Raw genomic sequence first — 57,360 nt, forward strand, 5'->3', positions numbered from 1 at the left:
TTGTCACGGTTCTACGATCGGGAGACACCGATGGACCTGTGGCCGGCCAGCTGGTCAACACCTACCCCACGCAGCCGACGCCAGGGTGGTCGTTGGACGTTGACGAGGTTCTGCCGGGCGGAAGATTTCTGTGGCCGGATTCGCTCGGTGCGAGCTATGGAACGGCGAGATTCATCGACGTGGGACAGACTCTGATCACTACGGTCGGTCCACAGCAGGGACAGCAATCCCAACTTGTTGCAGTCGACGCCGAAAGCGGATCCATTCGATGGCAATCGCCGGTCGCCGGCACGGTGTCGTGTGCGACCGCCGCGATCGATGCAGCCCTACCTTGTGTCGTCAGGAACCCTGGTGGAACAGCTCGAATCGTTTCCTTCTCGCTCGACTCGGGGGCGATTCGTTCGAGTGTCGACACCGACACAGCCACCTTGGTAGAGGTTTCCGACGGAGCGGTCTTCACTGTCGGCGGTAGCCAGTCCGGGCTGGTGATTTCGCGCGGTACGCCCAACGATCTCGACGCGGCGTGGACAACGACAATTCCACCGGAAACCGACTGCGTCGGATCCGGCGATTCGCATTCGTTCGAGATCGTGGACGGCATCGTCTATTACTCGAGCATTGGATCGACGGCGCTCAACGCGGTCGATGGCGCACTGCTTTCGAATCCGAATCTGGGTGGCTACGAGGCACTTCCAGGGCAGGGTTTTGCCGGCGTCCTCTGCGCGATGCCATTTCCCTCGGACGGATACTCCAGCATCGTGTCCGACCGCGACGGTGCCGAGAGATTTAGAGTTGACGAAGACGCACCGGCATCACCGTGGCTTGTCTCGGCATCGAACTCTCGTCCGTACATCGGCTCGCACGGTGCCTACGACATGAACGACGGCACCGAGCTGTGGTCGGTCGTCGGCGGAGACCACTTCTCGCTACGCCGGATCGTCGGCGACATCGTGTTGGGCAACGACTCGGACACGCTCTCGGCCTACCGAATCGACACCGGGGAACAGTTGTGGTCGACCAAGATCGGTGACTACTTCTCTTACTCGGTCTCGGACGGTGAGCGAATTCTCGTCCATCCCAACGACGGCAGGGTACTTGCCGTCGAACTCGACGACGGCTCCATCAGCTGGTCACTCGATTCCCACACCAACCACTGGTCTTGGTCGAAGGCCCACGACGGACTCGCGTCGATCTCCAATGACGAATTCGTCTACTACCGACCGACCGGCGGACCGTCGGGAGCGCCAGGCAAACTGTCCGCTGTCCCTGAAATCGACGGAGGCGACGAGTACGTCACGAAATGCGGACGGACGCCGACCCTGACGCCGGTTGAATACCGCACGCAGGCAGAGGGTCTCGTCGTCCGAATGGAAATGAAAGCATCATGTCCCGGCGGAGACATCGTCTCCACCGACGCACTTCGGGTGTCGATCACCGACACCGGCCAGAGCGTTGCATCGGCGGTGTTCGACTTCTCCGATGCCCCGATCTACCTTCCCCGAACCGATGGGACGAACACGACGAACTCGATCCAGCGCGAGTTCCTGTACGACCTCGGTAGCTTCTGGAGGCTGCCGAACACTCTCGGTGAGTCTTCGAGCCTGACCAATTCGAGAGCGTCAGGTGCTCAACTCGTCGAGTGTGAGGACGAGGGGACAAGTGATGCCAGCCTGACGTCCGGGCCGGCATCGCGAAGTGACACCAATACGCCGATCCGGCCCACACGTAGCGCGCAGCCGACAACGGGCGACGTCGAATCTGCGAGTCTCGACGCCCTCCGAGCTCAGGCCGACGCCGATCGTCCGTTTGTGACCGGTGACCTCGCAAACAGGTGGGTGGCTCAGATCTCCTCCAAGCGGGTTGGGCTCGATGCGGCGGATATCAATGGCGCTCAGGTGCATTGGACTGCTGCCCAGATCCTGCGACAGCATCTCGAACTTCGTCTCATGTATCCGGAGGTGCGTCTGCTCTGGAGTGACGAATGGCGGACCTTCGATCTCCGGGGTTGGTGGATAACCGTCGCAGGCTTGACGTTTGCGGATGCGGATGCAGCCAACGGGTGGTGCGATTCGAAACGGATTGCCAACGATCAATGCTTCGCCAAGATCGTCAGCAACGATCGCGATTCGTCGGGTACCACCAAATATCGGCGATAGTGCCTGAGCCGTTTGGCGCACTTCCACATCTGAGGAGCTTGGCGAATGACCGAAGACAACTCGCGTCAACACGGTGAACCATCGATAAACGGTTTGCCCCAGTCGCACGACATGTATCCACCGGCTCAGGGCTATTCACCCACGCAATCTGTGTTCCAGGATATTCGGATCGGTGACTACACCCGCGATGGGACAGCCGCCGTACTGCTGTTCGTGTCGTTCTTCTTACCGTGGAGCATGACCGTCGGAATAACCCGCGTCGGTTCGAGTGGTCTTGTCGCGCTCATTGTTCTGCCGATACTGCTGTCGCTGGTGTCACTGTCTCTGCCGTACGTGGCGCGCCTCGGAATGCTCGGGCCGAATTGGAATGTCGGACAGATACGTGTGCTGCGTCTGGTGGCCAACGCGCCCCTCCTTTCTGCCGTCGTGGGTTTGGTCGTCTACGACGTCATTCGAGGAATGTTTCGATTCAGCGAGAGTTCGAGTATTTTCACCGGCAACGGGGTCGGCGCCGGAGCGTGGTTCGGGCTTGCCGGTGCCTTGCTCGCAGCGCAACCGCGAGCGGCCGAAATTCGCATCGACCCTCGAACTGCGCCGCGATGGTTGGCGTTGGTGAAGCCGCTTGTGTTTGTGGCTTGGGGGTCGTCAGTGGCCTCGGCGCTACTCGCGCTGATCTACATCCTGGTCTCCGCCAGTCGCTACCGATATTACGACGGGCCGCAGACATTCGAGAGCCTGATCGTTCTCTTCGTGTCGTCGGCTGTTCCGATCGTCGTGGTGGGTGTTGCGACAGTCGGTCTCGTCAGACGGTTTGCGTCCTGGCGCCTCACCATCGCCGCGCTCGGCATCGCTCTCCTCGCAGCCGGATTACTCCACTCGATCAGCGAGGGCACAAGTGTCGAGCTGTTCCACACGGTCACGGCTAGTCCGTACTACGGCATCACGTTCTTGATTGCCGCAGCCGCAATTACATTCATTCCATTCGGTGTTGCATCCGTCGGCGACGGGACGCACCCCGGATACGTCTGGCTCGCAGCGGCACGAAACGGCATGCTGTTGATCGCGGTGTGGAGCTTCGGTGTTGGATTCTCTCAGATCGCCATGGCAGCAACGCAATTTGGCATCGTGCCGTGGGGAGATGCGTTAGTGCTCGCTGTTCTCGCGATACTCGTCGGGATTCTTGCCGTCGTCGGAGTCAAATCACTGTCGCTGCGGTATTCTTCGCTCGACCCTCGCCCGTCACGCGAGGTCTGTCTCGGAGTCTGTGTCGGCTTGCTGGTCCTGATGATCGCTCGTCTCGTGGTGCAGTCGGCCATGTACGGCGAAATATATTACAGTTCATGGATATTCGATCTCGCCATGGCGATGCTGGTAGTTGTGGTCGCTCTCGCCCTCACAGTCTCACCGGCTGTTCGGAATTTGTATGCGGGGGTGCAACTGTTCGCGTCAGCCACCACGGTTACAGCTGCGGTACCGAATCTTGGACAGCCCGTTCAGCCTTCGCGGCGTGCTCTCGAGGCTGCGGATCCGCGGACTCCGGCGGCGGTGCTGTTCGCGATCGCGTCGAGTTCGCCGGAGTTGCGGCCGGCGATTGCCGCGAATCCGTCGACGTACGACGACCTTGTGACGTGGCTCGAAGCGTTGGGTGATCCTGCTGTGGATGCGGCGTTAGATCGAAGGGCTGCTGGTCAATTCGGCCTAGTCGGACACGAACCCGAACCCGAACCTGCGACAGAGAAGTTCATATCGAGTGCACCGGAATCCCGCTCCAGCGGCGCCCCTGTGCATTCGGCCGAACCGCAGCTGGCCGTACCGCAACTGGCCGTGCCGCAACCGAACCCGGGGTATGTGCCGACCGGCGTTCCACTCCTGCCTGGTGGGTTTCGGCCGGCCGGCACCGGGATACGAGTTGCCGCGCGGTTCATCGATTTTGCCATTCTCGGAGTTGTGTCGGTCGTCGGCGGAATGATCTCCACCGCGACGCTCGGAAGCGCTTTCGACTTCGATGCCTACCGGACAAGTTCGGGTCTGATCGGCCTGCTGATCGGGATCGGTTCGATCGTGTACTTCGTGTGGGGAGAGTCGGCATTCGGGGTAACCCTGGGCAAACTCGCCCTCGGAATAGGCGTTCGCTCGATAGGAGGTGCGCGTCCGACCCTGGCGCAGTCCTTCAAACGGAACGCATTCGTGATTCCCATGTACCTCGGATCGGCTGTTTCGGCGTTGGCCATGCTCGGTAGTGGCGACGAGCTTGTCGGCATGCTGAGTTCGATGTCGTTGGGCAGTATCGCCAGTATCCTGGGTAATATTGTAACGGTGGGCATTTCGATCGCGATCATCGTTTCGATCAGTGGCGCACCGGACGTACGTGGCTTTCACGATCGGATGGCTGACGCCGTCGTCGTGGTCATCCGACAGTAGCCGAGCACGCTTTGACGGAGGCGACTTGCCTCAGAGCGTCAGCAGTTTCTTCTGCACCTTGCCCATGGCGTTGCGGGGCAAGCTGTCGACCAGACAAACCTGGCGAGGACGCTTGTGGATCGACAGCGATTCGGCGACGAAGTCCGAAACCACTGCGCAGTCGGCTACCTCCCCGACGATGAAGGCGACTATGCGCTGTCCGAGGTCGTCGTCCGGCACACCGACGACGGCGGCCTCGCGAACCCCCGGGTACGCCAGAAGCGCCTGTTCCACCTCGCCTGCACCGATGCGGTATCCACCGGACTTGATCATGTCGACAGACTCGCGTCCAACGATGCGGTGGAATCCGCTGTCGTCGATCACCGCGATGTCGCCGGTGCGGAACCAGCCGTCCTCGGTCATGGATTCCGCTGTCTTCGAGGGGTTCCCGAGGTACTCGTCGAAGAGCACGGCTCCCGAAACTTCCAGTTGCCCAAGCTGCTCACCGTCGTGCGCCGACAGTTCACCGTTCTCGCCGCGCAACCTCGTCCTGACTCCGGGAACAGCGTGCCCGACCCAACCCGGGCGGCGTTCGCCGTCGTGCGTCGTGCTGACGGTGATGAGAGTTTCACTCATTCCGTAGCGCTCGACGGGAGCCAGCCCGGTCAGCGATTTCATCCGCTCGAACAACGGAACCGGAAGTGGTGCACTGCCGGACACGAGCAAGCGCGCGGATCGCAATGCTGCTGCCGCCGAGGGATCTCCGCACACTCGTGACCAGACGGTCGGAACACCGAAATACAGCGAGCCACCCGCTGCGGCGTACGACTCCGGGGTCGGTCTGGCGGTGTGAACAAGCGGCGAGCCCACGCGCAACGCACCCAAAACTCCGAGGATCAATCCGTGGACGTGGAAGAGGGGTAGCCCGTGGACGAGTGTGTCTTCCGGAGTCCAATTCCACACGTGGGCAAGCGCGTCGAGGTCCGCTGCGATCGCTGCTCGCGAGAGGACGACGCCTTTCGGTGCTCCGGTGGTTCCCGAGGTGTACATGATCAGGGCGGTGGCTGCCGCTTTCGGTTCGGGATACGACGTCGATGATCGTGCGTGAATATCGATGGGAACCAACGGGACACTTGAGTCCGACAGTCCTTCTCCGAGTAGCAGTTCTGCCTTCGAATCGGCGATGATGTGCTGACGTTCGAGCGGGCCGGAGTCCGGCGGGATCGGGACCACGGCAACACCGGCGATCAGCGCGCCGGTCACAGCAACGACCGTCTCGAGGCCGGCGGTGGCCTGTACTGCCACTCGCTGCGCACCGTGGATTCGATCGGCGACCGCGGTGGCGGCGGCCAACAGGTCGGCGCGAGAGAGGGTTGCGCCTTCGCCGAAACTGACCGCCGCTCCGTGATCGTCGAAGATGTGGGGGTCGAGGGAGCGCAAAAGTGTGGATTCGCTGTTCATTGTGAGTTTCCTTTCTTTGAAAGAAGTTTCAGACGGACCAGGGAACAACGAACAGCAGCCAGGCGAGGATCGGCGTCACGACCATGATGGTCATGCCCCACCGCATCGTCAGCCCGAACACCACGTCGCGTTCTTCCGGAGCGGCGTTCGCCACCACCAGTGCGCCGTTGGTCGAGAACGGACTGCAATCGACCAGAGACGACGAGATCGCCAGCGCGATGACCAGACCGGTTGCATTGACCTGACCGGTCATGAGGAAGGGAATTGCCAAGGGGATGAGTGCTCCGAGGATTCCCGTTGTGGACGCAAACGCCGAGACGATCGCGCCGATCAGACAGATCAAGAAGGCCGCGAGGAGCGGAATGCCTACGTGCGCTACCGAATCCCCGAGCCACTGGACGGTGTTCTGGTTCTGCAGTAAGGCCACGTACGTGACGATTCCGCCGATGAGGAGCACGGTGCCCCAGCTGATCTTGTCGACGGCTCCGCGGGCGGAGGCCGGGAAGATCAGGGTGAGAAGTACCGCGACGGTCAGTGCGGTGAATCCGACGTCGAGGTCGAAGACCAAGGCGCCGAGGGCAAGTGACGCCAGTCCGAGCAAGGTGAGTCGCCGCTCGAGATTGAGTGCTCCCTCGTGCGGAGCGGTCCCACCCGAGGACCTACCGCCGCCCTTCGAGCTGTCGCCGGAACCCGAACCGGTGATGGTGTCGCCACCGCCCGACGCGTTTCCGACTGCGCTGACGAGCACGCGTTCCGAGGCGCCGCGAGCGATCAGTGCGCGACCGCCGAACGAGACGTACGCGATGGCAGCGACAACGGCCGCAGCCGCGAAGGTCGAGACGAACAGCAAGGCCGGGCTCGACGGGAGACCGTTCTGGCGCATGACGTCGTTGGTGATCACGCCGAAGATTCCGATGGGGGAGAAGCTGCCCGCCGTTGCGCCCTGGACGACCATGAAGCCCATCAGCATGGGGTGGATCCGGTAGCGGGTGGCGAAGCCCATCGCCACGGGCGCGATGATGGCGACGGCAGCGGGACTGACCGCACCCATGGCGGTCACGGCCGCGCAAACAGCGAACATCGCCCACGGCACGAGGGCCACTCGTCCTCTGACCGCCCGCACTGCCGCGTGAATGATCCAGTCGACCGTGCCGTTGTTTCTGGCCAGCGCGAACAGGTAAGTGACACCGACCAGGATGACGAAGAGGCTGGCCGGGAAGCCGTCGAGGATCTCGCTGGTATCGACGGTGAAGACCAGCGTTCCGACGACGAAGGCAGCCACCAGGGCGAGTGCACCCATGTTCACCGACCTCACGGTGGATATGACGAACACCAGGACAAGTACTGACAGGGCTATGACATTTGCCATCGAACTCTCAATCCGTTCGCGACCAGCTTGTGGTCTACATCACTTGGAATTGGCCTAGCCTCTCTGCCACTGCGCCATTTGTCAAGTACACTCCGAGGCATGAATTCGACGTCATCGCCCGGCTCGCGCTCGGGCCTGCCCGGACGATTGAAGCGTCCGCGTCTGTACGAGCAGTTGGCCGAGCACATCTCGAATTTCATCGAGGCTCAAGGTCTTTCGCCCGGCGATCGGCTTCCTCCCGAACGTAGCCTGGCTGCCGAACTCGGCGTGAGTCGCGCGTCGCTCGCTCAGGCGCTCGTTGCCCTCGAGATCCGGGGCCGAGTCGAAATCCAGCACGGCAACGGTGCAGTGATTCGTGAAGCTCCGACGCCTGACGCGGGCCGCTCTGCGGACTCGGGAGTGCGGTTGCAAGACCGAACCGTCGACGAACTGACTGCGGCCAGGGAAGCGATCATGGCCGGTCTGGCGCGGGCGGCGGCGTCGAATCCCAACGCTGCGCTGCGGGTCGCGATGCTGACCGACGACGGGACCGCGAGAAACTTCGCCGAGACGTGGCGCTGCGTCAGGCACCTGGCCGGAGGCGGCTTGTTGGCCGATCTCGACGACACCATCGCCCAGCAGGCGGACGTGCCCGAATTCTCGGCTCGTCTGTCTGCGCGGCTCGATCGGCTCGCTCACCGCATCATCGACGGTGACCCGTCGGGCGCCGCTGACGCTGTTGCGGGAATCCTCTCCGACACGGCCTGACGAATAACGACGGACAAGCGTCGGAAAAGCGCACGATAACCACTGTGAGCGTGTTCGCTCACGGGAAACTGTGCTGCGACGTAGCCCGGGAACCTGATCGGCAATACGCACGTTGAACACAGTGACGACCGTTCCGACCAAGCGGCACGGCTGCTGGCGGGCATCGATGGGGCCGATCGCGGTAACCTGCAGGTGTCCGGTTGGCAGCCGGAAGGCGACCTGGCAGACCCGCACTCTCGAAAGGACCGGCCACATCGGCCGACCTGTATGAACCGTAAGACTGTGTTCCGTAACGTGCTACTCGTAGCCGTCGTGCTGTTGGTGATCTATGCCTTCAGCTACTTCAGCAACGACACTCGCGACTTCAAGACCGTCGACACCTCGGTCGCGATCTCCCAACTCGACGCCAAGAACGTTGCGTCGGCGCAGATCGACGACCGTGAGCAGCAGGTTCGTCTGTGGCTCAAGAACGGCAACGACGCCACCGACGGTAAGACGCAGATCCTGGCGAAGTACCCCGCGAGTGCGTCGGAGCAGATCTTCGACAAGGTCGAAGGCGCCGGAGCGGACAAGTTCAACACGACGGTCACTCAGGAGAGTTGGCTGACGTCGATCCTTCTGTTCGTGCTGCCGATGATCATTCTGTTCGGCATCTTCTTCTTCGTCATGAACCGGATGCAGGGCGGCGGTGGTCGCGGCGGAGTCATGGGATTCGGTAAGTCGAAGGCCAAGCAGCTCACCAAGGACATGCCGAAAACCACGTTCGCCGACGTCGCCGGTGCGGACGAGGCTGTCGAAGAGCTGTACGAGATCAAGGACTTCCTGCAGAACCCGGCTCGCTACCAGGCGCTCGGCGCCAAGATTCCGCGCGGTGTGCTGCTGTACGGCCCTCCCGGAACTGGTAAGACACTGCTCGCTCGCGCTGTTGCAGGCGAAGCCGGCGTCCCGTTCTTCACCATCTCCGGTTCGGACTTCGTCGAGATGTTCGTCGGTGTCGGTGCTTCGCGTGTTCGCGACATGTTCGAGCAGGCCAAGCAGAACAGCCCCTGCATCATCTTCGTCGACGAGATCGACGCCGTCGGTCGTCAGCGCGGAGCAGGCCTGGGCGGCGGACACGACGAGCGCGAGCAGACACTCAACCAGTTGCTCGTCGAGATGGACGGCTTCGGTGATCGCACCGGCATCATCTTGATCGCCGCAACCAACCGTCCCGACATCCTGGATCCCGCACTGCTGCGTCCGGGACGCTTCGATCGCCAGATTCCGGTCGGGGCCCCCGACCTCGCCGGTCGCCGCGCGATCTTGCGCGTGCACTCGCAGGGCAAGCCGATCGATCCCAACGCCGACCTCGAAGGTCTCGCCAAGCGGACCGTCGGCATGTCGGGTGCCGATCTCGCGAACGTCATCAACGAGGCTGCGCTGCTCACCGCTCGCGAAAACGGGACCGTCATCACCGAAGCCTCGCTCGAGGAATCGGTGGACCGTGTTGTCGGTGGACCGCGGCGTAAGAGTCGCATCATCAGCGAGCACGAGAAGAAGATCACGGCATATCACGAGGGCGGTCACACGCTGGCTGCTTGGGCAATGCCTGACATTGAGCCGGTCTACAAGGTCACGATCCTCGCTCGCGGTCGCACCGGCGGTCACGCGATGACGGTGCCCGAGGACGACAAGGGCTTGATGACGCGTTCGGAGATGATCGCTCGTCTCGTCATGGCAATGGGTGGACGCGCCGCCGAGGAGCTGGTGTTCCACGAGCCCACCACCGGAGCGTCGTCCGATATCGACATGGCGACAAAGATCGCCCGCGCGATGGTCACCGAATACGGCATGAGCGCCAAGCTCGGCGCAGTTCGCTACGGACAGGAGGGCGGGGATCCGTTCCTCGGCCGTTCGATGGGCGTTCAGTCCGACTACTCCCACGAGATCGCCCGCGAAATCGACGAGGAGGTGCGCAACCTCATCGAGGCAGCGCACACCGAAGCGTGGGCCATCCTCAACGAGTACCGCGATGCGCTCGACCTCATCGCGACCGAACTGCTCGAGCGTGAGACGTTGACTCGCAAGGACCTCGAGAAGATCCTTGCCGGCGTCGAAAAGCGTCCGCGCATCACGGCTTTCAACGATTTCGGTGGGCGTACGCCTTCGGATCGTCCGCCGGTGAAGACTCCGCGCGAACTCGCAATCGAGCGCGGCGAGACGTGGCCGGAGCCCGCTGCCGCACCTGTTCTCGTCAAGGCAGGCGCACCCAACAGCGGTGCCCCCAACGGTGGTGTCCCCAACAACGGTGGTCTCCCCAACAACGGCAACCAGGGACCTTCCAACGGCTACGCACAGCCTTCGTACCCACAGCCGAGTGCTCCGCAGCAGACGCCGCAACCGGGAACACCGGACTACGGAGCGCCCGCCGGATGGTCGGCACCGGGTTGGCCTCCGCGTGAGAATCCGTCTCCGACGTACCCCGGACAGCAGTCGGGTGGATACACCGGTGGACAGAATCCGACCCCGCCGAACCAGTCGCAGGGCCAGTACGGTCAGCCCCAACACGGTCAGCCCCAGCCCGATCAGGGGCAGTACGGTCAGCCGCATCCGGGCCAGCAGGCGTACCCGGAGCAGCCGCATCCCGGCCGCCGTTACCCCGCGCAGCCCGATTACCCGGTGCAGTACCCGGACGGTGGACCCTTCGCCGATCCGAATCGGGGAAACCCGTCAGGCGAAAACCAGTGGCAGAGCCCCACGCCGGAACAACCGCAGACTCCGCCGCCGCATCATTCGGCTGAGGACGACGGCCCGAGCACCGCTCGCTGGGACGGACCGGACGGATCTCGCTGACCCTGCGCCACTAGGCTCTGCGGCGGGGGACCTGTGAACAATTCTCGAGGAGAGTTCGGTTGTCGGTGAATGATGTGGCCAGTGAACTGGTGTCGCTCGGAACGGGCCGCCCGTTCGATCAGGCGCGGGCAGAGGCTGCCGTACGGGAATTGTTGATCGCGGTCGGTGAAGATCCGGAGCGTCCAGGCCTGCTCGATACGCCGGCCCGGGTTGCGCGCTCGTACAAGGAGATCTTCGCGGGTCTGTACTCCGAGCCCGACGACGCGTTGAACACAACTTTCGACGAGGGCCACCAGGAATTGGTGCTCGTGCGAGACATTCCGATGTTCTCGACGTGCGAGCACCACCTGGTGTCCTTCCACGGCGTCGCCCACGTCGGCTACATCCCCGGAAAGTCGGGCAAGGTCACCGGTTTGTCGAAGCTCGCGCGCGTCGTCGATCTGTACGCCAAGCGTCCGCAGGTTCAAGAACGCCTGACCAGTCAGATCGCGGATGCTTTGATGCGCAAGCTCGACCCGCGTGGAGCCATCGTCGTCATCGAAGCCGAGCATCTCTGCATGGCGATGCGCGGTATCCGCAAGCCCGGAGCCAGCACGACCACGTCTGCGGTTCGTGGGCTCCTGCAATCCAGCGCGGCCTCACGGTCCGAAGCGCTGGACCTCATCCTGCGTAAGTGAGCGAGATGTCCGCGGCTCCCGTTGCAGGCAGCGATCCGGCCCGGATGGTCGTGATGGGGATTCTGAACGTCACCGCCGATTCGTTTTCCGACGGTGGTCAATTTCTCGATCGTGACGCGGCGATCGCTCGCGGGCTCGAACTGCAACGCATAGGCGTCGACATCGTCGACGTCGGCGGCGAGTCGACGCGCCCGGGAGCCACCCGCGTCGATCCGAAACTCGAGGCGGACCGAATTGCGCCGGTGATCGAAGAACTCGTGGCAGCAGGAATCCGCGTCAGTGTCGACACGATGCGCGCTTCCGTCGCCGCCGCCGCGATCGAAGCGGGTGCAGGGATCGTCAACGACGTATCGGGTGGTCGCGCAGACCCCGACATGGCATCCGTTGTGGCCGACGCCGGAGTGCCCTGGATTCTCATGCATTGGCGCTCGGCCGGTGACTACGTCCATCGTGGCAGCGCCGATCAGTACGACGACGTGGTCCGCGACGTCCGTGACGAACTGCTGTCGCAGGTCGATCTGGCGTTGAAGGCCGGTGTCGATTCGTCGTCGATCATCCTCGACCCCGGCCTCGGGTTCGCGAAGAACGCCGACCACAACTGGGCACTGTTGCGAGCACTACCCGAGTTCAACGCGACCGGATTCCCGGTGCTCGTCGGAGCCTCCCGCAAGCGTTTCCTCGGGTCTCTGCTCAGCGATCCCGACGGCAATCCCCGTCTGCCCGGTGGGCGCGAGACTGCGACGGCCGTGGTCTCCGCCCTTGCGGCGCGTGAGGGTGCCTGGGGAGTTCGGGTGCACGACGCACAAGCTTCGCTCGACGCCATTGCCGTGGTCGACGCCTGGAACCGTGGACGAGAAAGGGCCTGACATGGGGGACCGAATCGAATTGCGCGGGCTGAAGGTTCGCGGCAACCACGGAGTGTTCGACCACGAGAAGCGTGACGGTCAGGACTTCTTCATCGACATCACCGTGTGGATGGACCTGGCTCCAGCCGCGGCGTCGGACGACCTGACTCAGACTCTGCACTACGGCGAGTTGGCGGAGGCCGCCGCAGCCATCGTCGCCGGCCCGTCGCGCGATCTCATCGAGACCGTCGCTGCGGAGATCGCGGACGACGTCATGAAGGATTCGCGGGTCGAGAGCGTCGAGGTCGTGGTCCACAAACCTTCGGCACCGATTCCGCTGGTCTTTGCGGACGTCGCCGTCGTCGCACATCGGACCAGATCGGTATGACGCGCGCTGTTCTGTCGATCGGTTCCAACATCGGCGACAGCGTGGCTCACCTGCAGTCCGTTGTCGACGGGTTGGGCAGCGCCGTCGTTGCTGTCTCACCGGTCTACTCGACGGCGCCGTGGGGTGGCGTCGAGCAGCAGGATTTCTACAACGCGGTGGTGGTGGTCGACGATCCCGAGGCCGACGCCGCTGAGTGGCTTCGCCGATCGCAAGCGCTCGAGGAAGCCGCAGACCGGGTGCGTGAACAGCGGTGGGGACCCCGGAGCTTGGACGTGGACGTGGTCGACTGCGAAGGCGTTGTCAGTTCCGATCCGGCGCTCACACTTCCGCATCCGCGCGCGCATCTTCGGGCATTCGTGCTCGTTCCTTGGCTGGACGTCGACCCTGATGCGACGCTGATCGTCGACGGCCAGAAGTTGTCGGTGGCAGAAATTCTCGACGGCCTCGATCGCAGTGAGCGCGAAGGTGTCCGCACTACCGATGTGGTGCTTGCGCGGTGACCGAAAACGACAAGGGTTTGAAGCCGACCCGGATCAGTGAACTCGCGGTACTCGCCGCAGTGGCGGCCGTGGCCACCTGGATTCTGATTCGCGTGTTCTACGGTTCGATGCCGCCCATCCCTGTTTATGCGGGAGCGTCGCTGTACTTCGTGGCTGTTGCCGAGGCCGTCTTCGCTTTTGTCATTCGTTCGCGCGTCAAGAATCGTCAGGTCGGTGACGGGCTCAGGCAGCTTCATCCGATAACCGCTGCCCGCGCACTGGCATTGGCAAAAGCATCCGCTTTGGTCGGTTCAGCTACCGTCGGTGTCTGGGTCGGAGTGTTGGTGTATCTCATCCCACAGCGCTCGGTTCTGCAGGCCGCGGCCTCCGACACGCCGGGCGCGTGGGTGGGGTTGGGCGCCGCAATTGCGCTGGTAGCGGCAGCTCTGTGGCTCGAACATTGTTGCAAGACGCCGGAAGATACACCTGACGAGCCCGCGCACTGACAGCCTGGTCGGCAAATCACCCACCGAGGTACGTGGCGACCCCGGTCTCGGCAAGTACCCTGGCAACCATGACAAATTCTGGTCGATCGAAGTCTGCGCGCCGAAGCAAGCGCAGCGCGAGCCAGATGATCATTGCTGCTCTTCTGGCACTTGCTGTCATTGCTTCGCTGTTTCTGATCTTCAGCAACAGCGTTCAGCTTCTTCGGGTGGGTCTGGTCGTCGCTCTGTGGGCAGCCACCCTCGGCGCTATCGCAATGACCAAGTATCGGCGTGAGTCGGCACTGGACAAAGCCAAGGTTGCTGATCTCCAGACAGTCTACGAACTGCAGCTCGAACGTGAAATTTCTGCTCGACGCGAGTACGAACTGAGCGTCGAAGGTCGCGTGCGCCGCGAGGTGACCGCGGACGCGGAGGAACTGGCCGGGCTGCGCGCCGAATTGGTGGCGCTGCGCCGAAACCTCGAAGCACTGTTCGAAGGTGGACTGCTGCCCGAACAGACCGCGCTCAAGACCGATTCGACGCGAGTGCCGGAACTCGGCGGTAGTTCGTACGGCGCGTACCAGCCGGCACCGTCGGGGTTGTACGTTCCCGGCGCCGGCCAGAGCGGACCCAGCCAACCGACACCGAACGTCGGCGGCTTGGCGTCACCCAACGACGATCCGGTGACCGCTGAGACGACCGTCGTGTTCGCGGAGACGTCGTGGCGTGACAGCAGCTTCGTGGCGCCGCGCGTCATTCCGACGCAGAAGTCGCAAGAAACGCAGAAGCCCCAGAGCGGGAACCAAGCACCGAGTTCTCCGGTGAGTTCCTCACCGACACGAACGGTGAAAGACGTTCCGGTGAAGAAGGATCCGGAGCCGGTCGCGCCGGTCGAGCCGGTCGAGCCGGAAGTCAAGGCTCCCACCCAGGCCCCGAAGATCGAAGACGCCGTCATCGAAGACGCTGTCGTCGAAGAGGTGCCCGAGGTTGTCCCCGAAGTTGTCGCGGAAGCTGAACCCGACCCCGCTGCGGAGCCTGATGCCGAGCCGCGCCGTCGTCGCCGTGCTGCCCCGGAGGATGCCGCCAGCGGTGCTCATTCCAACGGATTGACCGTCGCCGAAATCATGGCAAACCTGAGTTCGAACAATCCGTCCGAAGGCTCCGGTCGCCGTCGTCGCCGAGAGGACTGAGTCGCAGATCACTCGCCCGGCCATGGCATGACGGTTCGGGCGAAGGATATCCTCGGACGCAGAACGTCTGGTACCCGCCGAGCGGGACTGGAACGAACGAGAGGAATCCGGTGACTTCCTTCGGGATCACTAATGGACCTGCACCTGCGCGATTGACGGTAGGAATTGTCTCCGCAGGCCGGGTCGGAACAGCTGTCGGTGCCGCATTGGAGCGAGCCGGTCATGTTGTCAGCGCTTGCTCCGCCGTCTCCAGCGCCTCGGTCGCCCGCGCTGTGAAGCGGCTTCCCGATACCGAAATTCTTCCGGCTGCCGACGTCGCAGCTCGCTCCGAACTGCTGATTCTCGCCGTTCCTGACGACCAGCTTGCGGATCTTGTTCGAGGTCTCGCGGCCACCCGAGCCGTCAAGCCGGGCACACTCGTCGCCCATACGTCCGGTGCCAACGGCATCGCGATCCTGGCCCCGCTGACCGAACTGGGCGCGCTGCCCTTGGCCATCCATCCGGCGATGACGTTCACCGGTCACGACGAGGACACTGCGCGTCTGTCGTCGGCATGCTTCGGAATCACTGCTGCCGACGACATCGGATACGCGATCGCGCAGTCACTGGTTCTCGAGATCGGCGGCGAGCCCGTCCGAGTACGCGAGGAGAACCGCGCGCTGTACCACGCGGCACTGGCGCACGGCAGTAATCACCTGGTCACGCTCGTGGTCGACGCCGTCGAGGCGCTGCGAGCGTCGTTGCAGGGTGACGAGCTGCTCGGTCAGCAGTTGGTCGACGGAGATCCGGGTGGGGTGGCCGAGCGTGTCCTGCAGCCGCTGCTGTCGGCGGCCTTGGACAACGCGCTACGACGCGGTCCCTCGGCGTTGACCGGCCCGGTGGCACGCGGTGACGCTGCTGCCGTCGACACACATTTGCGCGTACTGACAGACCTGGATCCGGAGCTCGCTGCCGGCTATCGAGCGATGTCCTTGCGATCGGCCCAGCGGGTGGGCGCCCCCACCGAATTGTTCGACATCTTGACTGAAACGGGAGGTGACCGTCGTGAGTGATCTGCAGGGCGGATACAAGCGCGGCGAACTGACGGTGCACCACGATCCGGACAAGCTTCGGCGCGTCTCGCGGGCACTGCGCGGTGTCGGGCGTCAGGTGGCGCTCGTTCCGACGATGGGTGCGCTGCACGCCGGCCACATCGAACTGGTTCGTCAGGCCAAGGTCACCGGCGCGGTCGTGATCGTTTCCATCTTCGTGAACCCGCTGCAGTTCGGTGCCGGCGAAGACTTGGACGCGTACCCACGCACTCTCGATGCGGATCTCGACCTGCTTCGCGCCGAGGGCGTCGAATTGGTGTTCGCGCCGAGCGTCAAGACGATGTACCCGCGTGGTCAGCGCACCACCATCGTGCCCGGGCCGTTGGGCAGCGAACTCGAAGGCGGCGCACGCCCGACGCACTTCGCAGGAATGTTGACGGTTGTGGCGAAGCTGCTGCAGATCGCGGCACCCAATCACGCGTACTTCGGTGAGAAGGACTACCAGCAGCTGACGCTCATTCGTCAGATGGTGTGGGATCTCAACTTCGACGTACAGATCATCGGCGTTCCGACGGTCCGCGAGTTCGACGGCCTCGCGTTGTCCTCTCGCAACCGCTACCTCGACGAGAGCCAGCGCACCGCAGTGGTCGCGCTGTCCGCAGCTCTGATCGCCGGTGCGCACGCGGCGGCCGGGGGCGCGGAAGCAATTCTGGAAACCGCACGCGCTGTTCTGGCAGCTGTTCCGGAAATCGAGGTCGACTACCTCGAGGTGCGGGGCGTAGATCTGGGCCCCGCGCCCGAGCGAGGCGACGGCCGGTTGTTGGTGGCCGCCAAGCTCGGAACCACCCGTTTGATCGACAACGTCGGTGTCGCGGTGGGAACCGGGTTCCTCGAGCGTGACACCGACCCATCCGCCGACGCCATCGACGACCTGCTGTCTCACTGAGCACTTTTCACGAGTAAGGACCTGGATATGTTTCGCACGATGATGAAGTCGAAGATCCACCGCGCCACCGTGACTCACGCCGACCTGCATTACGTCGGTTCCGTCACGGTCGATCAGGATCTGATGGACGCCGCAGACCTCCTCGAAGGCGAACAGGTGTGCATCGTCGACATCGACAACGGTGCGCGTCTCGAGACGTACGTCATCGCCGGCGAGCGCGGCACTGGTGTCATCGGAATCAACGGTGCGGCAGCGCATCTGGTCAAGCCGGGTGACCTGGTCATCCTCATCGCCTACGGCGTGATGAACGAGCAGGAAGTCAAGGAGTACTCCCCGCGCGTCGTGTTCGTCGATGCCGACAACAAGCAGATCGAACTCGGCTCCGACCCGGCTCACGCGCCGGAGGGTTCGGGTCTGATCACCCCGCGCATGCTGTCGACACTCGAGGCCTCGCGCGAATCCAGCCTGGTGTAACCCATGCTGCTCACGGTCGACGTGCGGAACACCAATATCGTTCTGGGATTGTTCTCCGGGACTGGCGAGTATTCGAAGCTGTTGCAGGACTGGCGAATGCGAACCGACCCTCGGATGACTGCCGACGAGTTGGCGTTGACCTTCCGTGGGCTGTTGGGTACTCATGTCGATCAGATCACCGGCGTTGCGGCGCTGTCGACAGTGCCGTCTGTCTTGCGTGAAATCCGCGTGATGCTGGAGCGGTACTGGGGTCACGTTCCCCATGTGGTGGTCGAACCGGGTATCCGCACCGGTGTGCCACTGCTGGTGGACAACCCCAAAGAGGTGGGAGCCGACCGGATCGTCAACAGTCTTGCCGCGCACCATCTTTACGAGGGTCCGTGCATTGTCGTGGACTTCGGTACGTCGACCTGTGTCGACGTCGTTTCCGCCAAGGGGGAGTTCCTGGGCGGCTGCATTGCGCCCGGACTCGAGATCTCCACCGATGCCTTGGCGTCGCAGTCCGCTGCGCTGCGCAAGGTCGAATTGGTGCGCCCGCGTTCGGTGGTCGGCAAGAACACTGTCGAATGCATGCAGTCCGGCGCGGTATTCGGCTTCGCCGGCCTCGTAGACGGACTGGTCAACCGCGTACGCGACGAACTACCGGAGTTCGGTGGTGACGACGTCTCCGTGATCGCAACGGGGGACAGCGCGCCGCTGATCATCCCCGAATCCGACACTATCGATCACCTCGAACGGGACCTCACTCTCGAGGGGCTGCGGTTGGTCTTCGAGCGCAATCAGGCGCGTCGTGGATCCGGTCGACGACCCGTCGCCTGATCGATGGTTTTGCTCCAGCAGTTTCGCGATTGCGAAAGTTATGCCACAATAGTGCTCGTGAATCGCTGCATGGGTGCTCAGGAGTGTTGTCGAGGCTGACCGCTGCCTTGACCAATTCACATTCCTTGGAGCTAGCTCGTGCTATCCACATATTCTGCAGATCTCTCTGTTTTGGCCCCGACTCTTACTGCTGACCTCGCTGTTTCCGCAGGTCGTAGCTCTAATCGTGGAGCGTCTGGACGTCGTCCGAGTGGTGCGTCGTTGCCCACCCGCCTTCGCCCGGCCGATTTGCTGCGACTGACCGACGAGGGAGCGAACGGCGTGCTCGACGGCCGTTTCGATCACCTCATCCCCGATGCCTTCCCGACGCTCGACCGTTGGTCCACCCGCTTGCACGCGGACGACGACGTCGATGTGTGGCTCATCAGCTGGGTACCCGAACGCAATACCGAATTGCACGACCACGCAGGCTCGTTCGGCGCATTGACCGTCCTCAGCGGTTCTCTCACCGAATTCCGTTGGGCCGGTGACGCCCTGGTGGAGCGCCAGCTCGACGCCGGCGATCAGGCTTCGTTCCCGCTCGGATGGGTTCACGATGTCGTGCGTTCGACGGATGCTCCCGGCGCTCCGGTCGAAATCAGCTCTGATGCACCGACTCTGAGTGTTCATGCCTACTCGCCGCCGCTGACCGCAATGTCCTACTACGAAGTGACGGATCACCGGACGCTTCGCCGCACCCGTACCGAGCTGACCGACCTGCCCGAGGGGGGCACCAAATGACCATCGACCAAATGCTCGACGACGCTCGCGCACAGATCGATCGCATGTACGTTTTTCAGCTCACCGAAGCCTTTCACCGCGGAGCAATCTTCGTCGACATTCGTCCGCAGGCGCAGCGCGCCATCGAGGGAACTCTCCCCGGCGCACTCGCGATCGAGCGGAACGTGCTCGAGTGGCGCCTCGACCCCACCAGCAGCGCGCAACTCGCGCTGGCTACCGACCACGACGTCGAGTGGGTCATCGTCTGCTCCGAGGGCTACACCTCGAGCCTGGCCGCAGCGTCGTTGCAGCAGCTCGGCCTGCACAAGGCCACCGATCTGGTGGGCGGATACCAGGCGATCAAGGCTGCAGGTTTGCTCGGTGCGCTCAGCGGAGTGCGTCATTGCTCCCGCGAGTTGGCCGCTGTTTCCGCTCACTGACCCGTTTGCTGTGCGCCTTTATTAACCGCGGGCGGTTAATAAAGGCGCACAGCAGGTCTGGCGATAGATCTTCGGACTCACTCCGTGATGGCGGGTGAAGGCCGTCGTGAGGGCGAATGGGCTCGAGTAACCGACTTCTCGGGCGATCGACGACACCGTTCGTGCCGGGTCTGCGAGCAGATCCGCGGCCACGGACATACGCCATTCAGTCAGATAACCAACCGGCCCGATGCCCATGAGGTTGGTGAACCGGCGAGCGAAAGCTGCTCGCGAACTGCCGGCTTCCTGAGCCAAACTCGCGACCGTCCAGGGATGTTCCGGCCGATTGTGTATGAGCCGCAAGGCATGCCCGATGACGCGATCTTCGTATGCCTTGATCCATCGCGGTGATCGATCCGGATTCTCGGCGAACCACGTACGGACCGCCGAGATCAGGACCAGGTCCAGGAGTCGGTCCAACAAGACTTCCTGCCCTGGCCCATCGGAAGCGATCTGTTGTTCCAGAAGCGTTGTCATCGGCGCAGTTTCGATGCTGCCTCGGACCACCGCGACGGGCGTCAGGCTGTCGAGGATCTGGCGGCTGACGTAGGAGTCCAAACGATATGTGCCCGTGAGCATGACGGTTTCGCCGCTCGTCGAGTTGCCCCACGTGCGAACCCCGAGCACTGACATGTCCTCGAGTGGTGAGCCGTCGACCGCGGCGCAGTTCTGCGCTTCGTCGATGAGTACGTGAACCGGGGTGCCGGGCTGATCGGCGACTGTATACGGATCGGGGCCGCGCAGAAGTGCCACGTCGCCGGCCTCGAGATTCTCGGTCTGGCCGGTGTCGGAGACGACGACTGCGGTGCCGCGAACCAGAACCAGCACGGTGACGGGTGCGTGGTCCTCGATACGCAACGACCACGGTGGATCGAGCAACGAGCGCAGCAGAAAAGCGCCCTCCGCCCGCGATCCGGCCAGCATCATCGACAATGCATCCATGATTCGACGGTAGACGCTGGCAAATGTTTTTGCGACGTTCGACTATGGAGCGTATTGACGCCGCGCGGTCGAATGAAGACATGACTACAAGAGGTGACATTCAATCGGCAGTAGTGATCGGTGGTACCGGCAAGACCGGTGCGCGCGTGGCTCACAGGCTCACCGCGGCGGGCGTGCGGACCCGAATCGCGTCGAGAACCTCCGGGACGCTTTTCGAGTGGAACGATCAGACGACGTGGCAGCCCGCTGTGTCCGGTGTCGACGCGGCATACGTGGCGTATGCGCCGGATCTTGCGGTGCCGGAATCGAGCACGCACATCGAGGAGTTGGCGAATCTCGCGTATCGCGAAGGCGTCAGGCGAATGGTGCTCCTGTCCGGTCGGGGTGAACCGGCAGCGCAGAAGGCCGAGCGGGTGCTGGCCGACAGTGGCCTGGAATGGGCTGTGGTGCGGGCCAGTTGGTTTGCCCAGAATTTCAGTGAAGGGTATCTGCTCGACCCGATTCGAGAAGGCCACCTGGCACTTCCGACAGGTGGGGTGGGGGAGCCGTTCATCGACATCGACGATCTCGCTGACGTGGCGGTGGCCGCGTTGACTCGAACCGAGCTCCTCGGCCGAGTCCTCGAGGTGACAGGTCCGGAGTTACTCACTTTCGCGGAGGCCGTTGAGGCGATTTCGACGGCGTCGGGTCGCGCGGTGGAGTTCGAAAGAATTGGATTGCAACAATTTTCCGACAGCATGACGGAAGTCGGCATCCCGAGCGACGTCGTGGAGTTGCTCACGTACCTGTTCGCCGAGGTTCTCGACGGACGGAATCAAAGCGTGACCGGAGTGGTCGAAGAGGTCCTGGACAGGCCCGCTCGAGATTTCACCACTTTTGCCGCCGAGGTCGCTCGAACGGGAGTTTGGTCATGAAGAAGTCCGAGGTCTTTCTGGAGCTGTTGGTCGGCGTGACTGCCCTCGGCGCGCTCGTCGCCGGTGGTGCGTTGTTTGCTTTCTCTTCCTTTGTGATACCCGCCCTGCGATCGGTGGACACTCATACCGCGATCACGTCGATGCAGGCGATCAACGTCGAAGCACCACGCAGTGCCTTGATGCTGCCGCTCATCGGATCCGCGCTGACTGCACTGTCCGCTGGAATCTGGGCATCGATCTCCAGGCCGAACGGTTGGGTGCTCGTGGTCGTCGGTTGCGTCGGCGTCCTTGTTTCCTTCGCGGTGACCGCGATTTACCACGTCCCGCGTAACGACGCTTTTGCCTCGGTGAGCGCTACCGACGCAGCCGCATGGGCGTCGTACGAGGCGGGGTGGACGATGTGGAATCACGTCAGGGTTGCGCTGTACCTCCTGTCGGGAATCGTGCTCGCGGTGGCCGCGGTGCTACCAGCAACAAACGCGGTGGACACGGCCCAGTAGTCTTGTACCCCGTGAGTGATGTAGAAGCCCAGCCAGTCGACGACACCCCCGAGCAGCTCCGTATCCGGCGCGAAAAGCGTGAACGGATCCTCGCGCAGGGGCAGGAGGCGTACCCGGTTTCGGTCGATCGCACCCACACGCTTGCGCAGATCCGCGCGGAGTACCCGGAACTCGAGCCGGACACGGCGACTGGTGTGCTGGTCGGCGTCGTCGGCCGCGTCATCTTCATGCGCAACACCGGCAAGCTGTGCTTCGCGACTCTGCAAGAGGGCGACGGCACCCAGCTGCAGGCCATGATCAGCCTCGCCGGTGTCGGCGAAGAGGCACTGGCTGCCTGGAAGTCCGACGTCGACCTCGGTGACTTCGTCTTCATCCACGGCGAGGTCATCAGCTCCCGTCGCGGCGAGCTCAGCGTGATGGCCGACGCCTGGCAGATCGCATCCAAGTCGCTGCGCCCCCTGCCGGTTGCGCACAAGGAAATGAGCGAAGAGTCCCGGGTGCGTCAGCGCTACGCGGATCTGATCGTTCGCCCCGAGGCTCGTGACAACGCCCGCAAGCGCGTCGCTGTCGTCCGCGCGCTGCGCAATGCTCTCGAGAGCCGCGGCTTCCTCGAGGTCGAGACGCCGATGCTGCAGACGCTGCACGGCGGCGCGGCAGCTCGCCCGTTCGTCACGCACTCGAACGCCCTCGACATCGACCTGTACCTGCGTATCGCGCCGGAACTGTTTCTCAAGCGTTGTGTCGTCGGCGGCATCGAGAAGGTCTTCGAGATCAACCGCAACTTCCGCAACGAGGGCGTCGACTCCACCCACTCTCCCGAGTTCGCGATGCTCGAGACGTACGAGGCCTACGGCACGTACGACGATTCCGCGAAGATGATTCGTGAGCTCGTCCAGGAAGTTGCGCAGGAAGCGTTCGGCACGCAGGTCCTCACCCTCGCCGACGGTACCGAGTACGACGTCAGCGGCGAGTGGCAGGTTCTCGAGATGTACCCGTCGTTGTCGGCGGCCATCGGCACCGAGGTCACCCCGGATACGACGGTCGACGAGCTTCTTGCTTTGGCGGAGAAGGTCGGCCTCGAGATTCCCAAGGACAAGGGTTATGGCCACGGCAAGCTCGTCGAGGAACTGTGGGAGCACCAGTGCGGCGATCAGCTGTACGTGCCGACGTTCGTCCGCGACTTCCCGGTCGAGACGTCGCCCCTGACCCGAGATCACCGCAGCAAGAAGGGTGTCACCGAGAAGTGGGACCTGTACATCCGCGGATTCGAGTTGGCGACCGGCTACTCCGAACTTGTCGACCCGGTCATCCAGCGTGAGCGTTTTGTCGACCAGGCGCGCCTCGCGTCGGCCGGCGACGACGAAGCGATGGTGCTGGACGAGGAGTTCCTCGCCGCGATGGAACAGGGCATGCCGCCGACCACCGGCACCGGCATGGGAATCGATCGACTGCTGATGGCTTTGACGGGTCTCGGTATTCGCGAGACGATCCTCTTCCCGATCGTCCGTCCGTCCGCTCGCTAGATTCACTTCGATCAGGGTTCGGCCGCACACGTTGCGGCCGAACCTTTTTCAGTTGGGGCGCTCCCGAGGGATTCGATTTGTTCCCGACGATATTCGCCCGCCGCCGCTCTGAGCGGTGACGGAGTTCTGCCGTAGCTTCGGGCTCTGCGCGTTCAGCGCATCGTAGTTCCCGATTCGAAGTGGGACTCGGAAGAGGTGTTTTCTCGCGCAGTCTTCTGTCATGATCCCCCCGCTGCATGCATTCCCCAATGCGTCGCAAGGAGCGTATCGGCACTGTCCTTGTCGCAAGACAAGTCGACTGGCATACCCGGCGGCGATCAGTCCCAATCATCCGGACGAGCCAAGACAGGACGTTTGTCCAGGTGCTATTGTCGCTGCTTATCGAAGGATCTGGGGAGGAATGGTCGTGGTGAAAAAGGTTGTCGTCACGATGGTTGACGATCTGGACAAGAAATCGCCCGCTGACGAAACTGTCGAGTTTTCCGTCGACGGAGTTGCGTACGAAATCGATCTCACCGCCGCCAACGCCGCGGAACTGCGCGATGCACTGAAAAAGTGGATTCCCCATGCGAGAAAGTCGAATTCCGCAAAATCGGCCAACGGATCGGTGGCCAAGTCTCGCCCAGTTGCCGACCGCGATCAGAGTGCCGCCATCCGCGAATGGGCCAAGGGTGCCGGCTTCGAGATTTCGGCCCGCGGTCGTATTTCGACCGAGGTGCGCCGAGCCTACGAAAAGGCCGTCTGAAATGGATCGCGAATGGATTCGGGCGCATTTTGCCGAAACGGATTGATAACGCGTTCTAGTTTGTTAGCGTCTGCACGGTTCGCATCTCTCGTAGAGGAGTCGGTCGTGCGCAGAATCAGGTTGTTCGGGGGAGCGGTTCTTGCCGCGGTGATGCTCATCGGGTTCAGTTCCGTGGCGTCGGCTCAGGCTCCGTTGCCCGTGCCCAATGCATTCCTCGCGGGAGTTCCTCAGGAGTTGGGAAATCCTGGCGGTTCAGCTCCCGGATCCAATGACTTTTCGTGTAAACCGACTGCCGAACATCCCAATCCGGTTGTGCTCGTTCACGGAACGGGTGGAAACAGGCAGACCAACTGGGCCACCTATGCGCCGTTGCTCACCAACGAGGGCTACTGCGTCTTCGCGCTGACGTACGGCAACTTCCCCGAGCAGCCATGGCCGTTGTCGGCCATCGGTGGAATGCAGGAAATTCCCTCCAGCGCAGCACAATTGTCGAAATTCGTCGATCAAGTACTGGGCGCCACGGGCGCAACGTCGGTAGATCTGATCGGACATTCGCAGGGCACCATCATCAACGGGTACTACGCGAAGTTCCTCGGCGGTGCCGACAAAGTGGACAACATCGTCTCGGTGGCGTCGCTGTGGAAGGGAACGCTCGGAAACGAGCAGGCAAGTATCGGCCGCAGCCTTCGCGAACTCGGAGTATCCGAGGCAGCGCAGGCCGGATTCCCGATCTGCAAGGCGTGTCTGAACATGGGGGCCGGTTCGGAGTTCATCGAAAATCTCCGTGCGGGAGGCGTTTACGCGCCGGGCGTTCACTACACGAACATCACGACGCGCTACGACGAACTGGTGCTGCCGTACACAAACGGACTGGAGCCCGGGCCCAACGCCACCAACATCGTCGTCCAGGACGGTTGTGAGCAAGACATCTCCGATCACCTCGCCATCGCGGCATCGCTGCGCGCTGCGACTTTTGCTCTCAATGCACTCGACCCCGCGCACCAGCGGCCGGTACCGTGCAACTCGGTATTGCCCGTCGTGGGTTGAGCAACATGTGGAGGCCTTCGGTGGGGATTCGAACATGCGTGGGCGCTCTCGCTCTGGCCGGAGCCGTAGCTGCGACCGCCACACCGCTTGCGTCGGCGAACGAACCTCTTCCCGTTCCGTTCGGTTTCTTCAGTGGAATCGCCCTCGAAGCGACCAACCCGGGCGGATCGGCCCCCGGCACCAACGACTTCTCGTGCAGGCCTTCCGCTGCTCATCCTGATCCCGTCGTTCTGGTGCACGGGACGGCGGCCAACCGTCAGACAAATTGGGGCGTACTCGCACCCGTGCTGGCCAACGAGGGGTACTGCGTTTTCGCGCTCACCTTCGGGAATCGAACGGACCAGCCGTGGCCGATTTCCGCAGCCGGCGGCCTCGCACCACTCGGAGACAGCGCAGGGCAGTTGGCGGAGTTCGTCGACCAAGTCCTTACCGCGACCGGTAGCTCGAAGGTGGACCTGATCGGACACTCCCAAGGGACGACGGTCAGTGCGTACTACGCCAAGTTCCTCGGCGGCGACGCGAAGGTTTCCAAGATCGTCTCCATCGCTCCGTTGTGGGACGGCTCGGAGGTCGGCCCTCCGGAAGGCGTCGGCGGACCGGATTTCGACAACGCCACCTTCGTGACCGAACTGCGCGACGCGGGCGTCTACTCCGATGACGTCGAGTACACCAACATCGTGACCCGATTCGATCAAGTAGTCGTTCCGTACAGCAGCGGAATACTGGCCGCGTCGAATGCGTCGAACATAGTTGTTCAGGACGGCTGCGAACAGGACCTGTCGGATCACATCGCGTTGGTGGCGTCGGCGCGAACGGCGACTCTGACGCTCAACGCGCTGGATCCGTCGAATCCGCGTGAGGTGCCGTGCACTCGGGTACTCCCGATATTCGGCTGATCAGGCGTCGAAAATCGCTGTTCGCTTCAGGCGTACAGGAACCGGGAAACGATTCCCTCAGCTGCGACGTTGTGAACGGTAAGCAGTCCGGCTTCCGCCGCCAATCGGGTGGAGGAGCAGCAGGTGGACTTCGCGCCCTCTAGAGTAATAAGTGGGGTCGTGCAACCTTTGTCGATTCGTGGACGTCAGTCCGCTGACCGGCGAGGCGATCAGTCTGTAGTGCCGGAGCGAAACGCGGCGACCAGGGACGAGACATCCGGTCTCGAACCTGCCCGCCGGAGAGTGTGAGGGAGAGCGATGTTCGAGAGGTTCACCGATCGCGCGCGGCGCGTTGTTGTCCTGGCTCAAGAAGAAGCCAGGATGCTCAACCACAACTACATCGGCACGGAGCACATCCTTCTCGGCCTCATTCACGAGGGCGAAGGTGTTGCAGCCAAGTCGTTGGAGTCGTTGGGTATCTCCCTCGAGGGAGTCCGCAGCCAGGTCGAGGAGATCATCGGCCAGGGCCAGCAGGCTCCGTCCGGTCACATCCCCTTCACACCGCGCGCCAAGAAAGTCCTCGAGCTGAGTCTGCGCGAAGCGCTGCAGCTCGGACACAACTACATCGGTACGGAGCACATCCTGCTCGGTCTCATCCGTGAGGGTGAGGGCGTGGCAGCCCAGGTTCTGGTCAAGCTCGGTGCCGATCTCAACCGCGTCCGCCAGCAGGTCATCCAGCTGCTGTCGGGCTACCAGGGCAAGGAGCCCACCGAAACCGGTGGCACCCGCGGAGAGGCCGGCACGCCGTCCACCTCGCTCGTGCTCGACCAGTTCGGTCGCAACCTGACGCAAGCTGCCCTCGAAGGCAAGCTGGACCCGGTCATCGGCCGCTCGAAGGAAATCGAGCGCGTCATGCAGGTTCTCTCGCGTCGTACCAAGAACAACCCGGTTCTCATCGGTGAACCCGGTGTCGGTAAGACCGCTGTGGTCGAGGGCTTGGCTCAGGCAATCGTCAACGGCGAGGTTCCCGAGACCCTCAAGGACAAGCAGCTGTACACGCTCGACCTCGGGTCGCTCGTGGCCGGCAGCCGTTACCGCGGTGACTTCGAAGAGCGCCTGAAGAAGGTTCTCAAGGAGATCAACACCCGCGGCGACATCATCCTGTTCATCGACGAGCTGCACACCCTCGTGGGTGCGGGCGCGGCCGAGGGCGCTATCGACGCGGCCTCCATCCTCAAGCCCAAGCTCGCCCGTGGTGAGCTGCAGACCATCGGTGCCACCACTCTCGACGAGTACCGCAAGTACATCGAGAAGGATGCCGCTCTCGAGCGTCGTTTCCAGCCCGTCCAGGTGGGCGAGCCGACCGTCGAGCACACCATCGAGATCCTCAAGGGTCTTCGTGACCGCTACGAGGCTCACCACCGTGTGTCCATCACGGACGGTGCTCTGGTGGCAGCGGCGACGCTGGCCGACCGCTACATCAACGACCGCTTCTTGCCGGACAAGGCGATCGACCTCATCGACGAGGCGGGCGCGCGAATGCGCATCCGTCGGATGACTGCACCGCCGGACCTGCGCGAATTCGACGATCGCATCGCCGACGCGCGTCGCGAGAAGGAGTCCGCGATCGATGCGCAGGACTTCGAGAAGGCCGCGAACCTGCGTGACAAGGAGAAGACCCTCGTTGCTCAGCGCGCTGAGCGTGAGAAGCAGTGGCGTGCGGGCGACCTGGACGTCATCGCCGAGGTCGACGACGAGCAGATCGCCGAGGTTCTGGGCAACTGGACCGGCATCCCCGTCTTCAAGCTCACCGAGGAGGAGACCACTCGTCTGCTCCGCATGGAAGAGGAACTGCACAAGCGGATCATCGGCCAGGAAGAGGCAGTCAAGTCCGTCTCGAAGGCGATCCGTCGTACGCGTGCAGGTCTGAAGGATCCCAAGCGTCCCTCGGGCTCGTTCATCTTCGCCGGCCCGTCCGGTGTCGGTAAGACCGAGCTCGCGAAGTCGCTCGCCAACTTCCTGTTCGGTGACGACGACGCTCTGATCCAGATCGACATGGGCGAGTTCCACGACCGCTTCACCGCTTCGCGTCTGTTCGGTGCCCCTCCCGGGTACGTCGGATACGAAGAGGGCGGCCAGCTCACCGAGAAGGTGCGCCGCAAGCCGTTCAGCGTTGTGCTGTTCGACGAGATCGAGAAGGCACACCAGGAGATCTACAACACCCTCCTGCAGGTGCTCGAGGACGGCCGTCTCACCGACGGTCAGGGACGTACCGTCGACTTCAAGAACACGGTGCTGATCTTCACGTCCAACCTCGGTACGTCGGACATCTCCAAGGCAGTCGGCCTGGGCTTCAGCTCGGGAACGGGCACGGAGTCGAACTACGAGCGCATGAAGCTCAAGGTTCACGACGAGCTGAAGAAGCACTTCCGTCCCGAGTTCTTGAACCGTATCGACGACATCGTCGTCTTCCATCAGCTCACGAACGAGCAGATCGTTCAGATGGTCGACCTGATGCTCGCTCGCGTCGAGGCGGCACTCAAGAACAAGGACATGGCCATGGAGGTCACCGACAAGGCCAAGTCGCTTCTGGCCAAGCGCGGATTCGATCCGGTACTGGGTGCACGACCGCTGCGTCGCACCATCCAGCGCGAGATCGAGGACCAGATGTCCGAGAAGATCCTCTTCGGAGAGATCGGACCGGGTCACATCGTGCTCGTCGACGTCGAGAACTGGGACGGCGAAGGCTCGGGCGAGGACGCGAAGTTCTCGTTCACGCCTACCAAGAAGCCGATCGACGTGCCGGACGCACCGCCGATCGAGCTGACCAAGGCCGGCGAAAGCGAAAGCGCAGCCGAGTAGTACAGCAGAGCAAGTAACGAAACGGGCGGCACCTCACCGGTGCCGCCCGTTTCGTGTATCACGGGAGAGGGCGTACACATGAACGACATCGAACTGGGTCACCTGCGTCGTTGCGTCGAATTGGCAACGGAAGCATTGGATGCCGGCGACGAACCTTTCGGTTCCGTCCTGGCCGCGGCCGACGGAACCTTTCTGGCGGAGGATCGAAACAGAATCGCGGGCGGCGACAACACACGTCACCCCGAATTCGAGCTGGCGCGGTGGGCAGCTCAGTACCTGACGCCGGAAGAGCGTTCGACGGCAACGGTATTCACCTCGGGTGAGCACTGCGCGATGTGTTCGGCAGCGCACGCGTGGGTGGGACTGGGACGGATCGTCTACATCTGCTCTTCGGCCCAACTCGGCGACTGGCTCGCGGAGTGGGGTGTGGCTCCGGCGCCGGTGAAGTCTCTGTCCGTCAACGAGGTTGCGCCGAACATCCCGGTCGAAGGTCCGGTTCCGGAGTTGGTTCCACAGGTACGAGAACTGCATCGGAAGTTGCATTCGCAGAGCACGTGAAGGACGCACACGAACGGGCGGCACCTCGCTGGAGGTGCCGCCCGTTTCATGTCGAGTCAGGAAACGGCGTCGACTGCTCGAACCTTCTCTCGCAGTTCACCCTTGACGACCTTGCCGCTTGCGTTGCGTGGGAGCGCTTCCACGACGACGATGTCCTTCGGGTGCTTGTAGCGCGCGAGACGATCGTTGAGGAAGACGCTCAGCTCTTCGATGGTCAGGTCAACGGCTGAACCCGGCGCCATTGCGACGATCGCGACCGGCACCTCACCCCACTTGGCGTCGGGGCGACCGACGACGGCCGCTTCGACGATCAATTCGTGTTCGTAGAGAACGTTTTCCACCTCGGCGCAGTAGATGTTCTCGCCGCCGGAGATGATCATGTCCTTCTTGCGGTCGACGACGTAGACGAAGCCTTCGTCGTCGACTCGAACGAGATCGCCGGAGTGGAACCATCCACCGTGGAAGGCGTCTGCGGTGGCGGTGGGGTTGTTCCAGTACTCGCTCATCATCGTGGGTCCGCGGTAGACGATTTCGCCGATTTCGCCGGGTGCCACGTCGTCCATGTTCTCGTCGACCACCCTGGCGGAGATGGTCGGAATGACCCGACCGACCGATCCGAGCTTACGAATTGCATCTTCGCCGTCGAGAACGCAAGTGATGGGCGACATCTCGGTCTGACCGAAGACCGCGACATTGAATGCGTCGGGGAAGGTTTCGGCCATTGCCCGCAGGATCGTATCGGACGACGGCGCGGCACCCCACGAGATGTTCTTCAGCGACAGTACTCGAGGTTGTGCCTTTTGAACTGCGCACACGGCCTGCCATTGCACAGGCACGAGGAACAGGCTGGTGACCTTCTCGGCTTCGAGAATGTCGAGTAGTTGGCCCGGGTCGAATGCGCCGACCGGGTGGATCACCGTGGTCGTGCCGAGTTGCAGGCTCGGTGCGATGGAGCCGAGGGCTGCGATGTGGAACATGGGCGACGCGCAGAAACCGATGGAATCGGCGTTGAACAGGTGGAAGGCTCGGATACAGGTCAATGCTTGCGACGACAGGTTCGAGTGGGAGAGTACCGAACCTTTGGGGCGACCGGTGGTTCCCGAGGTGTACATGATGAGGGCCGCAGTGTCGTCCGGGATGTCGACGAACGCGTGCTGCTCACCCTCTTCGCTGATCAGGTCCTCGTAATTCAGGCTGTTACCCTCGGCGGCGGCGCCCACGGTGATGGAAATGTCGATCCCCTCGGATGCGGCGCGAGCCGCGCTGGCCAGCGGAGCCAAGGGGCCTTCGGCGACAATGACTTTGGAGCCGGAGTCGTTGACGAGATAAGCGACCTCGGGTGGCGTCAGACGGAAGTTCACCGGAACAGCGATTGCGCCCAGCGCGTTGGTCGCGAGCACGACCTCGAGGTATTCCGGGCGGTTGAGCATCAGGATGAGCACGCGGTCGCCGAAGCTGACACCGCGTCGAGCAAGGGCGTCTGCCAGCTTCTCGACGCGCGTGTCGAGAGTGCTCCAGGTGATGGAATTGCCCAAAAATCGCAGCGCGGTGCGATCGGGAATCATCTGCGCATGCCTGGCGATCTGATTGTTCCAGTTGGTGCGGCGTGAACGCTGCGCCTCGGAGACTGCATCGGTGGAGGCCATCGATGGGTTCCTCTCATGCGTGGGTGATTGTGTGACTCAGGCTACAGTGAGCCGTCGATGTGCACAGGGGTTTTGTTAACGAAAATTCGCAGGATTACTTGTACTGCGGTGCGCGCTTCTGAAGCATCGCCGTCGCGCCTTCTTTGAAATCGTCACCGGTGAGAAGTTCTGCCTGCCCGATATTTTCGAGCTCCAACGCGGCGTCGAGGCGATCCAACGTAGCCGCATTGAGCGCTCTTTTGGTGAGTTCGAGGGCACGGCGGGGAGCCTTGGACGTTCGATCGGCGATCGACTGGATGTGTGTGGCGAAATCTTCGTCGGAGACGGTGCGGGACACGAGCCCGAAACGCTCTGCGTCGTCGGCGGAGACCCGCTCACCCAGCAACGCCATCTCGGCCGCGCGGGCCCGTCCGATCGCTGCCGGTACCAGCGCACTGGCGCCGCCGTCGGGCATCAGGCCGATGTTGACGAACGAGAGGAGGAAGTACGCGCTCGATGCTGCGTACGTCAGATCCGCAGCCAGCGCGATGGACACTCCGACGCCGGCGGCGGGGCCGTTGACCGCGGCGATCACCGGGACCGGGGCGCTGGTGACGGCGCGAATCAGCGAAGTCGCCGCATCCATGACGACCTTCGGGTCTGCGGGGTTGACCGCAGCGGCGGCGAGGTCGGCGCCGGTGCAGAACGCTCGACCGGAGCCGGTGATGACGATGGTACGAACTGCCGGGTCTGCGCCGCCGTCTCGGACTGCGGCGGCGAAAGCGCTCATCGTGGGCAGGTCGATCGCGTTCATCCGCTTGGGGCGGTCGAAAGTCAATCGCAGTACACCGTCGGTGATCTCGGAGCGGAAGCCCGTCTCGGCGGTGGCGGTCATGCCGCACTCACCGCGGTGACGAATCCGGAAAGCCGTGAGGTGATGATGTGTTCGGCCTCCGAGACCATGCGGTCGATCATGTCGGAAACCGTCGGGATGTCGTTGATCAGGCCTTGACTCTGGCCGGCGGACCAGATGCCCGCGTCGAGATCGCCGTCTTCGAAGACCTTGCGTCCGCGCGCTCCGGCCACCAGATGCTGAATGTCACTGAACTGTGCGTCGCCGCGTGCCTCGATGTCGACGACTTCGGCACTGATCGCATTCGCGGCCACGCGTGCGGTGTTGTGGAGGGTCCGGAAGATCAGCTTGGTGTCGCGTTCGGTGTTGGCGACAATCTGTTCTTTGACCGATTGCGCTACAGGGGATTCCACGGTGCACATGAATCGAGTTCCCATGTTGACGCCGTCCGCGCCCAGCGCGAGGGCGGCGACGAGTCCACGAGAATCTGCGATTCCGCCCGAGGCGATCACGGGAATCGTGAGTTGCTGCGTGGCAGCCGGAATCAGAATCAGCCCCGGTATGTCGTCCTCGCCGGGGTGCCCGGCGCATTCGAATCCGTCGATGCTGACGGCGTCGACGCCCAGTCTCTCGGCCTTGATCGCGTGACGAACTGCAGTGCACTTGTGGATCACCTTCACACCTGCGTCTTTGAAATGTGGAAGGTGATCGATCGGATTCGAACCGGCCGTCTCGACGATCTTGATTCCGGATTCGATGATCGCCTGGCGATATTCGGCGTACGGCGGTGGCGTGATCGACGGCAGAATAGTGAGATTGACACCGAAGGGCTTGTCCGTGAGATCGCGAGTGCGAGCAATTTCCTTGACGAGGTCTTCCGGTGTGGGCTGGGTGAGACCCGTCAGGAACCCGAGGGCACCGGAATTTGCCGTGGCCGCAACAAGTTCTGCGCGCCCTACCCACATCATGCCGCCCTGCACGATGGGGTGGTCTACGCCGAACATTTCGGTGAAGCGAGTGCGAATCATGTGCTCACAACTACTTTCTTACGGTCGGTCAATCGGCATCGAACCCTGTTGTGGGCAAGGAAAAACTCCGTGCGACAAGGAACGAGCCCGCCAGCGGACTACGTGCAAGACTGTGCGAATCGTCACTAACATAACACCGGTGTGAGAGCGGGTGTCAAGACTCTTTTTCCGGAATCCGTCCGGCGCGACAGCTGCGTTGTAGGGTTTCGGGTGAAGCTGTACCGGGCGCGAATTGCGACCTTCGTGACGGTTAACATGATCCGTTCGGACTCACGCCTGTAGAAGTGCGGTGCAGCGGACAAAGGCAGTGCAAGAGAAAGCAACGGAAGTGGAGGGTCAGGTGCCCGGACAGACACGCGTCTCCGTGCGTGGCAGCGACCCCGCACCACGGACGCGTCCGAAGAATCGGAAGGCGCAAATTGCGGCCGCTGCTGCGGAAGCATTCAGCGAACGTGGCTACCACGCGGTGGGTATCGACGAGATCGCAGCGAAGGTCGGAATCTCCGGGCCTGCCCTCTATCGTCATTTCCCTACGAAATACGCGCTGTTCGTCTACACCGTGAACAACCTGACTCAGGCGTTGTTGGATGCCAGCGATCCCGCGGTACACGGAAACGACGATCCACGCGAGCAGTTGAACTCCACGATGGTGGGTGTCATTCGCGCGACGATCGAGAATCGGCGTAGGGGAGGTCTCTACCGTTGGGAGGGGCGCTACCTGGTCGACGAGGATCGTGAGCAGTTGCGGGTGGGAATGCGCACGCTCAATCTTCGGATTGCCGAGCCGCTGGCCGCAGTTCGCCCGGAACTCGACCCGGCGGATGTGGAGCTCATCGCACCCGCTGTGCTCAGCGTGATCGCCAGTATCACCGGGCATCGATCGGCGTTGTCCGCCAAGCAGATCGAAGCGCTGATCCTGGCGGCATGCTGGTCCGTCGTCGGCGTCGAACTGCCGGTCGGTGTGGAAGGCGGCGCGGGGGCGGCGGCGTCCGAACGCAAAACCGGCCTCGTGCGGACGTCGAAACGTGAAGTGCTGCTTCAGGAAGCAGTCCTGCTGTTCTATCAGCGCGGGTATCACGACGTGAGCATCGAGGAGATCGGCGCCGCGGCGGGTATCAACGCGTCGAGTGTGTATCGGCACTTCGCGAGCAAGGCCGACCTACTGGCTGCGGCCTTCCACCGAGCGTCCGATCGTCTGACGATGACGTTGGGTTCGGCGTTGGCGGAATCCGAGACTCCTCTCGCAGCCGTCGAGACGTTGGCGAAGATGTACGTCGAGGTTTCGTTCGGAACCAGTGAACTGTTGGCCGTGTACTTTGCCGAGATCGGCAGCTTGCCGGATCGATCACGGACCGAGTTGCGCAACATTCAGCGTTTGAACGTCGAGGAATGGGCGCACCTGTGCGTCGAGGCACGGCCGGAGTTGACGATCGTCCAAGCGCGTTTCCTCGTCCACGCGGCGCTCGGGCTTGTCTTCGACATCGGCAGAATCGTGCACTTTTCCTCGGAGAACTCCGCACAGGCCCGCGTCGAGAAACTGCTGTCCGCGACGCTCCTCGGGTAGTCCCGTCCGAAACAGTAGGTGTGACGTCACGTATCGCGGGTAGGTTCGTGATCGCAAGGCGTTCACCGAATCATGTGAAGACGGAAGTAGGGACAGCAATGCCAACTCGTACCGCACGCACCGCCTGGAACGGCACCCTCGAGGCCGGATCGGGGCAGGTGGAACTCACCAGCTCGGGCGTCGCGACCTTCGACGTGTCGTTCCCCAAGCGCGCAGCTGAGGAGGCCGGCGGAACCACCAGCCCCGAGGAGCTCATCGCCGCAGCACATTCCTCCTGCTACGCGATGCAGTTGTCGGCCCTGATCGCCGAGGCCGGCGGAACCCCGCAGAGCCTGGACATCACCGCGGACGTGTCGCTCGGACCCGACACGGTCGGCTTCAAGCTCACCGGAATCAAGCTCACCGTTCGCGCCGAGGTCGACGGCCTCGACGCCGACGGCTTCGCCGAGGTCGCCCAGGCGGCCAAGGAAACCTGCCCGGTCAGCAAGGCACTGACCGGCGTCGACATCACGTTGGATGCGGCCCTGGACTGATCAACTCGTGCTCGGGCGCCCCCTCCGGCGCCCGAGTGCGGTTGTGTGTGATGACCAGGTAGCTCGCGAACAGTATCGGGAGCACCCACAGGTCCGATGGATCGCGATAGACCAGGATCGGCAAGAGATCTCCGCGGAATCCTCCTGCGGTCAGGCGGAGAAACCCGATCACCCACTCGTACGCGTCACCGATCGGCGGGACCACCTTCACCGCGGCGAAGCCGATACCCGTGACCGCGATGGACCAGGCGATCGCTGCTCGCCCCACCAGGTTTCGCCTGAGCACCTCGAAAGCCGAGAGCAGAAGCAGGGGAAACAGGAACACGCCGGCGACGTCGGACAGCTTGCCCGTCACCATGTTCCCGAAGGCGCCTTTGAGTGCGTGGTCGTTGATCAGAATGATCGCCACCGAAACCAGCGCCCACGGACTCAGCAGCAGATCGCCCGGACGGTTCACGACAGGTTGATCGTTGCCGAGCCGGACGAGAACAGATCGCACTTGAACTGAAGGCGCAGGCCGGTGGCGGCCTCGGGGACCTCGTAGGCCAGTTCGCCTCGCTTGGCAGCGCCCGGTGCTAGTTCTCCGTCGACACTCGACGTGCTGCTGTCGGTGAACGTGATGTTGTACGACTTGTTCGCCGAGTCCTGCAATTCGAAGCACATCATCGACGAGACAGTCGACGGCTTGTCACTGTTGTTGGTGACCTCGGTGTCGACCACCACGTAACGGTTTCCGGGATCAGCGGTGATGAACTGATTGGTCGAGACGTAAGGATCGACGACGCCGTGTACCTGTACGCGCCAGTCGCCCAGCTCGACGACGTCACCGATGCCGAAAGCAGCCGCAGGAGCGGTGGACGAACCGTTGTCGTCGACCTTCTTCGCTTCGTCTGTTTCGCCCGAGGCGATGGTTGCGAACAAGGCTGCGCCGACGGCGAGGAGGGCGAGGGGAGTGCGGAGTGATCGCATGATGTGCGCCTTTCGAGAGTTGGTATGGCACAAGTCAACGATGTGAGGACTGCTCACCGCTTCAGCCGAAAGATCGGTCCGCCTCATCCTTTCGGTCGGAACCTGGCGGTCCGTCCACCCGTTCGGCTGATTCGAGGCGTCGGTGGCGGTCGATACGCTTGCTCGGTGATCACCACCCAAGGAACTGTTGTGCGACGGCGCGTATGGACCACCACCGCCGTCGCGTTCAGCCTTTTCTGTTCCTTCATGACGGTGGGCATCGCCGGTTCGTCGGGAAACATGCCACCGGTGCTGGTCGGGATCGGGTTCGTCCTGGGCGTGGCGGGCGGGGTATCGCTCGTCTGGCGCCATCAGCATCCTTGGGTGGTTCTGGCGATCACTCTGGTCGGGCCGCTGTTCTTTCCCACTGATGCAACGGCGGCGCTCATCGCGTTGTTCGCCGTTGCCCGGATCGCACGTGGGCCTCGGCTTGCTGCCGCTGCGGCAGCTGTCTTCGTCGTGTGCGGAATTTCGTTGACCTACGACGCTTTTCGAAATCGTGAGTACTCCGTTCTCACGATGGGCACCATGAAACCCAAGGACGGTTCGGCAGTCGTTCAATACGACGTCGGCATTTGGATCCCGTGGCTCGTCGCGGCCGTCATGGTCGGCATCGTCGTGGCGCTCTCTCTCCTGATCCGGACCAGGACCGAACTCGTCGAGGCCGAGCACGTACGGGATCTGGCCACCGAGAAAACCGACGTGATGCGCGACGAGATGATTCGCACCGAGGAACGAACGCGGATCGCTCGCGACATGCACGATACGATCGCCGCCAGCTTGAGCCGGATTTCGTTGTTCGCCGGCGGGCTGCAGGTGAGCGCGGCAGACAATCCCGAGAAGGTCGTCAACACGGCTGCGATGATCAGAACGACCGCGCACGAGGCTTTGGACGAATTGAAGGGAATCGTCGGAGTGCTCAGAGGAAATGGTGATCGTCGCGAACACGGTGGGCATCAAGGGATCGACGCGATCGGCGATCTGGTCAACAGTGCCCGCGCCGCCGGCATTCACTGCCGCCTCGAATCCGAGTTGCTCCCGGGTGACGTCGGAATGTTGGCGGGGCACGTCTGCTATCGCGTCGTGCAGGAGTCACTGACCAATGTCCAGAAATACGCGAGCGACCAGATGCTCGTCATTTCGGTGACCGGGTCGCCGCACGACGGAATCCGCATCCTCGCACGCAACAAGCTCAGCGAGCTTGCACCCATGACGTCGATCGGTTCGCGATCAGGTCTACGCGGACTGGCCGAACAGGCGCGAGAGATCGGCGGCAAGGTCGAGGCCGGCGCGTTGGGGGACGATTTCCTCGTCAGTTGCTGGGTGCCCTGGTCGTCGTAGCCCGCCCACCCTCTTACTGTCGGGGGCTCTGGGTAATCTGAGCGCACTATGGACGCTGACTCGCGCATCACAGTTTTGATCGTCGACAACGACGCCTGGGTTCGGCGCGGAATGAAGGACATCCTGGAAGCAGCGCCGGACATCGTGGTGGTTGCCGAGGCAGAAGACGGCGATCAGGTCGCAGCCAAGGTCACGCGTTTTCGTCCGCACGTTGTGTTGATGGATCTGAAGATGGCGCGGGTCGGCGGCCTGGAGGCCACCCGAGAATTGATGACCATGAGCAATCCGCCGAAGGTCATTGCGATGACAGCCTTCGACGTCGACGACATGGTCGTGCAGGCCGTCGAGGCGGGCGCGCACAGTTTCCTGAGCAAGGACGCGGCTCCACAGGCGTTCCAGCAGGCAGTACGAGTGGTGGCGTCCGACCACTCGTTGTTCAGCTGCGATTCTCTGCGCGCCATCGTGGCCTCGACGCCGCGTCGGCAAGCCCCCGATCAGACTCCCCTCGCGTCGCTCACCGAACGCGAGCGTGAAGTGCTGGCAATCCTGGCGACAGGCGCGGCCAACAGCGTCATCGCGGAGCGGCTGTACCTCGGTGAGACCACCGTCAAGACGCACATCTCTTCACTGTTCGCCAAGCTCGGCGTGCCCAACCGGGTGGGTGCGTCGTTGATCGCGTTCCGGTGTGGCCTGGTCACGTGACTCGGGACTAATCCCGCCCCTGTTCGTTGTTGCACCTTCGGTGACTGATCAAATCGTGATTGACCAAGACGTGACCATCGAAGTGTGGTCGGACGTCGCTTGCCCGTGGTGCTACATCGGAAAGACCAGGTTCCTCTCGGCTCTGGATCGTTTCGAGAACAAGGACCGCGTCAATGTCATCTGGCGCTCGTACCAGCTTGCTCCGGAGACCCCGGTGGGCGCGGGCCGTACCGAACTCGACGCGTTGGTCGAGATGAAGGGGATGGCGCCTGATCAGGTACGTCAGATGTTCGCCCATGTCAGTGCGACGGCAGCCGAGGTCGGGTTGACCTTGGACTTCGACACCGTGATCGCCGCCAATACCTTTGATGCGCACAGGTTGCTGCATCTCGCGGGTGAGCGGCAGAACGAACTCCTCGAAGCGCTGTTCAAGGCTCACTTCAGCGACGGCAAGGTGATCGACGACCGTGAGGTGTTGGTCGAGTTGGCCGTGAGTGTCGGTCTCGATGCCGATGTGGTGCGCGAGCAACTGGGCTCCGATGCCGCCGCCGAGGCCGTGCGCGAGGATCTGTCCATGGCCCGCCAACTCCAGGTCAGTGGTGTTCCGTTCTTCGTTGCCAACCGTGCGGTCGCAGTGTCGGGCGCTCAGCCCGAAGAGGTGTTTCTGCAGTTGCTTACTCAGGCCTCCGAACCGGCCTGAGTAAGGCGAGCGGCACGTACTGCCGGCGCGTTCGAGAACGGCAACAGATGCGCGCCGTCCACGGGGCAGGACAACGTCACGTGCGCTGCATCGACGAATCGGTACGGCTGCGCTGCAACAACTCCGGCAAGGTTCTTTCGCAGACGTGACATCTCGGCCCGCGCAGTCACCGTGCGGGCCGGGTCACCGAACAGGTCTTGCGCCAACCGAGATGCAGTCAGTCCTCGTCTTTCCGATCCGAGGAGGAACAGAATCTCGGCGTGCCGCTGGGTCGGGGAGTACGCCCATTCGCCGAACCCGGATGTGACGGTCACCGACATGTTCTCGGAATCGCGCAGATCGATATGCACCGTGGGAGCGGTGATTTTCTCGCCGGTGGTGATCGGACGAACCAGCCACCCGCCGGGGAGCGGATCCAGTTCGCACAGGCCCAGAGCCGGAAACCACGTTCTGCCGGGAGCCAAAGCTGCGGGAAGCAGCACGCGCGAGCGATGGGGGAGTGCGTCGACCGCTGCGACCCATCCATGAGTATCGATCACCAATGCGGGTGATCCGCTGCGGGCGAGCATCGGCCCTGCAACAGAACGTAATTGATCGAGATTGTCCCGATGCTTGTCGCGCAGGTGTGATTGGGCGAGGCGTGCGACGGCGTCGACCAGAGCGAGCGTCGTGGGATGGACGGTCTTCGCCGGACCACTGATGTCCACCACGCCGATGACACGGTCGTCCCGCGGATCGCGGATGGGTGCCCCCGCACATGTCCACGGATGGTGGCTACGCGCATAGTGTTCCGCCGAGAAGATCTGCACCGCCTGTCGTGACACCAATGCCGTTCCGATGGCGTTGGTACCGACGCTGTCCTCGGCCCAGTTCGCCCCTTCGACAAAACCCAGACGCGCAGCCTGGTCGAGGACGCGATGGGAACCGCTGCGCCACAGCACAGTTCCGCGAAGGTCCGCTACGACCATGATGTTCTCACCGCTCGCGGTGACCGATTCGAGTCCGCGTGTCACGTCGTCGAGCACGTCGTACAGTCCGGACTCACGACGACGGAGATCGAGTTCGGCAACGTCCATCGACGGTTCGACCCGGTTGTGCTCGGGGTCGATACCGAGTTCGCGCAGGCGTTGCCACGATTGGCGCACCACGTCCCTGGGTCGGGCCGGTGCGCGGTCTCCGGCCATCGTCGCGTCGTACACCGCGGCGAGGGTCCTCGCGTAGTCGCGAGGATCCTCGCCGGGTGGCATCGCGGGTTCGGGCAACCGCCTTTTCTGCGAGGGCACCGTTTTCGGCGAAGGCACCGTTCTCGGTGACGACACTTCGGTCAGCGGTAGACGAGACCGCCGTCGATGAGACCGGCCTGCCCGGTCATGTAGTCGGAATCGGGCCCGGCGAGGTACGAGACGAAACCGGCTACATCGTCGGGGGTTTCAGCTCGACCCAGCGCAATTCCGCCGACGAACTTCTCGTAGGTGGCGCCCTCCGGCGCACCGGTCAGTTCGGCGAACCTCTTGTCGATCGTCACCCACATGTCGGTTCCCACGACGCCGGGGCAGTACGCGTTGACGGTGATTCCGTCGGACGCGTATTCCTTGGCTGCGGCCTGAGTGAGGGCCCTGACCGCGAATTTCGTGGCGCTGTAGACGCCGAGCATGGCGAATCCGTCGTGGCCGGCGATGGACGAGGCGTTGATGATCTTTCCGCGTTGTCCCAGCGCTTGGAACTTTGCTGCTGCAGCTTGAATTCCCCACAGCACACCGTCGACGTTGACGCTCCAGATCTTGGAGACCTCTTCCGGCGTCGCGTCGGAGATCGGGCCGACGAGAGCGATTCCCGCGTTGTTGACGATGACGTCGAATCCGCCCAATTCCTTGTGTGCGTGTTCGACAGCGGCGTTCACCTGTGCTCGATCGCTGACGTCGGCGACAAACGTGGTCGCCTGACGCCCGATCTGTCGAATCTCGTCGGCAACCGCATCCAGCTTGGTCTGATCGAGGTCGACCAGTGCGATGTCGGCGCCGTCGTGGGCGAGGCGGAGAGCGATTCCGCGTCCTATTCCTTGGCCGGCGCCGGTGACCAGAACTACCTTGCCCGTGATGCTCATGCAGTTTCTCCTCGTTGGTAGTGAAACGGTTAGCCGTGAACCGGTGAGTGATTTGTATGTGACGACGACCACAATGCGGAAGGGTTGCACGGTGTTGCAATTCCGAAGAATCGGACTGCGATTGCAACCCTCGGCAACCCTCCCGGTGCCCCGCGCGACAGCTTCATAGTTGCGCGACCACTTCGCGAATCATCTTGCGAGACAATCTGGGAGAGGGAACATGACCGCTACAGTCGACACACCCACAGAACCGGCGACGCCGAACCGGCCACCGTCACGCCGCTGGATCGGGTTCGGGATCACCAATCTTGTGATCGTTCTCGTGCTGGCCGTGGCGAGTTGGTACCTTCTGGCAGATCCGACCACCAGCCCGTGGAATTTCTATCCTTTGCCGTTCAACGCGGCGCTTTTCTGGGCGATCCTGTTTGTGGTGTTCATCGGCTTCAACTGCGAGTTCGCCGGCTTCGATCAACTCCCGCAGCCGGCGAAGGGGCTGGCGATCATGGCCGCGACCGCGGTCTTCGCCGTCGTGGTGACGTGGCTCCTGGCACACGGTTTGGGGAGCTTGTACCCGGATTTCGCGGCCGATCGTGAGGGCGGTCTCGGTTATTTCGCGGGTGCGCTGTTCGTGCTCTTCGGATTCGGGACCTGGGTGATGGTGGTCCTGAACTGGCAGCACTGGCCGTGGACTTCCCTCGGGATGAAGCAACCGCTGGTGGGGTTGTGTGAGATCGCGTTTGTCGCCGTCCCGACGCTGGCGCTGTACTTCGTGTTCGGCCTGCCGTCCGTGTCGCTTTCCGCCACGGATCCGTTGATGACCGTCGACACCGTGCTCGGTTGGTTCTACTGCGTCGTGGTGGTCGTGATCCTGACCGGTCAGACGCTCGACAACTGGCCGTGGCGACTGTTCGGCGGTGGTGGAAAGACGGCGCTCGCAGCCACGATCGGTAACTTCGCCGCGGGAACCGGCTTGTACTTCGTGGCACTTCCGGTCGTGAAGGCACTGGTGGGAAGCGATGCTGTTGCCGAGTTGGGTGGCGTGGTCCATCAGTTCCCGGCGCAGCTCGGTGTGTGCTGGGCGTTCTGGATGATCTTCTGGGCCAACGCCTTCGGCAACAAGCCGACGGGTTTTGCGGACGGGGTCAACCTCGCGATCCGCGCGCTGCTCACGTTTGTGCTCGCGGTGGTGACCTTCCTGTTCTATTACCGCTTTGCGGCAGAGAACATTCTTCACGAGCCGGCAGTCGTCGACGGATTACACGGGAACGCACTGGGTTTCGTGGACTGGGCTGTGCTGTGGACCCTGTTCTACGTCGTGGGATTTCAGTCGCTGGGACTCGGCAAGTTGAAACCTGCTGAGGGGTGACACGGTTGCCCGCACGACGGTGCGGGCAACCGGTATCGGTCAGACGTTTGCAGCGGAGATCGACTCGACGGGTGTTTTGCTGCGGGAAGACATCTTTCGGACGGGAATCGACAGCGCGATCGCTGCGGCGAGCAGGGCGAACCCGCATCCGATCAACAGACTGGTGCGGAAGCCGGCTTCCGACGGCAGGATATGGCCATCGGCCTGGATGGTCATCTGTGCGAGAACGACGCCGATGACGGCGGCGCACACAGACGTGCCGATCGAGCGCATCAAGGAGTTGAAGCTGTTGGCAGCAGCAGTGGCGGACGGCGGCACCGCGCCCATGATGAGGGCGGGCATGGAACCGTACGCGAGACTGATGCCGGCATTGGCGATGCAGGCGACGATCAGCAGCCCCCACGTCGAGCCCATCAGCAGCATCGAAGATCCGTAACCGAGAGCGAGGACGAGCGCGCCTGTGATGAGTGTGAACTTCGGCCCGCGCAGTGCGGTGAGGCGTGCGCCGAGTGGAGAGACCGCCATCATCACGAATCCGGGTGGCGCCATCCACAGGCCCATCGCCAACATCGACTGTCCCATGCCGTAACCGGTGGACTCCGGTAGTTGCAGCAGTTGCGGGATGATCAAGAACTGGGTGTACATCGCGAATCCAGTTGCGATGGAAGCGATATTGGTCAGCAACACCTGCGGCTTCGCCGTCACACGTAGGTCCACGAGCGGGTCGTCGGTGCGTCGTTCGAACCAGACCCAGCCGAGAAGAACGATGATCGTGGTCGCGAACAAGCTCACGGTGGTGCCGCTTGTCCATCCCCAGCTGCCGCCTTTCGATACGGCCAGCAGGAGTGAGATCAGGCCGGCTCCGAGCCCGATCGCGCCGATCAGGTCGAACCGTCCGCCGACCTTGTGTACCGGTGTCGCCGGGACGAAGAACCAGGTCAGGATCAGTATCAGCACACTGAGCGCCGCTGATCCCCAGAAGAGTGCCCGCCAGCTGGCGTTCTGAGCTACTGCCGCGGCGATCGGCAGGCCGAGTGCGCTGCCGATTCCCATGGATGAACTCATCAGAGCGATTGCAGAATTGAGTCTCTCCGGCGGAAGCAGATCGCGTAGTGCGCTGACGCCGAGTGGGATCAGGCTGACGCAGATGCCCTGCAATCCGCGTCCGATCACCATCGGAATCAGAGAACTGGCAGTTGCGCATATGACCGATCCGACTATGAGCGGGATCGTGCAGATCAGAATCAGCCGCCGCTTGCCGTACAGATCCCCGAGACGCCCGGCTATCGGTGTAGCGACGGCGCCCGCCAGGAGCGTCGCAGTGACGACCCACGACGCGTTCGAGGCGGTCGTGTTCAGCAGTGTGGGTAGTTCCGCGATCAGTGGGACGACAAGCGTTTGCATGAGTGCGGCGAGGATGCCGATGAACGCCAGTACGCCGACAAGTCCGCCAGGTCGTACGGCGGGGGCCGTCCGCTCGGCAATAGCGCCTGCTCGTGCCATGCGCGTCTCCTTTGCATATCGCGGGTGGTTCAGGATGCGAAGGGCTGCGCATCGTCGAAGGCGGTTTGAATCGTACATATCGTTGCATTATTCAACTAGTTTTGTGATCGAGGGATTGGTCACAGTGGGGCGGATTGCAACAGGCTGCAACGCTTGTGACCCGGGCCACTGATGCGATGTGCTGTGTGTCACATTCACAAACAAGGAGAAGTGATGACGCAAACCATCGATTCCGCAGTCGCCCCCGAGGTGAAGCTGACGGCGGTGACACCGCAGGAGCGCGTCGATGCCTGGCTGGCGGATTTCGAGTCGGCACTTGCCGCTCGTGACATCGAGCGTGTTGCAGGCAAATTCGCACTCGACAGTTTCTGGCGAGACTTGGTGTCGTTCACTTGGAACATCAAGACCGTCGAAGGTCGCGAGCAGATCGCCGACATGCTCTCCGCACGACTCGACGACACCGATCCTTCGGGGTTCCGGACCACCGAGACGCCCGACGAGGCCGACGGCGTCACGTCGGCCTGGATCGAATTCGAGACTGCAACCGGGCGTGCGCACGGGCACCTTCGTCTGAAGGGCGATGAAGGTTGGACCCTGCTGACGTCGTTGCAGGAACTCAAGGGCCACGAGGAGGGCAAGGGCACTCGCCGCCCGCGCGGCGCCAAGCACGGTGCAGATCCGAATCGCGTCACGTGGGCCGAGCAGAAGGAGATCGAGGACCGCGAACTCGGTTACACCACACAGCCTTACGTCGTGATCGTCGGCGGTGGGCAGGGCGGAATCGCGCTCGGTGCCCGGATGCGTCAGCTCGGAGTGCCGGCCATCGTGATCGACAGCCACGAGCGACCCGGCGACCAGTGGCGCGGACGCTACAAGTCCCTGTGCCTGCACGATCCGGTGTGGTACGACCACCTGCCTTACATGCCGTTCCCCGACAACTGGCCGGTGTTCGCGCCCAAGGACAAGATCGGCGACTGGCTCGAGATGTACACCAAGGTCATGGAGGTGCCGTACTGGAGTTCCACGACCTGCACCTCGGCGTCGTTCGACGAGAAGACCCAGGAATGGACCGTCGAGGTCGACCGCAACGGCGAGAAGCTGACCTTGCGTCCCAAGCAGTTGGTGATGGCGACGGGTATGTCCGGCAAGGCCAACGTCCCGACGTTCCCCGGGCAGGACAAGTTCCTCGGCGATCAGCACCACTCGAGCAAGCACCCCGGCCCGGATCAGTACGTCGGCAAGAAGGTTGTGGTCATCGGGGCCAACAATTCCTCGCACGACATCTGCGGCGCTCTGTGGGAAAACGGCATCGACGTCACGATGGTGCAGCGCAGCTCGACGCACATCGTGAAATCGGATTCGCTGATGGATCTGGGCCTGGGCGATCTGTATTCGGAGCGTGCGCTTGCCGCCGGCATGACGACGCACAAGGCCGACCTCACGTTCGGTTCGCTGCCGTACCGGATCATGCACGAGTTCCAGATCCCGGTGTACGACGCAATCCGTGAGCGCGACAAGGACTTCTACGATCGCCTCGAGAAGGCCGGTTTCGAGCACGACTGGGGCGACGACGGTTCGGGTCTGTTCATGAAGTACCTACGCCGCGGATCGGGTTACTACATCGACGTCGGTGCCGCCGAACTGGTCGCCAACGGAGACATCAAGCTCGCGCACGGCAACATTCGTGAACTGACCGAGAACAGCGTCATCCTCGAAGACGGTACGGAACTGCCGGCCGACGTGGTGGTCTACGCGACCGGCTACGGCTCGATGAACGGTTGGGTGGCCGATCTGATCGGACAGGACACCGCGGACAAGGTCGGCAAGGTGTGGGGCCTGGGCTCGAACACGACCAAGGATCCGGGACCCTGGGAGGGCGAGCAGCGCAACATGTGGAAGCCCACGCAGCAGGAGGCGCTCTGGTTCCACGGCGGCAATCTGCATCAGTCGCGGCACTACTCGCTGTACCTCGCGCTGCAGTTGAAGGCGCGCTACGAGGGTATTCCGACGCCGGTGTACGGGCTTCAGGAAGTGCATCACCTGAGCTGAAACGAGAACTGCTGTGCGCCTTTATTAACCGCGGGCGGTTAATAAAGGCGCACAGCAGGTTCAGCGAAGGGCGTACTTCTTCGCCACGTCGGCGTTCTTGGTCGCGCGCTCGGTGAGGAAGGCAAATGCCAATCCGAGTACGAGCCACAGCGTCGCCTGTGTAGCGAGCGAGGAAAGCCGGAACTCCCACAGCAGAGTTGCCGGGAAATCTTCACCCACCTCGTTGATGCCGGGAAGCGAGACGTAACCGATCGCGACGATCACCAGGAACGCAGCCACCGGAGCAGCGATGCGCACACTGAGGAACTCGTGTCCGGAAACTGCCTTGGCTGCCGCTGCCGCTGCGGTGACGGACAGCAGTCCGAGAATCACGGCGGCCAGCCACAGCAGTGTGCGCTGATTGATGGTGTCCGGATCTCCGACGGCAGGCGGATTGGCCGGGTACTTGAAGAACGGCACGGCCTCGATGGCCAGCCAACCGCCGACGGCGATGGTGATCGCCAACAACGGTCCGGACATCCCGGTGAGTCGTCGCGCGTAATTCGCGACGACCGAGAAGATCGCGCCGAGTGCCAGTCCGGCCAGCGCTGTGGCCAGGAACAACCCGGCGCGCTGCCCGTCGCGGCTCACCAGTGGTTCTTCTTCGTCCCCGTGTGAATGCCCAGCGGCTTCGCCGGCAGCCTCACCGGTGGCGCTGTTGGCTTCTTCGATCGCAATGGCAGCATTGACGTGCGGTTCACCCAGCACGAACGCAACTCCGCCGGCAAGGATGCCCGCGATCAAACCAGCCAACAAACCACGAATGAGAAGCTTCGTGAAATTGTCGACTAGTGGCACGGCAGGCCCATCAAGTGGCGACCGTCGTGCATCAGTTCATGCATGTACATACCGGTGCGAGAGATAGCGCCCTGGTCGAATCCGACCAGGTAGAGAGCGAGCATCGCGAACAGCACTACTGCAGCGGCAAGGAAAGCCAGACGAGTCGAGTCGATCGACGTATCGGGAGAATAGGCGAGAGCCATCGAAGCCTCCTGGGATTTTCGCGTCCCCTAGGTCCATGCGATGGCCGAAGTGTCTGGCTGTCGAAATGGTCGTGCCGAAAAGACACTTCACCTCGAATTACAGTGGCGCGACCGCTCCGGGCTTTCACCGGATTCCTGTCGGACCATCGCGTTTACATGCGAACTTTTGCACTACTGCCCGCACCGTGTCAACGCGTGAAGCCGAGTTGAGCAGGGATTGCGCCCGCCGCGGCGAGCGCAATCCACGAAATCAGCTCTTGGCGGCTACGTCCAGGACAACTTCGAATTCCAGCAACGACGCACCCGAAGCGACAGGCTTCGCGCGCTCACCGGAGTGTGCTTCGCGGGCAGGGCCGTCACGCCAATCGGCGAATGCCTGCTCGGACTCCCACTGCGTCACCACGAAGTAGCGGCTCTCACCTGCGGTGGGGCGGAGGAGTTGGAATCCGAGGAAGCCCGGTGAGTTCTCGACTGCATGAGCGCGTGCTGCGAAGCGCTTCTCCAGTTCGGGGCCGGCGCCCTCGGGGACCTCGATTGCATTGATCTTCACGACTGCCATGCAAGCGACATTACCCGCGTACCTTCACCGCGTACCGTGACACTCGTGTTGCATGACGAAGGTGGAACGGGACAACCGATTCTGTTGTTGCACGGCCTCATGGGCAGCTCACGAACGTGGCGTCGCCACGTGCCGTGGATCCGCGAGTTCGGCCACGTCTACACCTTCGACGCCGCCGGTCACGGCAGGCCTGCGCCTGCTGAACTGACCACCGAGGCATTCGTCGAGGACCTGGCGTCTGCTGTTGCTTCCGTCGACGGTCCGATGATCGTGATCGGGCATTCGATGGGGGCGCTGCACGCCTGGTGCTTCGCCGCCGCGCACCCCGACAAGGTCGGTGCCCTCGTCCTCGAAGACATGGCTCCCGATTTTCGCGGACGCACCGCGGCGGATTGGGCTCAGATGATCTCGGCGTGGCCGCAGCCGTTCGCTTCCGAGGACGCGATGAAGGAATTCTTCGGCCCCGTCGCCGGCCAGTACTTTCTCGACTCTTTCGACCGCCGCGACGACGGGTGGTACCTGCACGGCGAGGTGTCGACCTTTCGTGACATCTCGGAGGAGTGGGGTACGCGGCATTTCTGGGATCAGTGGAAGGCGATCGAGGTGCCGACCTTGCTCATCGAGGGGGAGTTCACCATCACCCCGGAAGGACAGATGCGTGAGATGGCCGAGAGGCCGGAAACCCGGTACGTACGTATTGCCGATGCAGGTCACCTGGTCCACGACGATCAACCGCAGCGTTACCGTGACGTGGTGACGGAGTTCCTTCAGACAGTGAGTTGACTGCGGATCGACGCGCCCACCTGCTCCAGTTCGACGGCTCTTCTGGCCAGAAGTCCGGCAGCGAACTTAGCCTTGTCGCCGCGATGGCGTGGGACGACGTGCAGGTGCGAGTGGAACACGGTTTGGCCCGCGGCGCGACCGTCGTTGACCAGAAAGTTGACTCCGTCAGCGGCGATGTCGCAGCGGCGAAGGGCTCCGGCGATGAGCGTCCCGACGCGGAACATCTCAGCGCCCTCGTTGCTTTCGAGAGCATCGAGGTTTTCTGCATGGCGTTTGGGAACCACCAGAGTGTGTCCCCGACTCACCGGTCGGGCATCGAGGAATGCGAGAGTCGTCTCGCTCTCGTGAACGAGAATTGCCGGCTCGGTCAGTGCGACGATCTTGCAGAAGACGCAGGTATCGGTGCTCATGCCTACAGAATGTAGTCCGAATCAGTTCCGAACCGGGACTACAGCAAGCGCAGCTGACGTGCCTTCGTGATCGCTTCGTTTCGATTGTGCGCGTCGAGCTTCTTGTAGAGGGTACGTAGTTGAGTCTTGACGGTGTTGACGGACACGTACAGTTTGTCCGCCATCGCGGCCGACCCCATTCCCAGTGCCAGAAGTGAGAGGACCTTCTGTTCGCGTTCGGTGAGCTCGACGATGCGAACGATCTCCGGAAAGGATTCAGCAGGACGCTTTTTCGCGAACTCGGCGAGTGCGGGCGAATTCGTTTTCGCCATCGATTCGAGCTTCTCGACATCAGCCGATGCGATGGTCGCGAACGAACGCAGAAGTCCGGTCTGATCCGCGATACTGCACGCTCTGGACCATTCCTGCGCCGCGAGGCGCGGTTCACCCAACTCGGAGTGTGCAACCGCTTGCACCAGAAGCGATTCCATCTGTGCTCGCGGATACGACTCGCCGGACCAGTCGAACTGGTGACACAGGGCGACCGCGGCTTCGTTCTGGCCGATCCGCTGTCGTAGGCGTGCCACCGACGTGAGGGTCCACGGGTTGGTCGCGGGATCGATGATCTCCTTGGCCAGTGCTGCGGCCTTGTTTCCCTCTCCGAGAGCGAGCAGGAGATCGATCTCGGCGGATTGCAGCAGCGGGAGCGCGAAAGAGGAAGCCGTGTACTGCATGGAATGCGCTTCGATCGCATCGTGGAGCAACAGTAGTGCCGACGTTCGGTCGCCGGAGGTCAAGGCGAATTGGCAGTGCGCATAGACGACGAATGCCCACAGTTCCTCGGTGTCGGAAGGTAGACCGAGTTCGGTCAGTGTCCCGCGTGCGTCGTCGAAGTCGAGTGTGTCGAGGGCCTCGAGCACCCGTGCCGTGAGGCCGGCGATCTTGACCACAGGTTCCAGCCAACCGCCAGGGTCCGGGTGCTTTTGCTCGAGCTCGAACCAGTATGCGGCCTGGCGAGGTTCACCCGCCAGCGCCCAATTCAGTGCGGCACTGCCCGCAGAGTTGCGAGCGATGAAGTCGACTCCGTGAGACAGCGCGCCGTGGTAGGCCATCCGGGCCTTGATCGTGGATTCGGTGAGCCTACCGCTCAATTGAAAATTGATCGCCCATTGAAGTCGCATGAGAGGGAGTTGCGCGCTGACGGCTTCCGGGTTGTTCTCCAGCGCACTGCGACTGAGGTGAGACAGGCGCCTGGTGGTTTCTGCTGCGAGCCCGTACTCGCCGGCCATCCTGAGCATGATCGATTGAACGCAGGCAATGCTCAAGGCGTCCTTCGCGCCGGCCTCGCTGCCGAGCTCCCACAGTTCGGTCGGCGATTCGGGTAGCAAGTCGACGACCGCCGAGCGCTCGCTCGGATGCATCGTGAACAGAGCGCGCCCCGCCTCCACGGCAGAGTGTTTGTCTGCAGCTTCCATCGGAATCCGTTGGAGGGCAGAGCGAACCGAGTCCAGGTTGTGGACGATCATCGTCACCCAGTGTTGCTCGACGATGTCTACTGCCAGTGTCCAGTTCTTTGCCTCGACAGCGTAGTCCAGTGCTGACGCGTGATGACCGTTGTCGAGTCGATTGTGCGCGAGGAACGAAAGACGTTGCACTGGATCGATTCCAGCGCGAGTGTGGCGCGCAAGTATCGATCGACGAATTGCGGGCGGCAACTCCCAGGTTTCTTCTGCTTCGGTCTCGACCCGCGACACCAATCCGGATGTCTCGAGTATCGCCAGGCGCGCGCGAATCTGATGAACGGTCTCGGCAGCGTCCGGGCGTTGGGACTCGAACAGCATTGCGGCGATGTCGACGGTGATCGATCGCGCAAAGGCCGTCGCGAGCAGGAACTCGAGTTGCTTCACGTGCTCAGCGGTGGTGAGAACGGAATTGTTCACGTAATCGTCTATCGCCCGCGCGATGTTCTTTTCGATCATCTGCCCGCGGTTGCCGGTGCCGGAGACGCGGACGGCGGGAACGGCGACGCGAACAAGCGCGGGCAGTCCTCCCGTCAAGGATGTGATTTGTTCGGAATCACCGTCAGTCGGTTGTACGCCGGCCTGTTCCAGCACATGGGCGGTATCGGCTGTCGTGAACAACAGCTCACTCGCACTTATCACCTCGTGGTCGGTGTCGAGCAGGTACGGCTCGGAGAACATGCCGAAGCCCGAGAGCGTGACCACGAGGTCCAGATTGTGGCAGAGGGTGAGGAGTTCGATCAGTTGATCGTCCAACTCTGGTTCCGCTGTCAGATCCGGCCTGATCAGCACGAGCAGCACGGGGCGGCTGAGGGCGTTCAGGGATTTGGCGACAGCGGTGAAAGGATCGGCGAGATCGTCGATGTCGGGCAGTGCGATTCCGGCGGCATGGATTCGATCGAGGACAATGGCCCAGAAATCTTCGAGAGTCGACGAGGGCTGTGGGGCCGAGACCCAGACGAGTATTCGTTCGGATGCCAGATGAGCGCGCAGCCACGATGCGATCAACGACGATTTCCCGTGACCGTTCGGTGCACGGACGATGGTCAGCGCGGCACGCCGGTCAAGTTTCGAGAACAGTGCCTGCCGGGGAATCGACGTCGCGAGAGTGCGCCTTTCGGGAATAGCTGCCCAGTCATGGCCGTCCATCCCGAACATCAGCGCGGACCCTTTCTGCTTTCGCGCCCCGCAGTAATTGAAGAGTTTGGGCGGATTGTCTCGATCCATCTATCTACAGGGAGGAGCGTAGCTGGTGCGAATCCAGAGCGTGCGATCCCGGGCAATTCACCCGGGACTTCACCCTGGGTGAGAGAAGTTCACCCGCACAATCACGCCGTCACCATTGGCTTTCGCGGCCATCGAGCGACTTCTATTGAACGTAGCTCGGGATTCGCCAAATGTGGCCGCGAGTGCCTGTCGGGAGCCCCGAGAGTCAGACATCGAAGGAGCGTCGTGAGAACTCGTCTGTCAGAGGTGTGGTCGAAGGCCGTTGTCGTCGGACTCCGACCGAGGGCGTGGCGGAGAGGAGTGCGAGGTATCGGCGTCGTTGTCGTGACCGGAGCTCTGTTGGTCGGCGCTGCTGCGCTCGGTGTGCTTCCGATGCAGTCGGATGTTCGATTGGCAGCCGAGGGAGAGTTCACGCCTGCCTTCACCGTCGGGTTGACGGCCATCGACGGTGCACCGCCTTTCGATCCAGCCGACGGCCCCGGCCTCGATTCCGGACCGTCCAACGCGATTGTCCGAGAGGGTGATCCGGTGACGTACGTCGTCGACATCGGTGTCCGGGGTACATCGCTCTCGGACGTGGTCGTACAACTTCAGGTGCCCCGAGGTTTCACTCTGCCGTCCCTGCCGGACTACTGCGGAGTCGGCTCGGACATCGACGAGGCCGGGTTACTGTGCTTGGTAGGGGATCTGGAAGCGGATCGATTCTTCACACGAACTGCGACGATGATTGCGGGCAAGCGGGAAGATACCGACGGTCTACCGACAGCAGTAGTGGTCACTGCCGATAGTGGTGCGGTTCGCGTGCGGTCGAACGACGTCACTGTGCGCGTGTCGACTGGACCGGGAGTGTGTGATCCACAAGGGAATTCCGTCGACGGACAAACGATTCAGGAGGATCCGGTAGTTGCGAACGGGCAGATCTCGGGTCTGGTGACGTCCGGCACCACGCAGACAGTGGCGATCATCGGTATCGATCAATGCGGGCACGCGACAGCGCGGACAGTGACACCGTTCGAGGGTCACTTCTCGTTTCTCGGACTGTTACCGGGGACGTATCGCGTCACGGTCGACGGCCGAGCGCCGGTGGACGTGGTGCTGGAACCAGGTGCAATGGCGGTCGATGGCCTGACGTTCTGATACAGCTTCGCAGTGATGGCAGCACCCGTAACGGCAACAGTCTATGGAGGATCCAGTGCGTGAAAGCCTGGGCGTTGTATTCGAAAACGATTCAATTTCAACAGCTCTCGTAGATTCGGACACACCCCTTCTGGGCTCGATCGACGAGTTCCGTCACCCCTGGGGTGCAGACGGGACCGTTCCCTCTCCGCAGGCGTCGGCACGCGCGCTCGCGTCCGCTGTCGAGGTCGCCACCGGCCGGGCCCTGCGCTCGAATCTGTGTCCCACAGTCGTCGGGGTTGTGTGCGAGCGTGCGGACGTGCGTGACCTCGTTCCGGATTCGTTGTCCTCCAGTTCTTTCGAGAACGTGGAGTTGGTCAACGGTCTCGACGCTCGGCTCGCCTACCTGCGGGCGGTCGACGCTCTGAATGGTGTTTCGCCGATTCTCGTGTTCTGGCCGGACGGCGGTGAGACCGTGATCGCGGCCGTCGACCCGAGTGCCGGTGTCGTGGACTCGGCGCACCGTTACGACACCGCCGAGTTGCTTGCAGACAGCTCGACATTTGCTGCGACATTGGACCTCCTCGTCGCCGAACGAGACCCGGTGCCCAAGATGCTCGTCGCGATGCTCGTGAAGGAAGAGTCTCGGCAGCCGTCCGCCGAAGCCGCTGAACTGGCAGGTCTCGGCTTCCTGTTTCTCGGCGAGCGGACCCAACTCGCGATTGGCGCTGCGCTGGTGGCGGCCGATCGGGGAGCTGACGTTCGGTCCGGTGGCGGCATGACTGTCCGGCCCGTCAACAGGATCCGGTGGGCGGCGGCAATAGTCCTGCCACTTCTGCTCATGCTGACGGGGTTGCTGATCGCGCTGTCTCCAGACGGGTCGCGCGCGGTGTCCACGGATCGTCCGAACGTCGGCGCGGAGCCGGCGACCTCGACCAGTGGACCTCCGCCCGGCGCCGCCCTACCGATTCCGGCTCTGACCCCTTGCGACCCGGCGGTACCTGCCGTTCCTGCTGCACTGCGGCGTTCTGATCCGGACGTCGCACCGCCTCAGGCCGACGAACCCGCAGCCGAAGAATGCAACCCGATGCGAGTCGGTTAAGCCGTACCCTCTCCGGCCAGCGCAAACAGGCCGTCATCCGTCTGCTCGACCAGTCCGTCGACGAGCAGGGAATGCAGTGCGCGGTCACGCTGACCCGGATCGTTCGGCCAGACGATGTCGAGTTGCGCGCGTTCGACCGGACGGTGACTCTCACGAAGAACGGCCATCAATTTTCCTCGTACCTGGCGATCGGTTCCCGCGAACTTCTGCACCTTCTTGGGCGGTCCGGTGTGTGCCGGTTTGCCCGAAGCGACCCAGGCGCAGTTCGGCAACGGGCAGTTTTCGCAGTTCGGCGTCCGCGCAGTGCAGATCAGTGCGCCGAGTTCCATGAGAGCTGCGCTGTAGGTGGCTGCGCGCGCTCGCGTCCGCGGCAGCAGCGCCGCGACATCGGCCAGGTCGCGTGTGTTGGACGGATTGCCTGGTTCGGCGTTGCCATGAACGGCCCGTGCGACAACGCGTCGTACGTTGGTGTCCACCACCGGCACTCGCTGTCCGTAAGCGAAGCACGCCACGGCGCGGGCGGTGTAGGAACCGATCCCCGGCAGCGAGAGCAGGATGTCGACATCTTCGGGCACCACGTCACCGTGCTCGGCAGCCAGGACGCCCGCGCATTCGTGAAGCCGCAGCGCGCGTCGTGGGTAACCGAGTTTGCCCCAAGCGCGAAGCACTTCTGCCTGACTCGACGCCGCCATCGCCGACGGAACCGGCCAGCGCTGCACCCACTCTTCCCAGATGGGCGCGACACGCACCACCGGCGTCTGCTGGAGCATGATCTCGCTCATCAGGATCTGCCAGGCACTGACGCCCTCGCGTCGCCACGGCAGATCACGGGCCGTATCGGAGTACCACTCGAGCAGCACCGAAGATTCCACTGCCACCGCTACCGACACACTCCTCGAACCTGCGCTCCCGGTCGACGAAGGACACGTCGACGTGTGGAGGTCACTTTATCGGCAGTGACCGACAGTCATTTCTCGTGCCCGAAAACCGGGAGGGAGTGGCATCGAGACCACTCACCCCCCGGTTGAATCACGATGCGTACTGAGCGTTCGCAGTCTCCACTCGTGTGCCTACGACTGGCGAGCGTCCGGAGTATCGGCGAACGATCACGTAGAGGCAGATCAATCCGATGGCACCGGCAGCGGCGAGGAAGGAACCGACTTTCCATGCGTTGTCCGGATTGCCGTTGATCAGCATCACCATGATCATCGGCGCGAAACCCCCGATGATTGCGGAGATCTGATAGCCGAGTGAAGCGCCCGAGAATCGAATCTCCGGTGGGAACAGTTCAGCGAAGAGCGTTCCCTGCGTACCGGTTTGGAGGGACATTGCCACCACTCCGACGATAACCGCGACGGCAAACGGCCAGATCGTGTCCGGGCTGGACCCACCGATCATCAGCCACATCGGGATACCCCAGAGCATCATGGCTGCGGTGCCGAGGCCGAAGACGAGTTTGCGACCGTAGAGGTCGGACAGGTATCCCGCCAGCGGAACCAGGGGAATCTGTATTGCGCATGCGATCAGGATGTAGGTGAGGACCGTCGACCGCGGTATCTCCAGGTAGGTGGTCGCGAACTGAACCGACCCGGTGATCATCGTGTAGAAGAAAATCACGCCGATGGCATTGGCGCCCGCTGCAGCGAGGACGGTGCCCGGGTTCTTCTTGAGAACTTCGAGGATGGGGGATTTCCGAACTACCGGCGATTCGGCCAGTTTTTCAGCGAGCGCTTTGAACTCGGGCGTCTCTTCGAGATAGCGGTGGATGAGGAATGCCACAGGAAGCATGATCAAGCTGATCCAGAACGGGATCCTCCATCCCCACGAAAGGAACGAATCAGCCGCGAGAGTTGCTGTCAGAACCAGGAACACGATATTGCCCAGCACCACACCGATCGGAACACCGAGTTGGGCGAAGCTACCGAAGAGCCCGCGGCGGTTTGCCGGTGCGTTCTCGGTGGCAAGCAATACGGCTCCGCCCCACTGTGCTCCCACGGCCAAGCCCTGACAGATTCGCAGCGTCACGAGGATGGCCGGGGCAAGCCACACGACATTGGTATTGGGTACGAAACCGACCAAGGAGGTTGCCACAGCCATCAGAACCACGGCGGCAACGAGCACGGGCTTTCGTCCGTACCGGTCACCGAAATGACCGGCGAGCACTCCACCGATGGGACGGGCGATGAATCCGACTGCGACGGTGGCAAACGAACTCATTGCAGCGACCACCTCGCTGTCGGTGGCGAAGAACGTCGAGTTGAACACGAGCGCAGCGGCAGTCGCGTAGATGAAGAAGTCGTACCACTCCAGGGAAGTGGAGATCGCGGCTGCAAAGGACGCGCGCCGAGATCTGCCAGGGCGCTCCACCGCAGATTCGGTGTTGTTGGTCATCGCGATTCGCTCTCTGTGGGGTCGTTCAGGTGAGTTCGGTCAGGACGTGAGTTGCGGCAAGTTCGGTGTGCAGGCGACGCAATATCCAAGTGCGAGTGCGATCTTCGATACGAGAAGTCATATCTCGCCATCGTTGTCGTACGGGAGGCGCTCGGACATTCGGGTGGCGAAGGCGTCCACCTCGAGGCACTCGGCGAGGTGCGCGGTGTCTCGCGTGGCAATGCGGAGGTGCTCATGTTGCCCGCACTCCTTCGTTCCAATTTGCCAAACGATCGTTCGGCTGCGAGCCATCATTGACCTAACGATCGTTAAATGTCAATAGTCGAGAAAAGTGCACTTTTGCAGCGGATTTCTCCGCATGTGCCGTGCGATCCGGAATCTGTTGCCAAACGATCGTTCGCCTGAGATGATGATTCGTCAGTGATGTAGATCTCAGGAATGGGGATATCAATTCGAGCAGTGGGTGTGCGGACACACGTCGAGGCGCGCTGGTCTCGCACATCGACAGCATTTCGTGGCTTCGGCCCTGCGGCGTTGCAGCCCTACGTGCTTTCAGCCCTTCTCGGCGGAGGTGTCGTCCAGCTCAGCTTGATTCGACCATCGCGGTCGCCAATGCGCAGTAGCGAGACGCGATATCTTCCGCATTCATCGGTCCGTCGACGCGCCACCACACACAGACCTGCTGCCCCATGTTGATAATGGCGCGCACGGCATCCCGGGGAAATGGAGTGTGGAAAGTACCTTCTTCAATTCCGCGCTCGATGACGTCGCGAAACATGCTTTCCTGCTCGTCACGCAGGGTTACGACCAGACGGTGCCCCGATTCGTCCAAGCTGCGCAATTCGGTCGCTCCTACGAGGGCGTCTTCGCGCCTGGTCGTATGGAACATGACCCAAGCGCGGACGAGTGCTTGTAGTTGGTCTTTCGGATCGCCGCCGGAGCGCAGCAGTGCACTACGGGTCATGCTGTTGGCGTCGTGCAGCGCCCGAATCATGATTTCCTGAAGTATTTCCTGCTTCGATTTGAAATGGTGGTAGATGGACGCGACAGTGAGATCGGCGCCGGCGGAGATGTCTCGCATGGACGTCCCGTGATAGCCGCGCTCGTTCATGTTTCGGACAGCGGAATCGAGTATGAGTTGCCGGACAACGACAGTCTTCGCCCCACTCATTGTTCGGTTCCTTCTCATTTCCTCGGTGCCTGCGTCCTGCCCAGCTTAGAGCCGAACAGTCGCGGCACACACCTGATGGAAAGAAACCGCCTTGAACTGCGTATATGGGCAGAACTGGCGATTATCGTTCGCTAATCGCCACCAAGAGAAAGAGGGACCTGTGGAACACATATCGATGAGTATCGAAGACGGTATCGCCGT

General features: G+C 62.6%; 54 protein-coding genes and 1 riboswitch (1 of these 55 only partly in view). Of the genes, 35 read left to right on the top strand and 19 right to left on the bottom strand.

Annotated features, from left to right (window positions below; all coding sequences use genetic code 11):
• Positions 1-2,156: PQQ-binding-like beta-propeller repeat protein (locus tag G8767_RS28785; protein WP_240952895.1), on the top strand; the 2,156-nt coding region annotated here is incomplete at its 5' end.
• 45 nt (positions 2,157-2,201) lie between these two features.
• The gene (locus G8767_RS28790; RefSeq protein WP_166813233.1) at positions 2,202-4,577 is read left to right on the top strand and encodes an RDD family protein; all 2,376 of its coding nucleotides are present in this window, start codon (positions 2,202-2,204) and stop codon (positions 4,575-4,577) included.
• A gap of 30 nt (positions 4,578-4,607) precedes the next feature.
• Here G8767_RS28790 and G8767_RS28795 read toward each other — a convergent pair whose 3' ends face one another.
• Together G8767_RS28795 and G8767_RS28800 are read right to left on the bottom strand one after the other, a co-directional pair.
• Positions 4,608-6,017 (bottom strand): acyl-CoA synthetase, encoded by a 1,410-nt coding sequence (locus G8767_RS28795; RefSeq protein ID WP_166813235.1) that lies wholly within the window; start codon positions 6,015-6,017, stop codon positions 4,608-4,610.
• A gap of 28 nt (positions 6,018-6,045) precedes the next feature.
• Complete coding sequence (locus G8767_RS28800) at positions 6,046-7,386, bottom strand: SLC13 family permease (RefSeq protein ID WP_095970826.1); 1,341 nt, start codon at positions 7,384-7,386, stop codon at positions 6,046-6,048.
• A 99-nt stretch (positions 7,387-7,485) separates the two neighbouring features.
• On the opposite strand from G8767_RS28800, the gene G8767_RS28805 reads away from it, so the two are divergent.
• The 14 genes from G8767_RS28805 to G8767_RS28870 all read left to right on the top strand — a co-directional run bounded on the left by G8767_RS28805 (position 7,486) and on the right by G8767_RS28870 (position 19,498).
• Positions 7,486-8,133, top strand: coding sequence for a GntR family transcriptional regulator (locus G8767_RS28805; protein ID WP_166813237.1), 648 nt, complete (start codon positions 7,486-7,488; stop codon positions 8,131-8,133).
• A gap of 267 nt (positions 8,134-8,400) precedes the next feature.
• Positions 8,401-10,965 (top strand): ATP-dependent zinc metalloprotease FtsH, encoded by a 2,565-nt coding sequence (gene ftsH, locus G8767_RS28810; RefSeq protein WP_166813239.1) that lies wholly within the window; start codon positions 8,401-8,403, stop codon positions 10,963-10,965.
• A 59-nt stretch (positions 10,966-11,024) separates the two neighbouring features.
• Positions 11,025-11,642, top strand: a complete 618-nt coding sequence (folE, locus tag G8767_RS28815) for a GTP cyclohydrolase I FolE (protein ID WP_019746783.1) — start codon at positions 11,025-11,027, stop codon at positions 11,640-11,642.
• Positions 11,643-11,647: 5 nt separating this feature from the next.
• Positions 11,648-12,508, top strand: coding sequence for a dihydropteroate synthase (gene folP / locus G8767_RS28820; RefSeq protein ID WP_166813287.1), 861 nt, complete (start codon positions 11,648-11,650; stop codon positions 12,506-12,508).
• Position 12,509: 1 nt separating this feature from the next.
• Positions 12,510-12,875, top strand: coding sequence for a dihydroneopterin aldolase (gene folB, locus G8767_RS28825; protein WP_166813241.1), 366 nt, complete (start codon positions 12,510-12,512; stop codon positions 12,873-12,875).
• Positions 12,872-13,375 (top strand): 2-amino-4-hydroxy-6-hydroxymethyldihydropteridine diphosphokinase, encoded by a 504-nt coding sequence (folK, locus tag G8767_RS28830; RefSeq protein ID WP_166813243.1) that lies wholly within the window; start codon positions 12,872-12,874, stop codon positions 13,373-13,375. The genes folB and folK overlap by 4 nt, the downstream gene beginning before the upstream one ends.
• A 17-nt stretch (positions 13,376-13,392) precedes the next feature.
• Positions 13,393-13,860 carry a DUF3180 domain-containing protein gene (locus G8767_RS28835; protein WP_153213529.1) on the top strand — a complete coding sequence of 156 codons (468 nt, stop codon included), beginning with the start codon at positions 13,393-13,395 and terminating at the stop codon, positions 13,858-13,860.
• Between the two features lie 68 nt (positions 13,861-13,928).
• Positions 13,929-15,029, top strand: coding sequence for a DUF6779 domain-containing protein (locus tag G8767_RS28840; protein ID WP_206029885.1), 1,101 nt, complete (start codon positions 13,929-13,931; stop codon positions 15,027-15,029).
• Positions 15,030-15,139: 110 nt separating this feature from the next.
• On the top strand, positions 15,140-16,081 hold the full coding sequence (locus G8767_RS28845; RefSeq protein ID WP_166813246.1) for a DUF2520 domain-containing protein: 942 nt from the start codon (positions 15,140-15,142) through the stop codon (positions 16,079-16,081).
• Complete coding sequence (gene panC / locus G8767_RS28850) at positions 16,074-17,006, top strand: pantoate--beta-alanine ligase (RefSeq protein ID WP_346843047.1); 933 nt, start codon at positions 16,074-16,076, stop codon at positions 17,004-17,006. Before G8767_RS28845 ends, panC begins: the two co-directional genes overlap by 8 nt.
• 27 nt (positions 17,007-17,033) lie before the next feature.
• Positions 17,034-17,480: an aspartate 1-decarboxylase gene (gene panD / locus G8767_RS28855; protein WP_003945761.1), complete on the top strand. Its 447-nt coding sequence runs from the start codon at positions 17,034-17,036 to the stop codon at positions 17,478-17,480.
• A 3-nt stretch (positions 17,481-17,483) separates the two neighbouring features.
• On the top strand, positions 17,484-18,299 hold the full coding sequence (locus G8767_RS28860; RefSeq protein WP_095970833.1) for a type III pantothenate kinase: 816 nt from the start codon (positions 17,484-17,486) through the stop codon (positions 18,297-18,299).
• A 261-nt stretch (positions 18,300-18,560) separates the two neighbouring features.
• On the top strand, positions 18,561-19,079 hold the full coding sequence (locus G8767_RS28865; protein ID WP_095970834.1) for a cysteine dioxygenase family protein: 519 nt from the start codon (positions 18,561-18,563) through the stop codon (positions 19,077-19,079).
• Positions 19,076-19,498 (top strand): rhodanese-like domain-containing protein, encoded by a 423-nt coding sequence (locus G8767_RS28870; protein ID WP_166813250.1) that lies wholly within the window; start codon positions 19,076-19,078, stop codon positions 19,496-19,498. The genes G8767_RS28865 and G8767_RS28870 overlap by 4 nt, the downstream gene beginning before the upstream one ends.
• Before the next feature lie 21 nt (positions 19,499-19,519).
• On the opposite strand, the gene G8767_RS28875 is transcribed toward G8767_RS28870, so the two are convergent.
• Positions 19,520-20,479 carry an AraC family transcriptional regulator gene (locus G8767_RS28875; RefSeq protein WP_095970835.1) on the bottom strand — a complete coding sequence of 320 codons (960 nt, stop codon included), beginning with the start codon at positions 20,477-20,479 and terminating at the stop codon, positions 19,520-19,522.
• Between the two features lie 80 nt (positions 20,480-20,559).
• Here G8767_RS28875 and G8767_RS28880 point away from each other — a divergent pair, with 80 nt between their 5' ends.
• From G8767_RS28880 to G8767_RS28915, 8 genes are all read left to right on the top strand, one after another.
• Positions 20,560-21,393: an NAD(P)H-binding protein gene (locus G8767_RS28880; protein WP_166813252.1), complete on the top strand. Its 834-nt coding sequence runs from the start codon at positions 20,560-20,562 to the stop codon at positions 21,391-21,393.
• A complete protein-coding gene (locus G8767_RS28885; RefSeq protein ID WP_166813254.1) occupies positions 21,390-21,893 on the top strand; it encodes an anthrone oxygenase family protein in 504 nt (167 codons plus the stop codon). The genes G8767_RS28880 and G8767_RS28885 overlap by 4 nt, the downstream gene beginning before the upstream one ends.
• A gap of 11 nt (positions 21,894-21,904) precedes the next feature.
• Positions 21,905-23,416: a lysine--tRNA ligase gene (lysS, locus tag G8767_RS28890; protein ID WP_095970837.1), complete on the top strand. Its 1,512-nt coding sequence runs from the start codon at positions 21,905-21,907 to the stop codon at positions 23,414-23,416.
• A 406-nt stretch (positions 23,417-23,822) separates the two neighbouring features.
• Entirely contained in the window at positions 23,823-24,161 is a 339-nt protein-coding gene (locus G8767_RS28895; RefSeq protein ID WP_166813291.1) for an Lsr2 family protein, read from the top strand.
• A gap of 150 nt (positions 24,162-24,311) precedes the next feature.
• Positions 24,312-25,208 (top strand): alpha/beta fold hydrolase, encoded by an 897-nt coding sequence (locus G8767_RS28900; RefSeq protein ID WP_166813293.1) that lies wholly within the window; start codon positions 24,312-24,314, stop codon positions 25,206-25,208.
• 38 nt (positions 25,209-25,246) lie between these two features.
• On the top strand, positions 25,247-26,104 hold the full coding sequence (locus tag G8767_RS28905; protein WP_095970839.1) for an alpha/beta fold hydrolase: 858 nt from the start codon (positions 25,247-25,249) through the stop codon (positions 26,102-26,104).
• Positions 26,105-26,401: 297 nt separating this feature from the next.
• The gene (locus G8767_RS28910) at positions 26,402-28,945 is read left to right on the top strand and encodes an ATP-dependent Clp protease ATP-binding subunit (protein ID WP_166813256.1); all 2,544 of its coding nucleotides are present in this window, start codon (positions 26,402-26,404) and stop codon (positions 28,943-28,945) included.
• Between the two features lie 78 nt (positions 28,946-29,023).
• On the top strand, positions 29,024-29,503 hold the full coding sequence (locus tag G8767_RS28915) for a nucleoside deaminase (RefSeq protein ID WP_124568958.1): 480 nt from the start codon (positions 29,024-29,026) through the stop codon (positions 29,501-29,503).
• Between the two features lie 56 nt (positions 29,504-29,559).
• Here the strand turns inward: G8767_RS28915 and fadD5 are convergent, their stop codons facing one another.
• The 3 genes from fadD5 to G8767_RS28930 form a co-directional block, all read right to left on the bottom strand.
• Positions 29,560-31,149: a fatty-acid--CoA ligase FadD5 gene (gene fadD5 / locus G8767_RS28920; protein WP_166813258.1), complete on the bottom strand. Its 1,590-nt coding sequence runs from the start codon at positions 31,147-31,149 to the stop codon at positions 29,560-29,562.
• A 94-nt stretch (positions 31,150-31,243) separates the two neighbouring features.
• Positions 31,244-32,023, bottom strand: coding sequence for an enoyl-CoA hydratase (locus G8767_RS28925; RefSeq protein WP_166813260.1), 780 nt, complete (start codon positions 32,021-32,023; stop codon positions 31,244-31,246).
• Positions 32,020-33,009: a nitronate monooxygenase family protein gene (locus G8767_RS28930; RefSeq protein ID WP_166813262.1), complete on the bottom strand. Its 990-nt coding sequence runs from the start codon at positions 33,007-33,009 to the stop codon at positions 32,020-32,022. The genes G8767_RS28925 and G8767_RS28930 overlap by 4 nt, the downstream gene beginning before the upstream one ends.
• Positions 33,010-33,349: 340 nt before the next feature.
• Between G8767_RS28930 and G8767_RS28935 the strand changes: the two genes are divergently transcribed.
• Positions 33,350-34,573 carry a TetR/AcrR family transcriptional regulator gene (locus tag G8767_RS28935; protein ID WP_166813264.1) on the top strand — a complete coding sequence of 408 codons (1,224 nt, stop codon included), beginning with the start codon at positions 33,350-33,352 and terminating at the stop codon, positions 34,571-34,573.
• 98 nt (positions 34,574-34,671) lie between these two features.
• Positions 34,672-35,106, top strand: a complete 435-nt coding sequence (locus G8767_RS28940; RefSeq protein ID WP_095970844.1) for an OsmC family protein — start codon at positions 34,672-34,674, stop codon at positions 35,104-35,106.
• Here G8767_RS28940 and G8767_RS28945 read toward each other — a convergent pair.
• Both G8767_RS28945 and G8767_RS28950 read right to left on the bottom strand, forming a co-directional pair.
• Positions 35,081-35,563: a hypothetical protein gene (locus G8767_RS28945; protein ID WP_166813266.1), complete on the bottom strand. Its 483-nt coding sequence runs from the start codon at positions 35,561-35,563 to the stop codon at positions 35,081-35,083. The genes G8767_RS28940 and G8767_RS28945 overlap by 26 nt on opposite strands.
• Positions 35,560-36,075 carry a DUF4352 domain-containing protein gene (locus G8767_RS28950; protein WP_166813269.1) on the bottom strand — a complete coding sequence of 172 codons (516 nt, stop codon included), beginning with the start codon at positions 36,073-36,075 and terminating at the stop codon, positions 35,560-35,562. Before G8767_RS28950 ends, G8767_RS28945 begins: the two co-directional genes overlap by 4 nt.
• Before the next feature lie 24 nt (positions 36,076-36,099).
• On the opposite strand from G8767_RS28950, the gene G8767_RS28955 reads away from it, so the two are divergent.
• Genes G8767_RS28955 through G8767_RS28965 form a run of 3 tightly spaced genes read left to right on the top strand, consistent with a single transcriptional unit; the run spans position 36,100 to position 38,857 of the window.
• Positions 36,100-37,455, top strand: coding sequence for a histidine kinase (locus tag G8767_RS28955; RefSeq protein WP_166813271.1), 1,356 nt, complete (start codon positions 36,100-36,102; stop codon positions 37,453-37,455).
• A gap of 48 nt (positions 37,456-37,503) precedes the next feature.
• Positions 37,504-38,157, top strand: coding sequence for a response regulator transcription factor (locus tag G8767_RS28960; RefSeq protein ID WP_095970848.1), 654 nt, complete (start codon positions 37,504-37,506; stop codon positions 38,155-38,157).
• 55 nt (positions 38,158-38,212) lie between these two features.
• Positions 38,213-38,857, top strand: a complete 645-nt coding sequence (locus tag G8767_RS28965) for a DsbA family oxidoreductase (RefSeq protein ID WP_234036727.1) — start codon at positions 38,213-38,215, stop codon at positions 38,855-38,857.
• Here the strand turns inward: G8767_RS28965 and G8767_RS28970 are convergent.
• A complete protein-coding gene (locus G8767_RS28970) occupies positions 38,836-40,104 on the bottom strand; it encodes a GAF domain-containing protein (RefSeq protein ID WP_124569058.1) in 1,269 nt (422 codons plus the stop codon). The two genes, G8767_RS28965 and G8767_RS28970, sit on opposite strands and share 22 nt — an antisense overlap.
• 77 nt (positions 40,105-40,181) lie before the next feature.
• On the bottom strand, positions 40,182-40,961 hold the full coding sequence (locus G8767_RS28975) for an acetoin reductase (protein WP_095970851.1): 780 nt from the start codon (positions 40,959-40,961) through the stop codon (positions 40,182-40,184).
• 220 nt (positions 40,962-41,181) lie between these two features.
• Between G8767_RS28975 and G8767_RS28980 the strand changes: the two genes are divergently transcribed.
• The gene (locus G8767_RS28980; protein WP_166813273.1) at positions 41,182-42,327 is read left to right on the top strand and encodes a hypothetical protein; all 1,146 of its coding nucleotides are present in this window, start codon (positions 41,182-41,184) and stop codon (positions 42,325-42,327) included.
• Positions 42,328-42,366: 39 nt separating this feature from the next.
• Here G8767_RS28980 and G8767_RS28985 read toward each other — a convergent pair whose 3' ends face one another.
• Positions 42,367-43,830: an MFS transporter gene (locus G8767_RS28985; protein ID WP_124568950.1), complete on the bottom strand. Its 1,464-nt coding sequence runs from the start codon at positions 43,828-43,830 to the stop codon at positions 42,367-42,369.
• Between the two features lie 213 nt (positions 43,831-44,043).
• On the opposite strand from G8767_RS28985, the gene G8767_RS28990 reads away from it, so the two are divergent.
• Positions 44,044-45,879: an NAD(P)/FAD-dependent oxidoreductase gene (locus tag G8767_RS28990; protein ID WP_124568949.1), complete on the top strand. Its 1,836-nt coding sequence runs from the start codon at positions 44,044-44,046 to the stop codon at positions 45,877-45,879.
• Positions 45,880-45,939: 60 nt separating this feature from the next.
• Here G8767_RS28990 and G8767_RS28995 read toward each other — a convergent pair whose 3' ends face one another.
• From G8767_RS28995 to mhuD, 3 genes are all read right to left on the bottom strand, one after another.
• On the bottom strand, positions 45,940-46,716 hold the full coding sequence (locus G8767_RS28995; protein ID WP_095970854.1) for a CbtA family protein: 777 nt from the start codon (positions 46,714-46,716) through the stop codon (positions 45,940-45,942).
• On the bottom strand, positions 46,707-46,901 hold the full coding sequence (locus tag G8767_RS29000; RefSeq protein WP_003945915.1) for a CbtB domain-containing protein: 195 nt from the start codon (positions 46,899-46,901) through the stop codon (positions 46,707-46,709). The genes G8767_RS28995 and G8767_RS29000 overlap by 10 nt, the downstream gene beginning before the upstream one ends.
• A 4-nt stretch (positions 46,902-46,905) precedes the next feature.
• Positions 46,906-47,037, bottom strand: a riboswitch (cobalamin riboswitch).
• A gap of 114 nt (positions 47,038-47,151) precedes the next feature.
• Complete coding sequence (mhuD, locus tag G8767_RS29005; RefSeq protein WP_007726927.1) at positions 47,152-47,460, bottom strand: mycobilin-forming heme oxygenase MhuD; 309 nt, start codon at positions 47,458-47,460, stop codon at positions 47,152-47,154.
• A gap of 45 nt (positions 47,461-47,505) precedes the next feature.
• On the opposite strand from mhuD, the gene G8767_RS29010 reads away from it, so the two are divergent.
• A complete protein-coding gene (locus G8767_RS29010) occupies positions 47,506-48,243 on the top strand; it encodes an alpha/beta hydrolase (protein ID WP_166813275.1) in 738 nt (245 codons plus the stop codon).
• On the opposite strand, the gene G8767_RS29015 is transcribed toward G8767_RS29010, so the two are convergent.
• The gene (locus G8767_RS29015; RefSeq protein ID WP_095970855.1) at positions 48,228-48,653 is read right to left on the bottom strand and encodes an HIT domain-containing protein; all 426 of its coding nucleotides are present in this window, start codon (positions 48,651-48,653) and stop codon (positions 48,228-48,230) included. The two genes, G8767_RS29010 and G8767_RS29015, sit on opposite strands and share 16 nt — an antisense overlap.
• 38 nt (positions 48,654-48,691) lie before the next feature.
• The gene (locus G8767_RS29020) at positions 48,692-51,379 is read right to left on the bottom strand and encodes a LuxR C-terminal-related transcriptional regulator (RefSeq protein ID WP_166813277.1); all 2,688 of its coding nucleotides are present in this window, start codon (positions 51,377-51,379) and stop codon (positions 48,692-48,694) included.
• Between the two features lie 225 nt (positions 51,380-51,604).
• On the opposite strand from G8767_RS29020, the gene G8767_RS29025 reads away from it, so the two are divergent.
• On the top strand, positions 51,605-52,516 hold the full coding sequence (locus tag G8767_RS29025) for a carboxypeptidase-like regulatory domain-containing protein (RefSeq protein WP_095970857.1): 912 nt from the start codon (positions 51,605-51,607) through the stop codon (positions 52,514-52,516).
• 55 nt (positions 52,517-52,571) lie between these two features.
• Positions 52,572-53,597 carry a hypothetical protein gene (locus G8767_RS29030; RefSeq protein WP_346843048.1) on the top strand — a complete coding sequence of 342 codons (1,026 nt, stop codon included), beginning with the start codon at positions 52,572-52,574 and terminating at the stop codon, positions 53,595-53,597.
• On the opposite strand, the gene G8767_RS29035 is transcribed toward G8767_RS29030, so the two are convergent.
• From G8767_RS29035 to G8767_RS29045, 3 genes are all read right to left on the bottom strand, one after another.
• The gene (locus G8767_RS29035) at positions 53,594-54,475 is read right to left on the bottom strand and encodes an A/G-specific adenine glycosylase (RefSeq protein ID WP_124568945.1); all 882 of its coding nucleotides are present in this window, start codon (positions 54,473-54,475) and stop codon (positions 53,594-53,596) included. The genes G8767_RS29030 and G8767_RS29035 overlap by 4 nt on opposite strands.
• Positions 54,476-54,626: 151 nt before the next feature.
• Entirely contained in the window at positions 54,627-55,988 is a 1,362-nt protein-coding gene (locus G8767_RS29040) for an MFS transporter (RefSeq protein WP_095970860.1), read from the bottom strand.
• Positions 55,989-56,571: 583 nt separating this feature from the next.
• Positions 56,572-57,159 (bottom strand): TetR/AcrR family transcriptional regulator, encoded by a 588-nt coding sequence (locus tag G8767_RS29045; RefSeq protein WP_095970861.1) that lies wholly within the window; start codon positions 57,157-57,159, stop codon positions 56,572-56,574.
• 160 nt (positions 57,160-57,319) lie between these two features.
• Between G8767_RS29045 and G8767_RS29050 the strand changes: the two genes are divergently transcribed.
• Positions 57,320-57,360: the 5' end (the start) of a crotonase/enoyl-CoA hydratase family protein gene (locus G8767_RS29050; protein ID WP_166813281.1), read on the top strand. It continues 847 nt past the right edge of the window; only the first 41 of its 888 coding nucleotides appear in the window; it begins with the start codon at positions 57,320-57,322; its stop codon lies beyond the right edge, outside the window.

It is taken from the genome of Rhodococcus sp. IC4_135, from assembly GCF_011602025.1.
Lineage (GTDB): Bacteria > Actinomycetota > Actinomycetes > Mycobacteriales > Mycobacteriaceae > Rhodococcus_F > Rhodococcus_F baikonurensis.

What these genes read in the sequence shown, in the direction of transcription:
- G8767_RS28790 (WP_166813233.1), top strand. Translation starts at nt 2,202, where the DNA reads ATGACCGAAGACAACTCGCGTCAACACGGTGAACCATCGATAAACGGT.
- G8767_RS28795 (WP_166813235.1), bottom strand. Translation starts at nt 6,017, where the DNA reads ATGAACAGCGAATCCACACTTTTGCGCTCCCTCGACCCCCACATCTTC.
- G8767_RS28800 (WP_095970826.1), bottom strand. Translation starts at nt 7,386, where the DNA reads ATGGCAAATGTCATAGCCCTGTCAGTACTTGTCCTGGTGTTCGTCATA.
- G8767_RS28805 (WP_166813237.1), top strand. Translation starts at nt 7,486, where the DNA reads ATGAATTCGACGTCATCGCCCGGCTCGCGCTCGGGCCTGCCCGGACGA.
- ftsH (WP_166813239.1), top strand. Translation starts at nt 8,401, where the DNA reads ATGAACCGTAAGACTGTGTTCCGTAACGTGCTACTCGTAGCCGTCGTG.
- folP (WP_166813287.1), top strand. Translation starts at nt 11,648, where the DNA reads ATGTCCGCGGCTCCCGTTGCAGGCAGCGATCCGGCCCGGATGGTCGTG.
- folB (WP_166813241.1), top strand. Translation starts at nt 12,510, where the DNA reads ATGGGGGACCGAATCGAATTGCGCGGGCTGAAGGTTCGCGGCAACCAC.
- folK (WP_166813243.1), top strand. Translation starts at nt 12,872, where the DNA reads ATGACGCGCGCTGTTCTGTCGATCGGTTCCAACATCGGCGACAGCGTG.
- G8767_RS28840 (WP_206029885.1), top strand. Translation starts at nt 13,929, where the DNA reads ATGACAAATTCTGGTCGATCGAAGTCTGCGCGCCGAAGCAAGCGCAGC.
- panD (WP_003945761.1), top strand. Translation starts at nt 17,034, where the DNA reads ATGTTTCGCACGATGATGAAGTCGAAGATCCACCGCGCCACCGTGACT.
- G8767_RS28860 (WP_095970833.1), top strand. Translation starts at nt 17,484, where the DNA reads ATGCTGCTCACGGTCGACGTGCGGAACACCAATATCGTTCTGGGATTG.
- G8767_RS28870 (WP_166813250.1), top strand. Translation starts at nt 19,076, where the DNA reads ATGACCATCGACCAAATGCTCGACGACGCTCGCGCACAGATCGATCGC.
- G8767_RS28875 (WP_095970835.1), bottom strand. Translation starts at nt 20,479, where the DNA reads ATGGATGCATTGTCGATGATGCTGGCCGGATCGCGGGCGGAGGGCGCT.
- G8767_RS28880 (WP_166813252.1), top strand. Translation starts at nt 20,560, where the DNA reads ATGACTACAAGAGGTGACATTCAATCGGCAGTAGTGATCGGTGGTACC.
- G8767_RS28885 (WP_166813254.1), top strand. Translation starts at nt 21,390, where the DNA reads ATGAAGAAGTCCGAGGTCTTTCTGGAGCTGTTGGTCGGCGTGACTGCC.
- G8767_RS28900 (WP_166813293.1), top strand. Translation starts at nt 24,312, where the DNA reads ATGCTCATCGGGTTCAGTTCCGTGGCGTCGGCTCAGGCTCCGTTGCCC.
- G8767_RS28910 (WP_166813256.1), top strand. Translation starts at nt 26,402, where the DNA reads ATGTTCGAGAGGTTCACCGATCGCGCGCGGCGCGTTGTTGTCCTGGCT.
- G8767_RS28915 (WP_124568958.1), top strand. Translation starts at nt 29,024, where the DNA reads ATGAACGACATCGAACTGGGTCACCTGCGTCGTTGCGTCGAATTGGCA.
- fadD5 (WP_166813258.1), bottom strand. Translation starts at nt 31,149, where the DNA reads ATGGCCTCCACCGATGCAGTCTCCGAGGCGCAGCGTTCACGCCGCACC.
- G8767_RS28925 (WP_166813260.1), bottom strand. Translation starts at nt 32,023, where the DNA reads ATGACCGCCACCGCCGAGACGGGCTTCCGCTCCGAGATCACCGACGGT.
- G8767_RS28930 (WP_166813262.1), bottom strand. Translation starts at nt 33,009, where the DNA reads ATGATTCGCACTCGCTTCACCGAAATGTTCGGCGTAGACCACCCCATC.
- G8767_RS28940 (WP_095970844.1), top strand. Translation starts at nt 34,672, where the DNA reads ATGCCAACTCGTACCGCACGCACCGCCTGGAACGGCACCCTCGAGGCC.
- G8767_RS28950 (WP_166813269.1), bottom strand. Translation starts at nt 36,075, where the DNA reads ATGCGATCACTCCGCACTCCCCTCGCCCTCCTCGCCGTCGGCGCAGCC.
- G8767_RS28955 (WP_166813271.1), top strand. Translation starts at nt 36,100, where the DNA reads ATGGCACAAGTCAACGATGTGAGGACTGCTCACCGCTTCAGCCGAAAG.
- G8767_RS28960 (WP_095970848.1), top strand. Translation starts at nt 37,504, where the DNA reads ATGGACGCTGACTCGCGCATCACAGTTTTGATCGTCGACAACGACGCC.
- G8767_RS28970 (WP_124569058.1), bottom strand. Translation starts at nt 40,104, where the DNA reads ATGCCACCCGGCGAGGATCCTCGCGACTACGCGAGGACCCTCGCCGCG.
- G8767_RS28975 (WP_095970851.1), bottom strand. Translation starts at nt 40,961, where the DNA reads ATGAGCATCACGGGCAAGGTAGTTCTGGTCACCGGCGCCGGCCAAGGA.
- G8767_RS28980 (WP_166813273.1), top strand. Translation starts at nt 41,182, where the DNA reads ATGACCGCTACAGTCGACACACCCACAGAACCGGCGACGCCGAACCGG.
- G8767_RS28985 (WP_124568950.1), bottom strand. Translation starts at nt 43,830, where the DNA reads ATGGCACGAGCAGGCGCTATTGCCGAGCGGACGGCCCCCGCCGTACGA.
- G8767_RS28990 (WP_124568949.1), top strand. Translation starts at nt 44,044, where the DNA reads ATGACGCAAACCATCGATTCCGCAGTCGCCCCCGAGGTGAAGCTGACG.
- G8767_RS29000 (WP_003945915.1), bottom strand. Translation starts at nt 46,901, where the DNA reads ATGGCTCTCGCCTATTCTCCCGATACGTCGATCGACTCGACTCGTCTG.
- mhuD (WP_007726927.1), bottom strand. Translation starts at nt 47,460, where the DNA reads ATGGCAGTCGTGAAGATCAATGCAATCGAGGTCCCCGAGGGCGCCGGC.
- G8767_RS29015 (WP_095970855.1), bottom strand. Translation starts at nt 48,653, where the DNA reads ATGAGCACCGATACCTGCGTCTTCTGCAAGATCGTCGCACTGACCGAG.
- G8767_RS29020 (WP_166813277.1), bottom strand. Translation starts at nt 51,379, where the DNA reads ATGGATCGAGACAATCCGCCCAAACTCTTCAATTACTGCGGGGCGCGA.
- G8767_RS29040 (WP_095970860.1), bottom strand. Translation starts at nt 55,988, where the DNA reads ATGACCAACAACACCGAATCTGCGGTGGAGCGCCCTGGCAGATCTCGG.
- G8767_RS29045 (WP_095970861.1), bottom strand. Translation starts at nt 57,159, where the DNA reads ATGAGTGGGGCGAAGACTGTCGTTGTCCGGCAACTCATACTCGATTCC.